The 44228-nt window shown below is 34.1% G+C and carries 32 protein-coding genes and 1 other RNA gene (1 of these 33 only partly in view); 16 read left to right on the forward strand and 17 right to left on the reverse strand.

The genetic code is table 11. The features are described from left to right. From IQ05_RS08695 to IQ05_RS08705, 3 genes are all read left to right on the forward strand, one after another. Positions 1 to 374, forward strand: the final stretch of a protein-coding gene (locus IQ05_RS08695; protein WP_144892054.1) for a restriction endonuclease subunit S. Its footprint begins 874 nt before the window's first position; 374 of the gene's 1248 nt are visible here — the last part of the coding sequence; its start codon lies off the left edge, out of view; its stop codon occupies positions 372 to 374. After that, positions 364 to 660, forward strand: coding sequence for a hypothetical protein (locus tag IQ05_RS08700; RefSeq protein WP_144892056.1), 297 nt, complete (start codon positions 364 to 366; stop codon positions 658 to 660). Before IQ05_RS08695 ends, IQ05_RS08700 begins: the two co-directional genes overlap by 11 nt. A 112-nt stretch (positions 661 to 772) precedes the next feature. Beyond that, entirely contained in the window at positions 773 to 1276 is a 504-nt protein-coding gene (locus IQ05_RS08705) for a hypothetical protein (protein ID WP_144892058.1), read from the forward strand. A 922-nt stretch (positions 1277 to 2198) separates the two neighbouring features. Here IQ05_RS08705 and IQ05_RS08715 read toward each other — a convergent pair. The 7 genes from IQ05_RS08715 to bglX form a co-directional block, all read right to left on the reverse strand. Next, positions 2199 to 3122 (reverse strand): glycoside hydrolase family 16 protein, encoded by a 924-nt coding sequence (locus tag IQ05_RS08715; RefSeq protein ID WP_144892060.1) that lies wholly within the window; start codon positions 3120 to 3122, stop codon positions 2199 to 2201. A 49-nt stretch (positions 3123 to 3171) separates the two neighbouring features. Further along, positions 3172 to 4572, reverse strand: coding sequence for an endo-1,4-beta-xylanase (locus tag IQ05_RS08720; RefSeq protein WP_144892062.1), 1401 nt, complete (start codon positions 4570 to 4572; stop codon positions 3172 to 3174). 147 nt (positions 4573 to 4719) lie between these two features. After that, entirely contained in the window at positions 4720 to 5823 is a 1104-nt protein-coding gene (locus tag IQ05_RS08725) for a hypothetical protein (protein WP_144892064.1), read from the reverse strand. A gap of 6 nt (positions 5824 to 5829) precedes the next feature. Further along, positions 5830 to 7353, reverse strand: a complete 1524-nt coding sequence (locus tag IQ05_RS08730; protein ID WP_144892066.1) for a RagB/SusD family nutrient uptake outer membrane protein — start codon at positions 7351 to 7353, stop codon at positions 5830 to 5832. Between the two features lie 61 nt (positions 7354 to 7414). Continuing rightward, positions 7415 to 10519 (reverse strand): SusC/RagA family TonB-linked outer membrane protein, encoded by a 3105-nt coding sequence (locus IQ05_RS08735; protein WP_144892068.1) that lies wholly within the window; start codon positions 10517 to 10519, stop codon positions 7415 to 7417. 421 nt (positions 10520 to 10940) lie between these two features. Then, the gene (locus IQ05_RS08740) at positions 10941 to 15095 is read right to left on the reverse strand and encodes a hybrid sensor histidine kinase/response regulator transcription factor (RefSeq protein WP_144892071.1); all 4155 of its coding nucleotides are present in this window, start codon (positions 15093 to 15095) and stop codon (positions 10941 to 10943) included. Between the two features lie 242 nt (positions 15096 to 15337). Further along, positions 15338 to 17638: a beta-glucosidase BglX gene (gene bglX / locus IQ05_RS08745; RefSeq protein ID WP_144892119.1), complete on the reverse strand. Its 2301-nt coding sequence runs from the start codon at positions 17636 to 17638 to the stop codon at positions 15338 to 15340. An 875-nt stretch (positions 17639 to 18513) separates the two neighbouring features. Between bglX and IQ05_RS15450 the strand changes: the two genes are divergently transcribed. The 3 genes from IQ05_RS15450 to IQ05_RS08755 are packed head-to-tail and all read left to right on the forward strand — an operon-like array spanning position 18514 to position 22949. Then, the gene (locus IQ05_RS15450) at positions 18514 to 18894 is read left to right on the forward strand and encodes a hypothetical protein (RefSeq protein ID WP_208653357.1); all 381 of its coding nucleotides are present in this window, start codon (positions 18514 to 18516) and stop codon (positions 18892 to 18894) included. A 41-nt stretch (positions 18895 to 18935) separates the two neighbouring features. Beyond that, a complete protein-coding gene (locus IQ05_RS08750; RefSeq protein ID WP_208653358.1) occupies positions 18936 to 21764 on the forward strand; it encodes a LodA/GoxA family CTQ-dependent oxidase in 2829 nt (942 codons plus the stop codon). Positions 21765 to 21785: 21 nt separating this feature from the next. Next, entirely contained in the window at positions 21786 to 22949 is a 1164-nt protein-coding gene (locus IQ05_RS08755; protein ID WP_144892073.1) for an FAD-dependent oxidoreductase, read from the forward strand. 93 nt (positions 22950 to 23042) lie between these two features. Here IQ05_RS08755 and IQ05_RS08760 read toward each other — a convergent pair whose 3' ends face one another. Further along, on the reverse strand, positions 23043 to 23732 hold the full coding sequence (locus IQ05_RS08760; protein WP_144892075.1) for an SIMPL domain-containing protein: 690 nt from the start codon (positions 23730 to 23732) through the stop codon (positions 23043 to 23045). Positions 23733 to 23781: 49 nt separating this feature from the next. After that, positions 23782 to 24420 (reverse strand): rhomboid family intramembrane serine protease, encoded by a 639-nt coding sequence (locus IQ05_RS08765; RefSeq protein WP_144892077.1) that lies wholly within the window; start codon positions 24418 to 24420, stop codon positions 23782 to 23784. A gap of 114 nt (positions 24421 to 24534) precedes the next feature. Here IQ05_RS08765 and IQ05_RS08770 point away from each other — a divergent pair, with 114 nt between their 5' ends. Continuing rightward, positions 24535 to 25404 carry a lysophospholipid acyltransferase family protein gene (locus tag IQ05_RS08770; protein WP_144892079.1) on the forward strand — a complete coding sequence of 290 codons (870 nt, stop codon included), beginning with the start codon at positions 24535 to 24537 and terminating at the stop codon, positions 25402 to 25404. Positions 25405 to 25490: 86 nt separating this feature from the next. On the opposite strand, the gene IQ05_RS08775 is transcribed toward IQ05_RS08770, so the two are convergent. The 3 genes from IQ05_RS08775 to glmM all read right to left on the reverse strand — a co-directional run bounded on the left by IQ05_RS08775 (position 25491) and on the right by glmM (position 29559). Further along, positions 25491 to 26975, reverse strand: a complete 1485-nt coding sequence (locus IQ05_RS08775; RefSeq protein ID WP_144892081.1) for an aminotransferase class V-fold PLP-dependent enzyme — start codon at positions 26973 to 26975, stop codon at positions 25491 to 25493. A gap of 231 nt (positions 26976 to 27206) precedes the next feature. After that, positions 27207 to 27986 (reverse strand): zinc metalloprotease, encoded by a 780-nt coding sequence (locus IQ05_RS08780; protein ID WP_144892083.1) that lies wholly within the window; start codon positions 27984 to 27986, stop codon positions 27207 to 27209. A 184-nt stretch (positions 27987 to 28170) separates the two neighbouring features. Further along, positions 28171 to 29559, reverse strand: coding sequence for a phosphoglucosamine mutase (glmM, locus tag IQ05_RS08785; RefSeq protein ID WP_144892085.1), 1389 nt, complete (start codon positions 29557 to 29559; stop codon positions 28171 to 28173). A gap of 118 nt (positions 29560 to 29677) precedes the next feature. Between glmM and IQ05_RS08790 the strand changes: the two genes are divergently transcribed. From IQ05_RS08790 to IQ05_RS08805, 4 genes are read left to right on the forward strand one after another with little or no spacing between them, the layout of a single operon-like run. Next, positions 29678 to 30262: an acyl carrier protein phosphodiesterase gene (locus IQ05_RS08790; protein ID WP_144892087.1), complete on the forward strand. Its 585-nt coding sequence runs from the start codon at positions 29678 to 29680 to the stop codon at positions 30260 to 30262. Beyond that, on the forward strand, positions 30259 to 31944 hold the full coding sequence (gene ggt, locus IQ05_RS08795; RefSeq protein ID WP_144892089.1) for a gamma-glutamyltransferase: 1686 nt from the start codon (positions 30259 to 30261) through the stop codon (positions 31942 to 31944). The genes IQ05_RS08790 and ggt overlap by 4 nt, the downstream gene beginning before the upstream one ends. Before the next feature lie 44 nt (positions 31945 to 31988). After that, positions 31989 to 32672, forward strand: a complete 684-nt coding sequence (locus tag IQ05_RS08800) for a DNA alkylation repair protein (protein ID WP_144892091.1) — start codon at positions 31989 to 31991, stop codon at positions 32670 to 32672. Positions 32673 to 32695: 23 nt separating this feature from the next. Continuing rightward, positions 32696 to 34480, forward strand: coding sequence for a chloride channel protein (locus IQ05_RS08805; protein WP_144892093.1), 1785 nt, complete (start codon positions 32696 to 32698; stop codon positions 34478 to 34480). An 11-nt stretch (positions 34481 to 34491) separates the two neighbouring features. On the opposite strand, the gene rnpB is transcribed toward IQ05_RS08805, so the two are convergent. Then, positions 34492 to 34821: RNase P RNA component class A (gene rnpB / locus IQ05_RS08810), an RNA gene on the reverse strand. 120 nt (positions 34822 to 34941) lie between these two features. Between rnpB and IQ05_RS08815 the strand changes: the two genes are divergently transcribed. From IQ05_RS08815 to dnaX, 3 genes are all read left to right on the forward strand, one after another. Then, positions 34942 to 35241, forward strand: coding sequence for a hypothetical protein (locus IQ05_RS08815; protein WP_144892095.1), 300 nt, complete (start codon positions 34942 to 34944; stop codon positions 35239 to 35241). Positions 35242 to 35528: 287 nt separating this feature from the next. Beyond that, the gene (locus IQ05_RS08820; protein ID WP_144892097.1) at positions 35529 to 36194 is read left to right on the forward strand and encodes a hypothetical protein; all 666 of its coding nucleotides are present in this window, start codon (positions 35529 to 35531) and stop codon (positions 36192 to 36194) included. 44 nt (positions 36195 to 36238) lie between these two features. After that, a complete protein-coding gene (gene dnaX / locus IQ05_RS08825) occupies positions 36239 to 37324 on the forward strand; it encodes a DNA polymerase III subunit gamma/tau (RefSeq protein ID WP_086454191.1) in 1086 nt (361 codons plus the stop codon). A gap of 28 nt (positions 37325 to 37352) precedes the next feature. On the opposite strand, the gene IQ05_RS08830 is transcribed toward dnaX, so the two are convergent. Then, positions 37353 to 37550: a hypothetical protein gene (locus IQ05_RS08830; RefSeq protein ID WP_144892099.1), complete on the reverse strand. Its 198-nt coding sequence runs from the start codon at positions 37548 to 37550 to the stop codon at positions 37353 to 37355. 49 nt (positions 37551 to 37599) lie between these two features. On the opposite strand from IQ05_RS08830, the gene IQ05_RS08835 reads away from it, so the two are divergent. Next, complete coding sequence (locus IQ05_RS08835) at positions 37600 to 37974, forward strand: DNA polymerase III (RefSeq protein ID WP_244289553.1); 375 nt, start codon at positions 37600 to 37602, stop codon at positions 37972 to 37974. Between the two features lie 16 nt (positions 37975 to 37990). Here IQ05_RS08835 and IQ05_RS08840 read toward each other — a convergent pair whose 3' ends face one another. The 3 genes from IQ05_RS08840 to IQ05_RS08850 all read right to left on the reverse strand — a co-directional run bounded on the left by IQ05_RS08840 (position 37991) and on the right by IQ05_RS08850 (position 41525). Further along, positions 37991 to 38881: a Ppx/GppA phosphatase family protein gene (locus IQ05_RS08840; RefSeq protein ID WP_144892101.1), complete on the reverse strand. Its 891-nt coding sequence runs from the start codon at positions 38879 to 38881 to the stop codon at positions 37991 to 37993. Between the two features lie 74 nt (positions 38882 to 38955). Next, positions 38956 to 41043, reverse strand: a complete 2088-nt coding sequence (gene ppk1 / locus IQ05_RS08845) for a polyphosphate kinase 1 (RefSeq protein WP_144892103.1) — start codon at positions 41041 to 41043, stop codon at positions 38956 to 38958. After that, positions 41040 to 41525, reverse strand: a complete 486-nt coding sequence (locus tag IQ05_RS08850; protein WP_144892105.1) for a SixA phosphatase family protein — start codon at positions 41523 to 41525, stop codon at positions 41040 to 41042. The genes ppk1 and IQ05_RS08850 overlap by 4 nt, the downstream gene beginning before the upstream one ends. 668 nt (positions 41526 to 42193) lie before the next feature. On the opposite strand from IQ05_RS08850, the gene IQ05_RS08855 reads away from it, so the two are divergent. Beyond that, positions 42194 to 44228, forward strand: a 2035-nt coding sequence (locus tag IQ05_RS08855) for a Calx-beta domain-containing protein (RefSeq protein WP_208653359.1), incomplete at its 3' end; no start/stop codon positions are given.

The following is a 44228-nucleotide window of genomic DNA, read 5'->3' on the forward strand; positions in this document are numbered from 1 at the left end:
ATTGTTGCATTGGTCGTGGATTAGCCTGTATGAATAGTAAGAATAATGCTATTACCTATTTGTTCGGTGTAATGGTCAATCTAAAACAAACTTTTGATAGAAGAAATGCTAGTGGAACGACTTTCGGTTCAATTACCAAAGATGATTTGTTTTCTTTACCAGTTATAATTCCAAATGAAAAAACAGTTCGAGCATTCCAAAATTTAGTATTTCCATCTTTTGAAAAACAAAACAAAATTGAATTAGAAAATATAGAACTCGCTTCGCTTCGTGATTGGTTGTTGCCAATGTTGATGAATGGTCAGGTTAGTGTGGGTAATGTTGCTGAAGAGTTGGGAATGGTTGCGGAGGAAAGTGCACGTTATGGAAAATAAAAGTACACATCCTGAGATCACACTGAAACTGCAATCAGGAGGAATGATTGAATTTGAAAAAACGGGTATTCTACCTAATTATTTGGTATTCAATTCCCGAGAACTGCTAAGAACATGGCGGTTAAAACTAAAAGAAGATACTCAAAATGGAGTTTTAAAAGTGAATGGGCAAGTTGCTTTTTATTACTTTTTTGATGGTTTGGGTTGTAAAATTCAATCTTTAAAGGATGGTACAATAACTGAAGAATGGGAGATTGAAGAAATATTGATGGAGTTGAGAGATTAATTATCGTATAGGTTTGGTAATATTAAGGTAAGTGTTGGTGAGGTTTAGAGAGAGTTGAGAATGGTTGCGGAGAGTAGAGAAAATTATAATAAATAACAAATAATAAGTAAACATGAAAAAATTAATAACAATTATGCTCATCGGTTTTAGTTTTTGTTCTTTTGGACAAGAAATTAAGGAAAAAAAACAAAACAAAACAGAAATTGAAACGCTACTAAAAAATGGTATTAAACCAGAACTAGCATTTTTTTGGGAAACAAAAGATACGCTTATCGTAGCACGCACAAATTTCAGGGAAACAATTCAGTTTGATTTAATAAATAAAAAATGTATCATTCGAAATATGTTTAGTGAACAAGAAATTCAACTTACAAAAGATTTTAAACTCAACGACAGAAATACTCTTGATTCTCAACGTGATTTTGAGTATAATTTCGATATTGTAGGGAATGTTTTTATCGTTGCAGAAATGTATCAATACAAAATTTACTTTGATAAGAATAAACAAAATATACTAAAAATTGAAAACATAAATGATAAACATGTGTTCATTCCCAAAGAATATGAATATTACATGAGCCCTGTAGCACCTATTAGCTCAGGACCAAATGATTAAGTTGGTAATTATTTAGGATTGATTGTTTTAAAATGAGTTCAATTAGGCTTAACGAACCAAGTTTTTTGAAAAATACAATGAATTAAAATAAATACTACTCCATAAAAGTATTATTAGCAAAAGCACCTAAATCGGATCTGGGTGATTGGCTTAATAGGATGGTCTTGTATTTGGGGTGACTTGCTTCGCTTGTTCGCTATAACTTGGCTGGCAAATTCGAATACAGCTTAATTAAGTTCAAAACTTAATTTAGATTCTGAATAATATGCAGTAAAAAATCAACTTAATCACCGCGTTTTGGCGGTGATTACCAAAACATCCCCACCCTACTTTCCAATAACTCCAAATACCTCTCTTTCAAATCATCTGAAAGAAAAGAAATTTCAAGTAGCTCCTTCCATTTAGGAGTTGCTTTTTTCATTTGTTCGAGAATACTTGCTATCGTTTTTTCGTTGAGCTGTAATATTTCCTTTCCATAGTAATCTATAAAATCAGTTGCTTTTAAATTACTTTTTTTCCCCTTTAAGGTCAGTGCAATTTCCTTTTCTGGCTTTTTAATCGCTATGGTAGAATTTAGAAAGTCGTAAATTGGTGCCAGTGTTGTTTTTCCATTTTTGGTAATTAGAGAGAAATCTTCTATAAGAAATATTAATTATTATAAGGGTAATAAATTAAAGTTGAAAGTCTATATATGTTAGTACACAATTATGGCAACAACTGCAACTCACAACATAAAAGCCTCTGAGATACATTCTAAAATAGGAACATAAGAAGAGATAAAACTGATATTAAAAAAGAGGTCTTCCTAAAAGGAAAAGCCTCTTTCTAAAGTTATATTTTGAAGAATTCAATTCGAACCATCACTGTTAGCTACAACATAAATAGCTGTAATATTTCGGAATCAGCTTTCTCTACTTATCAATTAGATTGGTCTTTTGTAAACCGTTACATCATCTACCCACATCATTACTGATGAAAATAAGTTGATTTTATTCGGGTTGATAAAATTAGCGTCGTTAGATCCTACATTCATATTGAAAATAATAGAATGGGTTCCAAAATTATTGAAATTTAGATTCGCCGCGCTACTGTTCGTATAAGTTGCAACAGTTGCATTGTCAACCTTTATGGTTACTGTTACCACATTGTTTTTCATTCTCCAGAAGGATTCATATAAATGCCATCCGTTGTTTCCGTTGAGATTAAAAGTACTCGGATAACTTCTTTCGGCAGCATTACCTAGTAAGTTTGTTCCAGCAGTAGTTCCGTAAAAAATATTTGAAGTATAACGGCTTGCATTAGGTGCAAAAGAGTAGCCTTCGAGAATATCAATTTCTCCTTTGGTTGGCCATCCATTTCCTTGCACGGTCCAAAAAGCTGGCCAGGCACCATAAGTATCAGAGAAAGATTTGTATGTTCCGCCATCCATCGCTACTAATTTAATATTAGCAGAGAGCATATATTCTGTATTGTTCTCTGGTTTGTATTGGTATTTAGAAGAAATGAAACCAGATTGATATTTCAAACTACTTACTTTGGTTGTTTTGATTTCTAGACATTGTTTTCCATCTCTTAATTGTGTAGTAGGTACTGAACTATTATAGTCACAATATTTGGAGTTATAATCTGTTCGTTGTTCTTTAGTCCATTGTGCCAAATTTGAACCTACATTAAATGTATCTTCAAATTGTTTTACCCAAGGGGCAGCGGCTATTTTACTTGTACTTTCAGAGGTATTAACGCTTGCCAATTTTTCTTCTTTCAATTCAGAGGGTGTATTGTCTGAGCAAGATGTAAGTACTAAAACAGATGACAATACTGCTGATAACAAATTTAATTTTTTCATAATTTTTTGTGGTTAATTAATAGTATAAAAAAGTGTTATGCTTTAAAATTTAATCTAAACCTTCTAGAAATCCGGTATGCGAACTTTTGATAGTAAAATTTGAGTCATACAATAACGGCCAGTCATTTCCTGGGTGGTTCAACTCAGTACTAAACGGAATCCAAGATTCATTATCTTTCATTCCCCAAACGGTTAAGGCATATTTATTTGCTTTAGGTAATGCATTGTATATTTTAACGATCTCTTTATATTTAGCTTTTTGAGCTAATCGTAATTCGTTTGTAAAAGTTGCGGTTAAGTTTGATTGTGCATTACCCGGGTTTACTTGCATATCCAACTCTGAAATGTGAATTTTTAAACCTTTAGTAACGGCTCTATTTATATCTGTTTCAATTTGGATTTTTGAAGGAGCGAATATTGTATTATGCATTTGAAAACCAACTCCATCAATCAATTTATCTGTAATCAGTTTATCAATAAGCGTGTAAACTGCATTTTGCTTGTTGCTGTTATCTGAAGTTGCATAATCGTTATATAATAATAATAATTGTGTATCTGCTGCGGCGTTTGCTGCTTCTCTGGCCCATTTAAAGCAATCGTTAACATAATTTGGCCCCATTCGTCTTAGGAACACTGTGTTTCTCATGGATCCATTATCTGCTATAGACTCATTAACTACGTCCCAAGATTTCACTTTCCCTTTATAATGGGTAACTACATCTGTAATGTATTTTTTTACCTCTAGACTAAATTCTGCATCAGTACCAGCATAGTTTGCTAACCAAGATGGAACAGAATTGTGCCATACAAGCGCATGCCCGTGCACATTAATATTGTTAGTGTTACCGTAGGCTACTATTTTATCTGCTACAGTCCAATTGTAAACACCGCTAGCAACAGAAATTTGATCCATTTTCATTTCATATTCTGCTGAAATACTACTGAATTCATTTTTTAAAATAACGTCATATGGGCTACCAGCATTCAACTGATTCGCTTTGACTGCCATACCTACAAAAAATGGATTTGCTACTTTATTTACTTTTACTTTTAAAAAAGTAGGATCCTCAGGAACGTTACTTGTACCCGTAGTTACAACACTTATCACATTTGAATAACCCGAAGTTTGAGACTCTGATTTAGCCCTTACTCTGTAATAATATTGCGTGCCTCCTGTTAAACCAACTACAACTTCATTTAAATCAGTGACTTCTTTTGAATTGTAATTGGGCACAAATGCTGAAAAATTCTCGGTTGTAGAAACATCTAGAAGGTAGCTTTTAGACTTGGACACATAATTCCATTTGGCTCTAAAACCATTATCATTAACATCTTTGGGTGCGTTTGCAAGTGGATTTTCTAAATTATCGATCACAGTACTGTCCTCTTTAGAACAGGCATTTAAAAAAAAGAATAGACTGCTGAGCAGCAGTAAAAATTTAATTTTCATACTATTTTTTATTATAGAATATCTTCTAGTAGGGAAAACACTCCTATTTATAATTTCTTTTATATTGTTTTTGCTTACTTAGTTCTAAAAAAAGATTGCTTTTGATAACAAACTTTTTTTAGAAGCGAAGTAGAACATAAACCTTTATTATTGGTAACGAATTTTTATATTGTCAAATTTTATTACGCTAGGATTTGGCGTATCACTCTGTACAATTCCCACTTTAATTTCGTTGACTTTAGATGCATCAATTGTACTAGCATTGTTTGCTCCGAAACCATAATTCTCTTTAAAATCAGCTAAGGAGATGGTTTTTGTTGTCCAATTTACATTGGTTACTTTAAAATTATAACCATATTCTTTCCCATCAATAGTATTTAATTGGATCGCAAATTGAGCCCCTATAACATTTGCACTTACATCAATATCAATAAAAGTTTTTGTAGCATCATTGTTAGAGCTGCTTAGAAAACTGGTTCCTCCACCAGCGCTGCTGCCATTGTATCCATTGGCAGTTGAGCCAGACCAAGTAAGTGCTGCATAATTACCTGTTGGACCGCCCGCAGTACTTGTACTAAAAGAAGCTACATCACCATAAGAGTTCCAAGATTCTCTGGAGCCACCTCCATCAAAATTAGATACAAGAACTAGTGTGGCAAAATTTATTGTTTTTTTTGCTGTACCTCCCGGAGTTGTGATGGCTATTTCTGATCCAGAAACTGCATCTGTAGGCAAACCAATAATAATTGCGGAAGAAGATTTTACGGTATAACTCAGTGCTTTTCCGCCTAAAGTGATCGAAGAAATATTAAAAAACCAAGTTCCTTCAATTTCTAATGGAAATCCCGGAGTTGCCACAGCAGGAATTGTTTTTGTAATAGTAGGAACGGGTTGTAAAATCTCAATATTTTTGGTTACAGATCCGTTTCCAGTTATAAAAGTGATTGGCTGTACCCCAAATCTGCTTCCTAGTTTTTCATCAAAGGGAATCGTAAAAATAAAAGACTTATCTGAATTGTAGTTGGGATTAAAACTGATATCAATTTTGTTGTCTAGTGTGATTTTTTTTAATCCCATTAAACCCTCACCTTCCACTCTGACTTTATTTTGTGGAAAAGCTTGATTAAGCAAATCTCCAGGTTCAGCAACCATGGCCTCTATATTTGCAGTAGGTACATCGTCATTTTGACAAGCTGTAAAAGAGGCCAATGCCAAAAGAATTATAATTCTATATTTTATTTTATTGATCATAAAAATTTAATTAAAGTTAAAAGGAACCGGAGGCTCTAATAATGATGGATTTGTATCAATAGCAGACTGAGGTAAAGGCAATTCAAAATAATTGGCTCCTGGAGTGATTTTTCGAGAAACTAAAACTGTTCTTTCATCATCAGAATAAAAACCAACTTCTTGCTGCGAGATAATTGCTGTAGCTTCTGCAAGACCACGGCGTTTTAAATCAAAGAAATATTGTCCTTCAAGTGCAAATTCAACTCTTCGTTCATTAAATAAATCGTTTCTGGTAAGTATTGTTTTTGGTGGTAATCCAGCTCTTAATCTCACTTCATTAAAAGCGTTTAAAGCAACCGTAGAACTAGTAGAACCTGCTCCAGCCAAAACCGCTTCGGCATGCATTAATAAAATATCAGAGTATCTTAGTATAATGGTGTTTTGTGAAGTTCTCATAAAAAACACATCATTTCTTTCAGCAGCAGATCCTACAATGTACTTCCTAAAATTTGCTCCTGTAGAAGAGAGTATTTTTTTATATCTGAATCCTCCTTTATCTTTTAACAGTTCTGGATAAAAGTCACCCTCGGTCATGATAGTATTTTTCTTTCTCTTATCGTTTGGTTCAAAGCCGCTTTGCAGTGAAATAGATGGCAGGTAAACTCCCCAACCGTCACCGCCACCAGTTATCCCCGTACCATTAGGAACAATGTAAGCTTGATTTGTGTTTTGCGTCCCCCATTCTGTAGCAATAGCTTTCCATTGTAGCGCAAACATACTTTCTCCACTATTGTTATTTTCAGGACTGCTAAATAAGTTGCCGTATTCCTGAATTAAAATATATTGATTTCCAATAATTTTTTGTGTTAATGCAGCGCACTCTGCGTATTCATTTAAAGTTAAATGCACTTTTGCAAGAATACCCATCGCCGCAAATTTGGTAACATATCCTTTTTTTACTGAAGTTTCAGGCAAATTTTCGATAGCATATGTTAAATCTTGTTTTATGAATTTGTAAACATCTGTAACAAGATTTCTTTTTGGCTGTGCAGCTGAACCCGCTTTACTAATAATAGGAACAGCTCCAAAAGTTCTAACGAGATAGAAGTAAGCATTTGCTCTCATAAACCTTGATATTGCGATCGCTTTTTTATAGGATGCTTCAGGCAATTCGCTTTTTCTTTCTTCAACCAGACTCATTAAATTATTGGATTGATCGATCACCGAAAATAGCGCAACGTAACCTTCTGTGAGAATTGGATTTTGAGAGGTTACTTGAGCATCTTTAAATTGAGAATAAGCACCATCAAATGTAAAAGCATTTCCAGCATACATGTCACCTACTGCAATCAGAAATTTATCATTAACCAAAAACCACGGCTTAAAGTACAAGCTCTCAGCGATTCCGTCAAAAGCAGTAACTCCTTCGGGTAAATCGCCCGGGGTTAATTGATTTTCAGATGGTGCATTCAAAAAATCATCTGAACAGGAAAATAAAGACAGTAATGGTATTAGCATTCCCGTCATAAAAAGTTTAAAAAAAATTTTCATAACTATTATTTTTATTTAATGACTGTGAATATTTAAATTAATTTGTGTTATTGCATAAATTTTAAAATTCTACATTTAAACCCATTGAGGTCGTTCTTGGCACTGGATATCTACCCAGATCAATGCCGCTTAGGGTGATGTTTTGATCTAAATTTCCTAAAGCTGGATCAAAACCGGAATATTTAGTCCACGTATATAGGTTTTGAACATTGACATACAATCTCACTTTAGATATGATAGATTTTTCGAATATTTTCTTTGGTAAATCGTAGCTCAAAGAAACATTCTGAATTCTTAAATAAGATCCGTCTTCTACAAACCTACTTGAGATTCTGCCATTCCCATTTGGATCATTTAGACTAATTCTTGGTTCATTTGTATTTTCATTTACCCCAGCTTCAAACGAATTTAAAGCTCTTGCGCTTATATTGGCGAATCGATCTCCAAATCCAGGATAAATACCGTCTGTGTAATGACGGGTAAAATTGTAGATTTCATTGCCCTGACTACCAGTTAAAACAACTGATAAGCTCATGTTTTTATATTTAAAGTTATTCGTTAAAGAATAGGTAAAATCCGGAATTGCGCTTCCTAACGCTGTTTGGTCTTTGGCATCGATTTTTCCGTCGTTATTCAAATCCTTAAAACGGATATCTCCAATGCCTGTTCCTGTTTCCTGAATTGGTCCTGCCGCTAATTCTGTAGCATTTTTAAACAAACCATCAGTAACATATCCATAGAATTGTCCAACCGGCTCGCCTTCTGTTGTTCGAGTCACGTTATATAAATCGAATTGTACTTTACCCAATAACGATTTACCCTGACCTTGAAAACTAGTTAGCTCATTATTATATTTTGAAAAAATAATAGTACTGTCCCAATTAAAATTTTCGGTTGAAATATTTCTAGTATTTAAGCTAAGATCGATTCCTTTAGTTACAATTTCACCTGTGTTCAAAAAATAATTCAGCGCGCTTTGATTTGATTCATCATTGATTTGTTTCGTCAGGAAATTATAGGAATTTTTAACGTAATAATCAAAATCTAATTTTACTCTGTTATCAAGCATTCCTAATTCAAAACCAACATCAAAAGATTTAAGTGATTCCCATTTAATATCTGGATTTCCTAAATTATCAATTGTTGGAGATACGCCACCAAATGGAGATGCTGTCAGCGAAAGAATTGTCTGGTATCTATTCGCTGGAATATTTTGATTTCCTACTGAACCGTAACCTGCTCTGAATTTTAAATAATTAACGGTAGTCGATAAAGGCTCAAAAAACTTTTCGTTACTTACTGTCCAACCTCCAGCAAATGATGGAAAATAACCCCACTTATTATTGGGTCCAAAGTTGGAAGACGCATCTGCTCTTACAGAAGCCGAGAAAGAATACTTGTCTGAAAAACTATAATTTAATCTCGAAATATAAGATGCCATAGACCATCTGCCAGAACCATTTCCGTTAATAGCAGTATCAATATCACCTATGTTTAAGTTGGTGAAATCCTTATTTAAAAATTCACCCGTTCTGTAACCACTTAAATACTCGTATTGGCTTTCTTGTGATTCCTGACCTAACAAAAAGGTAAAATTGTGTTTTTCATTAAAAGATTTATTATACGTCAAATAATTTTTTAAACTCCAATAAAAGCTTTGATCCTGCTGTTTGAATGATTTGTTTAAAAGTTCAGACACATTTCCTAAAGTATACTTTGGTACAAAAGAGCTACTTTTTGCAAAATTCAAATCATATCCCAGTTCTGATCTAAAAACCAACCCTTTTATAAGAGTGAAATCAGCAAATAAGTTACCATTGATTTTGTATCGGTCTGATCTTGCATTATTGTATTCCGCCAAAGCTATTGGGTTCGTTGCTTCAGTGGCCGAAGTTCCTAAACCAGTTGTAGGACCAGCAAAAGAACCATCAGGAGTTCTAACCGGCAGCTCTGGCGATTGTCTTAAGGTATTCATCACTAAACCGCCTCTGTCGTCGTTTCTGACAACTTGTTGAGATGACTTACTTATTGACATGTTATTACCCATTTTTAACCATGATTTTACATTTGAATCTACGTTTAATCGCAAAGACATTCTGTTGAAATCTGAATTCAAAACAATTCCTTCCTGATCAAAATAATTTAAAGACGTGTAATATCTTGTTCCTTCTTTTTCGCCTGAAAATGATATTTGATGGTTGTACATAGCAGCATTTCTAAAAAGTTCATCCTGCCAGTTTGTACCATTTCCTAATAAATCAGGTTTTTGATATTGAAATGGAATTGGCTCGCCATTTAGTTTGAAAATTTTTGCTTGATAAGCCGCATATTGTGGCAAGTTTAAAACATCAACTGAATTTGTCACTTGCTGCGTTCCTAAATAGGTTTCATATGAAAAAGTCGATTTTCCTCTCTTCCCTTTTTTGGTTGTAATCAAAACAACTCCATTTGCACCATTTGCACCATATATTGCTGTTGAGGATGCATCTTTTAAAATATCAATAGTTTCGATATCCGAAATATTCAATCCCGCCAAAGCAGAATTTTTAGTTTGTCCGCTTCCTCCTCCTAAAGCGCTAAACGAAAAGGAATCGTTATTTCTGTCCGCAAAAACAGGAGTTCCATCAATTACATACAAAGGTTCGTTACCGTTAATAGAAGTAATTCCCCTAATTTGAACAGAAATTCCACCTCCTGGCGTTCCTGAATTTTGAGTAACATTTACACCTGCAGCTTTACCTACAAGAGCCTGATCAATAGAAGTGAAGGGTTTGTCTTGAATTTCGGATGCTTTAATAGAAGTGACGGCACCATTTATATCTTTTCTTTTTGAAGTTCCATATCCTATTACAACTACTTCATTTAACTTTTCAAGTTCATTAACCATTTCGATTTTCATTACTGACTTTGTATCTGCTGGCATGGAAACATTTTTATAACCTATATAGCTAAAGATCAATGTACTTTTTGGATCTACATTATTTAAAATAAAACCTCCATCAAAATCAGTAGTTGTTGCATTTTTTGTTCCTTGTACAAGTACACCAACACCAGGTAAGCCCTGCCCTCCTGATGATACTTTTCCTTTAACAGTTTGAGCAAAGAAAAAATTCCCCCACATACACACTATCAAACACAATAGTATTTTTATTGTTCTTTTCTGCATAAAATTTGGTTTAGAGTTGAATTATTTAATTAGTTTTTTTAAGTTGATTAAAATATTTGGTGGATTGTTTTTTTTCAAGCCTAGTATTTAATTTTTGATAAAAAAACTATTTCTTAAATATTTCTTAACGAAAGTAAAATCTACAGCAGTAAAACTGTAGCACAGATGAAGCAAATCATGCATCATTTGATGCAAAACAGCATTTGAGACCATTGGTTTTAGGTAATACTAGCCAAACAACAATAAAGTATTAGCAAAAAATTATCATTTAAAATATATTTAGCAATATTTTATAAGAGTATTTTTAGTAGAATAATAATTTTAAGCAAATCCAAATAATACGTTCCGCAAAAGGTTAAAAAAAAGCCCCGATTTAAAATTGAAGCTTTCTAAACTGCAGTATTTATGGATTTTTTCCTTTCTACTCTTTTGATCCTGCTTGTTGTGTTGGCAAATGACCGTATTTAATTTTATAACATTTGGCAAAATAGGAAGGCGATGTAAATCCTACTTTATAACTAATCTCATTGATATTTACATTTTTATTGCCTTGTTCGAGCAATTGTTTTGCTTTTTCTAATCTTACATTTCTAATAAACTCATTTACTGAAACACCCGTTAGTGTTTTTATTTTTCGATACAATTGACTTCTACTCAGGAAAACTTTAGAAGAAAGCAACTCTACACTTAACTCAGATTCACTCAGATTCTCATTAATAAAATGAAGAATTTTTTGAATGAAATCATTATCTAAAGATGTTGTTTTTTCCTTCCCTTGTTTGGTGATACCGGTATAAAACTTTTTAAACATTATTTGCCTACTTGTAATAAGCTGTGCTAGGCTTGATTTTAAAATATCCAATTCAAATGGTTTGCTCAAATATATATCAGCTCCGGAATCGATACCTTCAATTCTGTCCTGTACCATTGCTTTTGCAGATAGCATTAATAACGGAATGTGACTTGTTTTCAAATCTCCTTTTATATTTTTGCACATCTGTAATCCATCCATTACAGGCATAATAACATCCGTAATTATGATATCTGGCAATTTCTGGGCGGCCATTTCGTAACCTTTTTTACCATTTTCGGCGGTAATAACTTTATATGATTTACTCAATTCCATTTTAAGATAATTCCGTAATTCAAGGTTGTCCTCAACAATCAAAACGGTGTAAGCTTTTGCTGTATCTGTAACAATTTCTTTTATTGACTCGTTAGTAACATCATCAGCCTGATATTTATTCGACTCAAACAAGAACTTATTTTTATTTTTTTCTATTTCAAAAACTTCATTCACTACTTCATTTTCCTTATAAAAAGAATTGCCTAACGGAAATGTTACTATGAATTTTGTTCCTTCTCCCAATGTGCTTTCAACATCAATATTTCCTTTGTGAAGCTCTACAAATTCTTTAACAACCTCTAAACCTATTCCGGTGCTTCCGTAGTAATCTTTATTGAGGTTATTGACCTGATAAAATCGATCAAAAATTCTTTTCAAATCTTCTTTGTGGATTCCTGAGCCAGTGTCTGAAATTGTTATTGAAAAAGATGGAACTTTATTTCCATTAATTAGTAATGAATGATCTGAATCTGATTCATCTATATAAATGGTAATAAAGCCATTATCAGGAGTAAATTTAAAAGCGTTTGAGATGATATTAAATATTATTTTTTCAAGCATTTTAGGATCTAACCAATCTTCAAGTTTTTCCAGTTCTGAATCGAAATCAATAGTTATGTTTCTCGCAGCTGCTTCCTCATCAAAATAGCCAATAATTTCTTGTACAAACGCAATTACTTCAATTTTTTTAACCTGAAGGAAAATTTTATTGAACTCTAATTTGTTAAAATCCATCAGCTCATTAATAAGTCTCGAAAGCCTATCTGAACTTTTGTGTACAATTTTTAATTTATTATGTATTTCGCGCGATAAGTTCTTACTTCTTAAAATATCTTCAAGAGGATTAATAATCAAGGTTAACGGTGTTCTGAATTCATGCGAAATATTAGTAAAAAACTGTAATTTTTTATTATTTAATTTCTCTAGCTGAATTGTTTTTTCTCTTTCTAAAATTATGGCTTGTTTGGCTTTAAAACGATTTTGATAAATTTTATTGAAATATTTAATCAAGAAAACTAATATCGCTGCATATATTAAATAAGCCCAAATGGTTTTCCACCAAGGAGGAAGGATTTTTATTTTTAGCTCTAATTGAACATTGCTCCAGGAACCATCTGCATTGGCCGATTTTACTTTAAAAACATAAGTACCAGGCTCCAGATTGGTGTATGTAGCTGTTCTGTTATTGCCTACATAATTCCAGTCTTTCTCAAAACCTTCAAGGTAATAGGCATATTGGTTTTTTTTAGAATAATTATAGTTTATCCCAACATATTCAATCGTAAAAACAGATTGTGCATGATTGAGAACAATTTCTTTTGTTTGAGAAATTACTTTGGTTAACGGAGCATTTTCTTCATTTGGTTTTACAGATTTATTAAATAATTTGAAATCACTAAAATACAGACTTGGAGCTTTTTCTGTTTTTTTAATTTCATTAGGATTAAAATAATTTACTCCTTCGTAACCACCAAAATACAGCTCGCCATTTCCATCTTTAAAAACCGCATTATTATTAAATTCGTTATCAACAAGACCATCATCTTTATTGAAATTGGTGCTTTGTTTCTTTTTAAAATCGAGTTTTGTTAAACCAGATCCACCGCTTATCCATAAAGATCCATTATTATCCGAAATGATAGCACGAACGGATTTTTCTTCAAAACCAGGAAAATCATCATAATTAGAAAATATCTTGCTTTTTTTAGTATAACTAAACAGTCCTTCTCCATCTGTGCCTATCCATATTTTTTTATCGTTTGACTCATAAATTGATAAAATGGTCTGTATACCATTATACTTCGTTTTATCGTTGAACATTTGATCCCGCATTTTTGTAACTCTAAAACTGGAATCGGCAAGCAAGTTTACCTGATAGAGTCCTAAAATCGTTCCTACCCATAAGATATTATCAGAGTCTACAAAAACTTTTCGAATAAATGCTTGGTCCAAAGCATTTTCAATAAATGGTTTCGTGTTGCAATGCACAAAAGTGTTGCTTTTATTGTCAAAATAATGAAGTCCTTTTATAAAAGTTCCTATCCAAATTCGCCCTCTTGAGTCTTCAGAAAAACTAAAAATCCTATTCGATTTCAATCCAGCTGTATTTGTCGTATTGTAGTTTATGAATCGGGTAGTTCCATTTTTCAAAAAATAGATACCACGATCCCAGCTTCCTACCCAAATATTTTGTTTACTATCTATAAAAATCGTCTGGATATCAACGGCATCCAGACCTGAAAAGTAGTTTTGATTATTTTTGTTAACATGGATATAAGTTTTAGCAGAAAGATTATAAATATCAAGTCCACCACCTTCGTTACTTAGTATCAGATTGCCCTTTTTATCTTTTACAATTGAAGTTACATAGCTAGTCTGCAAGGAATTATCATTATTAACCAGCGACTCCAATGAATTGAATTTATTATTAGGCTTATCGAATACGCCAAGCCCTTTATTGAAATAACCCAGCCAAAGTCTTTTTTCTTTGTCTTCGTATAATGACCATACTGAATTCGACTTTAAACTAAAATTATTGTATTTACTGTGAAGGTATTTTTTCAGTACTTCTCCTTTGCTATTTACAACCAATAAGCCATCATTTTCGGTACCGCAAAGTATGTAATCCTGACTGCTTTGTACAATGGATAGAATTTTATTTTTGGTAATAAAAAAATTCTCAAATTGATAATTATCTGTTTCAGGTTTAATCTTTATAAGCCCATTTTGAGTGGTTCCCAGCCATAAATATCCAAATTTGTCTATGACAAGACTTTCTATATCATCTAATAAAGGTTCTCTTTTAAACTTGTCTTTATAAACCTGCTTTACTTTTCCGTTTAGATCGATCTCTAAAACACCGTAACTGGTTCCTAAATAAATAATTCCCTGTTTGTTTCTTGCGGAACATTTAATTAACAAATTTGGTTTTCCTAGAACTTTTGAGTGAAATAAGGATGCTTTTAAGGTTTTTACATGTAGTTTAAATAATCCAAAACCATACGATCCTAGAATGATATTGCCGTTGTTATCCTCAATGATTGTTTTAATGGTAATTGGCTGTTCGTAGCCTTTTACAATTGCATCCTGAATATTGATTTTAGTAAAGTTATCCAGATCCCGATTGTATAAACACAAGCCTACATCAGTACCAATCCATAAATTATTCTTAGAATCAATAAAAGTGGCATAAATAAAATTACTGTTTACTGAACCTTGTTTTTTATCATGTTTGTATCCAAAATAATTTACCCCGTCATATCGATATAAACCTGCGCCATTTGTACCTACCCAAATAAAACCATTTTTATCCTGAACTATAGAAGAAATAGCTCTTTTTGAAGTAGTTTCCTGTATACTTCTAAATTGATAATTTTCAAATTTATCCTGAGAAAACAAACAATTTATAAGACCAAAACAGCACAGAAGAATATATTTGATATTTTTCATTTTACATTTTAATATTTATCAATTCCATTTGAAACAAACTTTACAATTGATTTATTTAACCATATCGAAAACAATATTAATAAAACTAAACAGAAAACTTAATCTTTTTTACTGATTTACCATATTGCTAAAAACCTGAATAGATTAATAACCTCATAAGGGTTAATCTACTCAGGCTATAAATTGATTAAAAACAAATTAAATCATGAAGATTATCTTTTTGTTTTTAAGTTCGTTAGTAATTATTTTAGTTCAAATTTACTCGTAAGTCCTTCATTAGAATTCCAGCCAACCATAACATTAAACAAACCCGATTCTGTCAAAAATTTACCAGTATTGTCATAAAATCCAAGTTCCTTATCTGTTAAAGTAAACTGAACGGTTTTCGTCTCTCCTTTTTTCAATGCAATAAGTTCAAAACCTTTTAATTCTTTAACAGGTCTAACTAAACTGGCGGCTACATCATTTATATACAACTGAACTACTTCCTTCCCATCAACATCTCCGGTATTCGTAACATCAACACTTAGTTCAATTTTTTCTCCTTTTTGGAAGGAAGTTTTTGCTAATTTCAGATTTTTATATTCGAAAGAAGTATAGCTTAATCCATAACCAAATGGATATAATGGTGTTTTTTCTACATCAATATAATGAGACCAAAAAACATTTTGATCTTTATTGGTTGGTCGTCCCGTATTGTACAAATTGTAATAAATTGGACATTGCCCAACGTTTCTCGGGAACGACATTGTTAGTTTACCACTTGGGTTGTAATCTCCGTACAAAACCTGAGCAATTGCATTTCCAGCTTGAGTTCCTAAATGCCACGCTTCAACAATAGCAGGAATATTTTCTTGTGCCCAAGGTAACGCCAACGGACGCCCGTTATTTAAAACTAAAATGATATTAGGATTTACTTTATAAACTTCCTCTAATAATTGCTGCTGATTTCCCGGCAGACCTAATTCAGTTCTACTGCGTCCTTCACCGCTTTGAAAACCAATTTCTCCTAAAACCATGACCACAACTTCTGCTTGTTTGGCTGCATTTTTTGCGGCTTCAAATCCAGAAAAATCAGTGGTGTTAATTTGGACTTCATCAACAAATAATTGTTTATTTAAAGCCACATCAGTTCCTTTTTCATAAACTAATGTATTGTTTTTATAGTATTGCATTCCTTCAAGAACGGATACTGCTGTATTATCATCAGCGGCAATTCTCCAACTTCCGAGTGGACTATTCTTGTCATTTGCCAAAGCACCAATTAAAGCGATTTTTACTCCTTCTTTTTTTAATGGCAACAGTTTTTCATTCTTCCCAGACGGACTTGTATTCTTCAATAAAACAATTGATTTTTTAGCCATATCCAAAACAGCATCGTTGTTGGCCTTGTTTCCAATACTTGATTTTTCTCGGGCTTCATCACAATATTTATAAGGATTATCAAACAAACCTAATTCAAATTTTACTCTAAGAATTCTACGAACAGCATCGTCGATCACACTTTCTTTCACCAATCCTTTTTTTACCAACTGAGCTAATTCAGTTACATACACATTAGATTCCATATCCATATCAGAACCGGCAATAGCAGCTTTTTGAGCGGCATCGGCTCCATCGGTTGCATAACCGTGTGTAACCATTTCGGCTATAGAAGCCCAATCAGAAACAACAAAACCATTAAATTTCCAAGCTCCTTTTAAAATGTCTCTTTGCAAAAAACTATTTCCCGTTGCTGGAATTCCGTTTAAGGTGTTGAATGAATTCATGAAAGTACGAATTCCTGCATCGACTGTCGCTTTAAAAGGTGGCAATACACTATTGTACAACTTAGAATTACTCATATCAACACCATTATATTCTCTTCCTGCTTCTACAAAACCATAGCCTGCAAAATGTTTGGCGCAAGCAATAATAGCCGTAGTAGCGCTTAAGCTCTCTCCCTGAAATCCTTTAACTCTGGCGGTCGCAATTTTGCTGCCCAGATAAGGATCTTCTCCTGCACCTTCCATCACTCGTCCCCATCTTGCATCATTGGAAATGTCTACATTAGGTGCAAAAGTCCAGTTTAATCCTGAAGCAGAAGCTTCGACAGCAGCAATATGTGCCGACTTTTTAATGGCTTCTAAATCCCAACTTGCAGCTTCTGCTAATGGAATAGGACTTATCGTTTTATAACCATGTATCACATCAAAACCAAAAAGCAATGGAATCCCAAGACGGGTTTCTTCAACTGCCATTTTTTGCACGGCTCTTACTTCTTTAACGCCTCTAATGCTTAGCATAGAACCTACCAAACCTTTTTTTATATTATTATATTTTTCTTCGTTAGAACCTGATTCCGGTTTTGGACCTGTAACATCCCATGATCCATTGTATTGATTCATTTGACCTATTTTTTCTTCTAACGTCATTTCTTTCATCAAGAGTGAAATCCGATCTTCAATTGGTTTATTGGCATCCAAGTGTTTTTTTGATTGGGCATATCCATTTCCTAAAACGATTAGCATTAGAAATGCATAATTCTTAAATTTTCTTTTCATCATTTTTTTAGTTTTTTGTAGCGTTGTTAAAAACACCTAGTAAAGTGTAGATTGTAATTTTTTACTATTATGTATTTTGAATAAAATAATTTTACAATCTTATTTGTACGAAATCAGTAAATTCTTAGATTGTAAATGTAGATTTCAGGGAATAGATAGCATATAACATTTGAAGCATTCTATACTACAAATGGTGTATTTACATAAATCTAAACATCATAGTGATTCCTTTTACTGGCATCAATGAACACTATTTGAGATTCGCTGTATTTTTTTAGTAGTGCTATAAATGTGAAAAAAAGTTAGTTTTAAAATTTTGAAAAAACTGTAATTGCAAGATCCATAAAGACAAGTATAAAAGAACAATTGGTTATTTAGTTTTAAAAGATACAAGTGTTTTGAATGAAATAATGAGACCTAAAGGCTATGCAAATCCACGTTTATTTAATGTTTTCGGCTGTCAAATCTTCAAAAAACATTAACAATTTAAAGTATTGCATGCGAAATAATTTGTAACAACACTTTATACCATTAACTCTGGCTGCCTATTCCTGCTATACACTACAAGTCCGCGGGAATCGCCCTAAAAACATAAACCCAAAACGAGCTTCCGTTGGTCGCTGTTTTGGGTTTTGTTTTTGTAAGGCTCCTACCCTTGCGGGCTTTTCGTTGCTATCAGGGGCAGAGTGACGAAATAGTGTAGAAAACTATCTGATATTCGTTTCTTATCTCATTTTTAAACTACAAATCAGTGCTGCTTTATTTTCTTAGAATTAAAAATTTATTCTGTTTTCTAAAAATCAAGTATTTATACGCAAGGATAAGCTAGTTAAAAATGCTTTCTTTGGTTTGCAAAAAAACTAATCAAACAATTTATGGCTAAAAAAGCAAACAAACCAGAAAAACCAAGCACTATAAGTACAGCTGAAAATAAATCAGCTTTATTAAAAACAAAACCTACAGCTAATAATGTTGCCTGTTGGGATAGTGATGGCAACCTAAAAATAGTAACGCAACGACTCGAGGAAATGTTTGTCGAACTAGGACAAAAAACCCGTATCGAAAGCGGACAGCAACCAGCTGAACGTCCCGTTTTTCGCAAACAACACGGCATTGGTTACGGAACATTTACAATAAATAAAAATATTGATCCAAAATATAAAATCGGCATTTTTGCAGGTAGCTCTATTATGAATGTGCTGTTCGTTTCTCAAGCGATACCAGCCCTTCTTCACCAGACTTACACTCCACTTTAGGTATTGGCTTAAAGCTATTTGGCGTCGATGGTCCTAAACTTTTGGGAACAGGAACTAACGCTGATTTCATTTTCCAAAACATAGATCGTTTTTTTGCTCGTGATGCACAACAAATGTGCAGTTTTACTACCGCTGGAGTTATCGACAAAGATTACGATTCGTACATCAATAAACATCCTAAACTGGCGTCTATTCTAAACGCCATGAACAAAGAAGAAGCCAGCTGTTTGAGTGCTACATATTGGGCAATTCTTCCTTTTAAGTTAGGAGAACAACAAATTGTAAAATACCGGCTAGTTCCCGAAGATACTTACCAGGGAGCACCTTTTGACGATAATAATTATTTAGCACTCGACTTACAGCAACGCCTCCGAACTAAATCAGCAAAATTTCGTTTTGAAATTCAGTTACGCACAAATGACAAAACAATGCCTCTAGACGATGCGCAAGCCGTTTGGAGCACAGAAGAAAGTCCGTATATAGCTATTGCAGAATTGTATTTCCCTGAACAAGACATTTGTGCTATTGGTCAAGCTGAATTTGGCACAAATCTTTCGTTTAATATTTTCCGCACACTAAAAGAGCACGAACCACTGGGTTCTATTGCAGCGGTTCGAAAAGTAGTTTATGCCGCTAGTTCAGAAGTTCGACATCAAGCAAACGGACAATCGACTCAAGAACCAGAGAAAGTTAACCGCCCTTTCAAAGGCAATGTGGACGAAAATAGTGATTGTATTGTCAAAGCTGGAATTTATCCTCCCATAGGTGTTACGCGTGTAGGAAATAGTGAAAACGAGTACTTTATTGGTCCATTGGTTTCAGAGCCTGTACCAATGTCTAGCGATAATGCGTACCGCGATGCTACTGGCGCCCTAAAACGACAAGCCGCACAATTTAGAATATACGGTTTCAATGCAGCAGGAAAAGCCATCAAAGAGTTAACCGCTGAGAATTCTAAAATTGTTTGGCATTCCCATTTAGCCAATCAAAAGGCCTCTTGGTACCAATTCCAAATTGCGTTGGACATTCCAGATGCTGCTGATGCGCCACCTTCATTACTTCGAAATATTGATGTAAAAGATAGAAACTCACTCATTATTGATGGTGGTTTACAAACAATAAACAAACCAAATGTAACCTCAGGACATCCATTTGTAGGTAAATTTCAAGAAAAACCAGTATATCTAGGCGAAATGCGCACTGATGAAAAAGGACGTTTACTTATGCTAGGTGGCTACGGAGTTTCTGAAAATTTAAAAGGAGATATTGCTATAACTTTTGCCAATAACGAAGGTTGGTATGATGATATTTCAGACGGACCTGTTACTGCCGAAGTAGAATATAATGGTGTGGCACTTAAAGTAGATCCAGCTTGGGTTGTTTGTGCGCCGCCTGATTATGCTCCTATGCAAAAATCAGTAAGAACCATGTGGGATTTAATGCGCGATGTAGCGGTAAGTTCAGGGATGATGCCACGCCCTGTACGACCTTCATTTACTAAGGATATCTTGCCCATTTTTGAACGAATGACCAACTTACAATGGGTCAACGCAGCCTTTGCAGCAGCTTTTGGTTGGGGCGGACAATTTGACTACACCACCTCTAAATGGAAAGTACGATTGAACGATCCTTCTTCTGCCAATATCGAAATGCGACGCACGATTTCAAATAGTTTTAGAAGATACGGCACCTCAGGAGCAGAAGCACCTCAATTATGGCCTTGGCTTTATGGCGATGCTATTAGTATTCCATCAGTAGGTTCTATGAGACAAAACTCTGTTTTATCAGATTTACAATTGTCTTTTATAGACCAATGGGTTAAAGGAGATTTTGATGCTGATTACATAGACATGACGGGTTGCCCGCATGTACCTGAACCTATAACTTTAGATAAATTACCCGTTGCCGAACAGCCAGATATGATGACTAAAGCCGCTATGGAATTTTGTTTGGCAGATGCTTTTCATCCAGGATGCGAAATGACATGGCCTATGCGAACTGCTGGCATGTACTCTGCACCGTTTAGATTACTTCATGCTCCAAAAACACCTCTAGTTGACAGCAGTTATTATGGCCCTATGATGAATAGCGATGTGTTTACTTTAGCCAAAGGACCTTTATTAGGCGGGCAAGTTGCAGGTGGAATTAGTCGCTGGATGGCTATCCCTTGGCAAACAGATACTGCTAGTTGTAGAGATGGATACACCTCATCGTACGACCCTTATGTTCCTACGTTTTGGCCGGCTCGTGTACCCAATAATATTTTAGACGAAGAACGTTACAAGGAAGTTATAAATGACAACAATGCCGAAGAAACACGCAAGCAAGCCTTTGCTTTCCGTAAAATGTGGTTAGACGATTTACCACTTGACGGCCAAGATCCAACCTACACGAATCAAATTAATAGTATGGTAAAATACTTTGACAAACTGGCGGTTGTACAACCTAGAAAAGGAGTCCCAAATAATGAGAATTTCCCTCCTGAAATGCAAGTAGGAATTACACCATCTCCAGCACAAGAAGCCACTTTACTTAAAGAAGCCCTCAAGGATTTAGAAAATATCTTAAAAAGTAGAAAATCACTTAGTAAAGGTGTTCAAGATACACTTAAGGCCGCAGCAACAGAATTATCACATAAAGAATTGTTTACAGAACAAGACGTATTATCTAAGGCAAAAGATCAATTGACTGCTTTAGTTGAAAACGAGTTGTCTGATGATTTTGCCGCTACGCCAAGTGTACAAAAATTGCTAAATTTACTGAATTCAAAAGCTTCTGCATTAACTAAAGCCAAGCATCCTGGCAGCAATAAAATAAGCTTAGCAGGCACAGACAAAGGAAACCGTTTCAGACGTTATTCACCTAAATAATTGTACAAAAGCATTTTACCAATGAATAAGAAATTGGCTACAAAAGTAGATATTGCTATTATAGGCGGTGGCATTGCAGGTTGTACTGCAGCCATCGCTTTATCTAAAAAGTATACAGTTGCTTTAATTGACAAAGCAGCACAACCTGTTGATCGTATTGGCGAATGTTTGCCACCTGCTGCACGACGCATTTTAAAACAGCTAGATCTATTAAAAGGTTTAGAAAACAAAGCTTATCCTGCTAACCAGCAAATACAACAACAAAACACAGGAACACAATCCTACTGGGGTAGTGATACTAGCACTATTGTAGATCATTTGCGCAATCCAGATGGTTTTGGCTGGCAATTGAACCGAAAGGAATTTGAAGTCTATCTACGATCCAATGCTGAACAACGTGGTGTGAAGTGTCTTTTTGGATATAAACTTCAAACTGCTGCTTATGATAATAATCTGTGGACTATTGACATCAAAACCTCCGAAACGACACCAGAACCAATTGAATCATGCATAACTGCAAAATTTGTTATTGATGCTAGTGGTAGACAATCTCATTTTGCTCGAACGTTAGATATCAAACGCGACATCATTGACAAACTTGTAGCTACTTGGGCCACAGTAGATAATCATGAAACGATTTCAATGAGCACTATCTCGTCATGCGAGGAAGGCTGGTGGTACAGTGCACCCTTGCCCAATAATAAAAGGGTTATTGCATTTCAAACTGATGCTGATTTAATAGAACGATCTCAAATAAAAAGCGCCGATTCCTTTTTACAATTAGCAAAAGGCAATAAACAGATGGCGAGTATTCTTTCGAAAAATAAGCAACCCATACAATTTCATGGTACGGTGGCTGCAAATTCTAGTAAGCTTCATGAAGTAGCAGGAAAGCAATGGGCAGCACTTGGCGATGCTGCGGTAAGTTTTGATCCACTTTCTTCCCAAGGCATGTTTAATGCGATGGCGAGTGCACTACAGCTTACAGATCTCCTACAAAAATATCAAATAATAGAACAGACAAACAAGGCGCAAGAGGAAGTATTTCAAGAGATTTATACGCAACAAATGAATCAAATTTGGGATTATTACCTCAAACATAAGTCTTATTTTTATAGCCAAGATCAACGCTGGCCTCAGTCTGAATTCTGGAAGAGAAGACAATTAGCACCATCAAATATTTAAAACCTTTGAATGAAAGTGAATCGTTAAATCTATTCACAAAAAAAATCGGAACTAAAATAGTTCCGATTTTTTTTTTAAAAAGTACATGATTTTTTATTCCAATATAAAATTCACAGAAACATTAGCTGTAATATTTATTTCTCCTACTGCTAGGGTTTCTCTAGGTTCACTAGCATCCATGCGTTCTACGCTTTTCATAGCAGCATACATAGGCTGTGGATAATAAGTTTGAGAATTATCAGAAATTACAAGTGCCTTCCCTACTTTTTGTCCTAAAACCGATACATAATCTTCTGCTTTTAATTTGGCGTCTTTCATAGCAAGCTTTCTTGCTTCTGATTGATATTGCGCTAACTTCGAGGATTGAAATACTACGGTATCTATTCTATTAATTCCTTGTTCTACTAAACCTTCCATCAATTCATCATACTTTGATAAATCTCTTATAACAATTTCAATGGTTTGAACTGCATTGTAGCTGTGTTTCTTTTTTTCATAATCATACTGCGGATTCAAAGCTACGCGTTGCGTTTTAAAATCCCCTGCCGGTATGTTCATTTTTTTTATAAACTTGATTACAGCATCAATTTTTTCATCATTTCCTTTTTTCACGTCCTTAGCTACATTCCCTTTGGTTTCAACCGAAACATTAATAGTAGCTTGGTCTGGGATAACTTTTACTTTTCCTTCTCCATTTACATTTATTTGGGGCGTAGGTTTTACTTCTTGACCATAAGACATAGAGATAAAAAATAGGCTGAATGCTACAATTGCTTTTTTCATTTTTACAAAATTTAAGGTTATCGTATTTTACTTACCAAAAGTTATGCCACTATAACTTACCTAGCTTTACCATTATAAAAAGAATTACAATAGGAATAGCTAAAATAATGACCATCATCGTATTATCTACAAACATAGTAGGTTGTTTTATTAAAGTAATTAGATAACCGCCTACAGCTCCACCAAAATGTGCCGTATGGCCAATGTTGTCATTCTTAGCGCGCATACCATAAATTGAGTACAATAAATACAAGATCCCAAAAATATAGGCAGGCATTGGAATTATAAAAAATATTCCTAACATCATATCGGGTTGCAATAATATAGCTGAATACAATACTCCTGTAACAGCTCCAGAAGCGCCTACAGCTCTATACCCATAATCATTGTTATGAAAAACCATAGTAAGTAAACTGCCAAATATTAAACTGCCGAAATAAATTAATAAAAATGAAAAGTTACCCAGCTGCCCTAATACTACTGGAGCAAACATCCACAGGGTAAACATATTAAAAAATAAATGCATCATATCTGCATGTAAAAAACCAGAGGTAATCATTCGGATTTGTTCTCCAGCTTTAATGCTTCCTACATGAAATTCGTATTTTCTAAAAAAAGACAAGTCGTTAAATCCTTTGTAACTAAACAATACATTAACAATTATTAATGCTAATAAAACAGTATTCATATTCCGTATTTTTTGTTATGTGTAAAGATAGTAATTCCCAAATACTCATTCACGAGCAAGGGAAATTATATCTAGAATCAAAATTAAGTTATATTTGTCAAAAAAAAAATCTGCATGCAGTTACTTGTTTTCATATTAGCCTACCCTTTTCTTTGGTTCATCTCTATTTTACCATTTCCTATGTTGTATGGCATCTCAAATGGAGTTTATTTCTTGATGTATTATGTCATTGGTTATCGTAAAAAAGTGGTTCGTGCTAATATTGCATTGGCTTTGCCGCATCTTAGCCAACAAGAACGTTTGCTTATTGAAAAAAATTCGTACCATCATTTATGTGATATGTTTCTTGAAATGACCAAAACACTTACAATTTCTTCTGAAGAAATGAACAGAAGATTTGTAATTACAAACGTAGAGCTCATTCAAGAATATGAAAAAAAAGGCAAAAGTATTATGCTTATAGCCTCTCATTATGCAAGTTGGGAATGGTTAATCACGCTTAATCAAAAAATAAGTATTCAAGGAGTTGGTGTATATAAAAAACTAGGAAATATTTATTTTGACAAATTGGTTCGAGATATTCGATCTAAGTACAATACACAATTAGTACAAACAAATAAAACCATCCCAATGATTGCTGAAAATTATAAAAACAACATTCAGTGTGTCTATGGATTAGCCAGCGATCAATCTCCTAAAATGGATAGAATATTTCATTGGGAATCCTTTATGGGGATTGAAGTTCCAGTACATACAGGACCCGAAATGCTTTCTAAAAAGTACGACATGACAGTCGTATTTGCAAAAGTGAAAAAAGTAAAACGTGGTTTTTATGAAGCTACAATAATACCAATTGCAGAGGATGCAAAATCGCTACCTGATTTTGAAATCACACACCGTTACATCAAAGAAGTTGAAAAACAAATAATTGAAGCACCTGAATATTATTTCTGGACTCATAAACGATGGAAACATAGAAGATAAGTCTAACGGTCTCCGTTTTCAGTCTTCAGTATTGAGTCTTATTTTTGTTTTAACCTTTTTTTTACAAATAGCAATTTTGTAATTTATTAAGAGAACCAACTTGTCACAAGATTATCCTCTAGTGGCTGAGCTTCTTTATGAACAAACTCATTGCTAATTGGGTTGTAATCATAATCTAATGCCCATATTTTATGATTTTCGGCTAACGCTTTGATTCCGTTACACACATATTCAATTTCAGCTGTTGTGGTAGTGGGATGAATTGACATTCTAATCCAACCTGGCTTTCGAATTAAATCACCAAGAGAAATTTCATTGACTAATTTATTAGAGGTTTCTTGGTCAACATGCAGTAAAAAATGCCCGTATGTGCCCGCACAACTGCACCCTCCACGCGTTTGTATCCCAAATTTATCGTTCAATAATTTTACACCCAAATTAAAATGCAGCTCTTCTATAAAAAAAGAAATAACACCCAGTCTATCTTGATGTTGTGGGGCTAAAATTTTAATATTGGAAATCAATCCTAATGAAGAAAAAATATAATCTACAATTTCGTGCTCCCTTTTCAAAATTTGATCTACGCCCATTTTTTCTTTGAGTTGAATGGCCAGTGCACTTTTTATAACCTGAAGAAAACCGGGAGTTCCACCATCTTCTCTATCCTCAATATTATCTATGTATTTGTGTTCCCCCCAAGGATTTGTCCAACTTACGGTTCCACCTCCTGGATTATCTGGCACTACATTTTGATATAATTTTTTATTAAAAACAAGGATACCACAAGTTCCTGGACCTCCTAAAAACTTATGTGGAGAAAAGAAAATAGCATCTAAATAAGACTCTCGATCTTCGGGATGCATGTCTATTTTTACGTATGGGCCTGAACAAGCAAAATCAACAAAACATAATCCGTTGTTTTGATGCATCATTTTGGCTACCGCATGATAAGGCGTTTTGATACCCGTAACATTAGAGCATGATGTTATGGATGCAATTTTAAAAGGTCTTTCTTTATATTTATCTAATAATTTTTCTAGATTTTCTAAACTAAAAAGTCCATCCTCAGTAGCTGGAATTACCTCAACATCAGCAATTGTTTCTAGCCAAGACGTTTGGTTTGAATGATGTTCCATGTGCGAAATAAAAACAATCGGCTTTTTTTCGGCAGGAATCGTGATAAAACTCTTTAGATTTTCAGGAACTTTTAAGCCCAATATTCTTTGAAACTTGTTTACCACACCTGTCATTCCGGTTCCATCTGTTATGAGAATATCATCAGCACTAGCATTCACATGATGTTTGATGATGTGACGTGCTTTGTGATAAGCCTTTGTCATGGCAGTCCCAGAAATGGTGGTCTCAGTATGTGTATTGGCTACAAAAGGGCCAAATTCATTCATTAATTTTTCTTCAATTGGTCGGTATAACCTTCCGCTTGCGGTCCAATCAGTGTAGACAATTTTTTGTTTCCCGTAAGGTGATTCAAATTCTTGGTTTAAACCAATAATATGATTTCTAAATTGATCAAAATAAAGTTCTAACTCCGTTTTAGTTGCTACTACATTCATGGCACTCTTAATTTACATCAAAGATAAAGGTTTTATTGTAATTTCTCCAAATTGAAATCCCTAACAGCTTTGATTTATTTAAATTGAGTCATTTTCACTTCATATTAATTCAATTGAAAGTAACATTTTAATGATTTTAATGTTGCCAACAAAAATCCAGAAAAAGTGTACTTATGAATCATAATTATTTTTCGAATTCCTGAAAATTTAAGAAAATAAATTATTTGCCTACTATCTTCCTCCATTGGCACGAAGGTCCGCAATACATTGGGAGTCAAGTTGCGGTATAGTACTTGAAGAACCCATACTGCCTATACCTGCACTCAATTCAAATGACCAATACATCAGACATGATTTATTGTTACAATGTTTTGGATGTTCTGCATCTTCATGATTGCTTTGCATTGCAGTTCCAAAATTTGTCAAACTTAAAATATGTCCAAACTCATGAGTGATTACTGTGGATTCCAGCGCGCTTCTGTTGGGTTCAAAAGCACTGTCACTCAATCCATGAACAGTTTGTTCATAAATCACTACAGAAGTATTGCGATAAGCAGTTCCTAAAACAAATGAATTTCCAACATCCTTATCTGATTTTCCATCAGCAAAAAAAGCCCACACCGCAATTTGGTCAGCTGAATTGTATTTAGTTCTATTAGCATCCTCAATACTAACTATTTCTTCGTTTGAATATGGTGCCGTTCCTGGTGAAGGAATTCCACGTTTTACAACAGTAATACCAGCAGGCTTAAACGTTCTTGCGCTTAAAAAATTGACAAAATTAGTAATAGCAGCGGCACTAGGCTCAAAACCATTTACATAAACCACTTCAATTACCAAACTTTTAAATTTCCTATCAGATAATAAATCATTTGCAGAGCTACCGGTTTGCTGTTTGTTCAAATTTTTATCAACTGTAATTGGATCTGGATCTAAACTATTCTCATCTTTTGAACAAGAAGCAACAAATAGAACTAGGCAAAATGCAAAAAGTGCAGAAATTTTTTTCATAAATATAAATTTTAAATCTTTTTTTATTTCGTTTTACAATTCGTCTTTATTATACAACAGAAAAATCGAAAACCCTTTTCAAACTAAGTATCATCTACGAAAAAAACACATCTTTAGACTTACAATTGTATTATTTTTAAAAAAACCTTTTGAAAAATACAAAAGGGTTTAAAAATTCTATTCATTAAATACCAGCAACTGCTTTAATTTCATCAATAATTCTAAGTGCTAATTGATCTGCTAGCTCTTGAGAGGCTGCTTCGGTATAAATACGAATAATAGGCTCTGTATTTGATTTTCTTAGGTGAACCCAATTTTCGGCAAAATCAATTTTTACACCGTCAATAGTAGTGATATCTTCGTTCTTGTACTTTTCGGTCATGGCAACAAGGATAGCATCTACATCAATTTGAGGTGTCAATTCAATTTTATTTTTACTCATGTAATATTCCGGATACGAAGCACGCAATGCCGAAACCGTCATTTTTTTGTTTGCCAAATGCGTCAAAAACAAAGCTACTCCTACCAAACTATCACGTCCGTAATGAAGCTCTGGGTAGATAATTCCACCGTTTCCTTCACCACCAATAACTGCATTATTTTTTTTCATCAATTCAACCACATTCACCTCACCTACGGCACTGGCTTCGTAGTTTCCGTTATGTGCGTTTGTAACATCGCGTAAAGCACGAGAAGATGACATATTAGAAACCGTATTTCCTGGAGTTTTACTCAAAACATAATCGGCACAAGCCACTAAAGTGTATTCTTCGCCAAACATTTCGCCATCTTCACAAATGAATGCCAAACGATCCACATCTGGATCCACAACGATTCCTAAATGTGCTTTTTCTTTGACCACTAATTCCGAAATATCGGTTAAATGTTCTTTCAAAGGCTCTGGATTATGAGGAAAATGACCGTTTGGTTCGCAGTAAAGTTCTACCACTTCAACGCCCATTAATTCTAATAATCTAGGAATAATAATTCCACCTGATGAGTTTACTCCATCAACAACAACCTTAAACTTTGCTGCTTTTACAGCTTCAATATCTACTAATGGTAAGTTTAAAACCTCGTCAATGTGAATATCCATGTAGGCATCATTAATTGTGATAGTTCCTAAATCATCCACATCCGAAAAATTAAAACCTTCGCTTTCCGCAATTTCAAGAATTTTAAGTCCCTCTTCACCATTTAAAAACTCCCCTTTTTCGTTCAATAATTTCAAAGCATTCCACTGTTTTGGATTATGCGATGCCGTTAATATTATTCCGCCCTCAGCTTTTTCAAGTGGTACAGCAACTTCAACTGTTGGAGTAGTTGAAAGTCCTAAATCAATCACATCAATACCCAAACCAATCAAGGTGTTTACTACCAAATTATGAATCATTGGTCCAGATATACGAGCATCACGTCCTACAACTACCGTGATTTTATCTTTCTTACTGTAGCTTTTTAACCAAGTTCCATAAGCCGATGCAAATTTCACAGCATCAACAGGAGTAAGGTTATCCCCTACGTTTCCGCCTATTGTACCTCGAATTCCTGATATTGATTTTATTAAAGTCATTGATATATATTTTATAAATTGAATTTTAAATTTTAAATTGCTGACAAATATAAGAATTGAAGCCTACAAAATAGAAATGAACGTAAAATTTCATGCTATAAATCTTTAAAGCAATCTCATGAATTTCCTAGCACACATTTACCTTTCTGGCGAAAATGATCTACTAAAAATTGGTAATTTCATGGCTGATGGAATTAGGGGTAGTCAATATGAAAGCTACCCGTTAGAAATTCAAAAAGGTATTGTTTTACATCGAGCCATTGATACTTTTACTGATGCGCATCCTATCTTTAGACAAAGTACAAAAAAACTTCATGAAAAATACCATCATTACGCTGGAGTGATTGTGGATGTTTTTTACGATCACTTTTTAGCCAAAAACTGGACGCATTATTCTACTGAAAAGCTAGAAGACTTTGTTGCCCGTTTTTATGATTCTTTACAAAACAATTACAGCGTACTCTCAGAGAAAACAAAAGGTATGTTGCCTTACATGATAGATCAAAATTGGCTTGTAAGTTACCAAACAGTTGAAGGCATACATGGAATTTTAACCCAAATGGACAAACGCACTAAAAACCAATCCCAAATGAGGTTTGCAAGCAATGAATTAAACGAATTCTACAGTGAATTTGAGAATGACTTTACTCTTTTTTTTGCTGAATTAATCTCATTTGTAAACCACAAAAAATCAACATTATGAAAAAATTATTACCGTTACTTTTCTTAATTGCTATTGGATGTAAATCCCAAGAAAAAGCAGTAAATCCCACCGGACTTGTGACTTCCAAAGCAATGGTAGTTTCTGCGCGTGAAGAAGCATCTCAAATAGGAGTCGACATAATGAAAAAAGGAGGTAACGCATTTGACGCTATGGTAGCTACCGAATTAGCATTGGCTGTAGCCCATCCGCAAGCGGGAAATATAGGCGGCGGAGGTTTTATGGTTTACAGGAAAGCTAACGGAGAAACTGGCTCTATTGATTATAGAGAAAAAGCACCTTTGTCAGCCAAAAACGATATGTTCTTAGACCAAAATGGAAATGTTATAAAAGGTAAAAGTACTGCAACAGCACATGCATCAGGTGTACCTGGAACCATTGCAGGTGTTTTTGAAGTACACAAAAAATACGGTTCACTTCCCATTAGTGAAATATTAAAACCTGTAATTGCTCTCGCAGAAAGAGGCGTAGTTGTAACACCCAATCAAGCCAAAAGTCTAGCAGCTTTTAGAGCGGTTTTTATTAAAGAAAACGGACCAAACAGCTTATTCTCTCAAGTTTATAAAGCAAACGATACCATCAAATACAAAGCGTTAGCAAATACGCTTAAAAGAATTTCACAATATGGAAAAGAGGAATTTTACACTGGAGAAACCGCAGAGAAACTGATTGCTTTTCTCACTCAAAAGAACGGTGCTATAACTCTTGAAGATTTAAAGAAGTACGAAGCAAAATGGAGAAAACCAATTACATTTGATTATAAAGATTTAAAAATAACTTCTATGGCACCACCCAGTAGTGGTGGAATCTGTTTGAACCAAATCATGACTATGATTGAGCCTTATCCGCTTGCGCAAATGGGACACAACAGTCAAAAAGCCATTCAATTGATTACCGAAGCCGAACGAAGAGCGTATGCTGATCGTAACTTTTTTCTTGGAGATCCTGATTTTGTAAAAATTCCAACTTCTCAATTACTTGATGCTACGTACTTAAAAAACAGAATGAATACTTTCAGCTTTGACAAAGCCACCAAATCTACAGATGTTGCACACGGTGAAATAACAGGATATGAAAGTGATCAAACCACACACTACTCTATTGTAGATCCTTTTGGGAATGCGATAGCCGCAACAACAACCTTAAATGATAATTATGGTTCCAAAATATACTGTGATGAACTGGGTTTTTTCTTGAACAATCAAATGGATGATTTTAGCGCAAAACCAGGTGTCCCAAATCTCTACGGTCTTACCGGAAGTAAAGCCAACAGTATTGCCCCTGAAAAAAGAATGCTAAGTTCTATGACTCCCACCATCATCGAAAAAGATAAAAAACTTTACATGGTAGTAGGAACTCCCGGAGGATCAACTATTATCACATCGGTTTTACAAACTATTTTAAACGTATATGAATTTAATTTAAGTATGCAAGAGGCAGTAGATACACCTCGATTTCACCACCAATGGTTGCCTGATGAAATTATTTTCGAACCTAATTCTTTCAACAAAGATTTGCTATTGCAACTCAAACAAAAAGGCTACACTATCAATGAAAGAGACAAAGAAATTATAGGTGCTGTAGATGCCATTTTAGTTTTACCCAATGGCAAACTTGAAGGCGGAGCTGATAAAAGAGGCGATAACAAAGCAGTTGGGTTTTAAGTTGTAACTAAAAAACCGAAACAATTTTTTTAAATTCTGTCTCCATGAACTTTATTCCAGCACTCGAAAAGGCGTTTGAACAAAATAGAAATACAGAAAAAGCGTTTGCAATGTCGCAATACATGCGCAATAAGTTTTCCTTTTTTGGTATTCGCACCACCGAAAGAAGAAAACTATTTAAAGAAATTTGGAAACAAAATCAACAAGAAGTACACCATCATTCTATACAAATTGCTCAAACTCTTTTTGACAAACCAGAACGTGAATTCCATTATTGCGCCATTGAAATTCTAATAAAAGAAAAGAAAAAGACCTACAGTATTACGGATATAGATTGGATTGAAAAACTAATATTGCAGCAATCTTGGTGGGATAGCGTTGATACCATCACTAAATATATTTTGGGAGCTTATTTACTGCAATTCCCCACAGAAAACGAGAACGTTATCACAAGATTTTCAAGTCAAGAGAGTATATGGTTGCATCGTAGTTTGATCCTTTTTCAATTGGGATATAAACAAGAAACGAATGCAGATGTCCTTTTTAGGCTCTGTTTAAAATACGCATATTCTTCTGAATTTTTCATTCAAAAAGCCATCGGTTGGGCGCTTCGTGAATATGCTAAAACAAATCCTGAAGCAGTCCTTATCTTTGTAAATTCGAATAAATTAAAACCTTTAAGCACAAAAGAAGCCCTTAAAAATAGTGGTTCGCTTAAAATAATGTAGCTTTGTGAATCATTTAAAAAATCATGTTCAAAAAATATATTTCAAGGTTAGAAACCGTTATTTCAGTAGCGCAATCTATATTGACTCCCAAACAATTTATCTTTTTATCAGCAGTATTAGTGGGTATTTCAGCCGCTTTTGCAGTAATTGTATTGAAAACTTTTGCACACTGGGTGTTTATTTTTGCAACGTACGTAAGTGGCATTTTAAAACTTGGTTTTCTGACTAGTATATTACCCATCATTGGAATTTTACTTACTATTCTGGTGGTTAAAAAAGTATTGGGCGGAAGCATTCAAAAAGGGACTTCTCAAATACTATATGCTGTTGCAAAAAAAGCAAGTATAATTCCTAGAAAACAAATGTATGCCCAAATTGTAACGAGCTCACTCACTGTTGGACTAGGCGGATCAGCAGGTTTAGAGAGTCCTATTGTAATTACCGGTGCTGCTTTTGGATCAAATTATGCTCAAAACTATAAATTAAGCTATAAAGACAGAACTCTTTTGATAGGCTGTGGTGTAGCTGCAGGAATTGCAGCGGCGTTCAACGCACCCATTGCTGGAGTTCTATTTGCCATTGAAGTTTTATTAGTTGATGTTAGTATAGCTGCCTTTACCCCCATAATGATTGCCGCTGCAACGGGAGCATTAGTTTCTGTAATTGTACTAGACGAAGAAATTCTTTTGTCGTTCAAACAACAACAAAGTTTTGATTACCACAACATTTTATACTATGTACTTCTTGGTATTTTCACTGGATTAATAGCCGTGTACTACTCTAGAAATTTTCAAAGAGTAGAACATTTTTTTGGACGCTTAAAATTTTCTCCCTTCAAGAAAGGGCTCTTTGGCGCAAGTATTTTAGCATTATTAATTGTTGTTTTCCCAACACTTTTTGGTGAAGGATATGAAAGCATCAAAACCCTTTCAGAGAGTGATCCTGGTAAATTACTAGAACACACACTTTTTAGTGGCTTTAGAAACAATAGCTGGGTGCTTTTACTCTTTGTGGGTGCCACTATGATGCTCAAAGTTTTTGCAACCAGCATTACAATTAATAGTGGTGGTAACGGAGGTAATTTTGCTCCTTCTTTATTTTTAGGTTCTTATGTAGGATTCTTTTTTTCTAAATTTCTAAACCTCACAGGACTTACAAAATTACCCGTTAGCAATTTCACACTAGTAGGAATGGCAGGAATATTAAGCGGATTATTTCATGCGCCACTAACCGCTATATTCTTGATTGCCGAAATAACCGGAGGTTACAATTTAATGATTCCGCTTATGATTGTGGCTTCTATCAGTTTTGCCATTTCTAAACGTTTTGAAAAACACTCCATGGATGTCAAAAACTTGGTCGAAAAAGGACATGCCTTTACCAGTAATAAAGACACTAATATCCTTTCAACACTTGAGACTAACACTATTATTCAAACTGATTTTTTAACGGTAACTCCTGATGAAAACTTAGAACTCTTAGTAGATCTTATTTCTCATTCGAATCAAGTTATTTTTGGTGTCATTGATGCCCAACAAAACTTAATTGGAATTGTCCATTTTAATGATATTCGCGAAATCATTTTTAACACTTATCGTGTCAAATATACTTTGGTGAAAGAAATCATGATGGCACCTGTAGAAACTATTGCACCCTTTGACAGTATGGAACAAGTCATGAATAAATTCGAAAAGTCGAAAAAAGCATTCTTACCTGTACTTAAAGAGGGTAAATATCATGGTTTTATATCAAAGTCGGTGGCTCTTGAAGCCTATAGAACAAAACTAAAATCCATGACAATAGAGTAACAATTTAGAAGAAAAAAAGCAGACCTATAAGCCGGATTCTGTATTTCGATTACTCAAAACCCTTATCATTTATCTAGATCCAAAATTACTCTTGGACTCAAGCTATCTACCCTTCAGCAACGGACGAGAAACCCTTAAATGCTGATATACTTGATATTTCACCGCATAGAGTTTACCTGGTTTCACTACAGCATTACCTGTACATACTTTCTGTTGCACTTGTCCTAATCTCGTCCGTGAAGACGAGACCGACGGGTGTTACCCGCTATGCTTCTCTGTGGTGTCCGGACTTTCCTCCCTCTCGCCCATAAAGACAAGACGACGATAAGGCGGTCTGCGGCGGCAAATTTAGCATTATTAAATCTTTTTATCTCATTTTCTACCACATACTTTAACAAGACCTTCACAACCAATTCATAATAAAACAGTTACCTTACCATTTTATCCATAAAAACAATACTATGTCAAAAATGTATCATTACGCCAGCGTTTCAAAAGCCTTAGACGAATTAAAAGAAAAAGGATTTACTGTTGATTTTAACATTAACGACCAAGACATTATACAAAACCCAAGTCATTACGAAATCCAACATATTTATAGATATGAAGGGGAATCAAATCCAGATGACGAAGCCACAGTTTACGGTATACTATCAACTACTGGACAAAAAGGGGTTTTTGTAGCAGGTTATGCAGCAAATTCAGATAATGATGCTGCCAAAGTTTTACTAGATCTCACCATTAAAGATAGAAATTCTTAGTTTTTTTTTATCTGTTTAAAAATTTGAAAATCAAATCCTAAACATCGTTTTTTATCAGGAGCTTTATCCAGCTATTCGTTACAATCTTATCCGCCATCCCGAGGTTTCGGGACTGGCGCATAAGGATTTTCACTGCTATCTGGGCTAGGAAATCTCGTCAAAAAGAAGTATTATTTAAAATATAAAATCTTATATAAATTTTGAAAAATAATAAGCTTTAAAAAATTGGTTAAAAAACTATATTTTTGTAAAAAAAAAGCATGTAATCACACTTTAATTGTTTGTAAATGAAACTGCGTAATCTATTCCTGATCATTATCTTCTTATTCAATATTAACAATTCATTTGCCTGTAAATGTATTGAAGTTGGTAAAGAAAATATAGTTGAATATGGGTTGAATACATATGATATTGTATTTTATGGTGAACTAATAAAACGGGATACTATTAATCAAACTTATAGTTTTAAAATCATAGAACTTTTCAAAGGAATTTATATATCAAAGACTATTGATGGTGTTTCTGAAGGAAGTGATTGTGGATTATTCCCAGATAAAAATGGATTATGGATCATCTACGGCAACTTCAATAAAGATTATAAATTATCTTTAAGTATGTGCTCACCCTCACAATCACAAGATTTTGGTCCAGGTTGGCCTCCACCTCCAGAATTTAAGCGTGATAAATTTGGTAAAATCATCGAGCCTACTGAAACTGATTATAAGATCAACTACTTGGAATTCAAAATAGAATCATTAAGAAGTTTTATTTATCAGTTAGAAGAATTAAGAGCCTATAAATTATCCCAAAATAAAATTTCTGAAAATGAAAAAAATACAATGTACAACAAAGGAATAATCATTTCTTTGATTATCAATATGCTATTATTTTCAATTCTAATTTACATTTTTGCAAGGAAAAGATTTTCTTCAAATAAACAAATTAGTAAATAAACAAATCAACAAAAAACCTATATTTGCTATCCAATAAAAATGCTATGGAACAATTTGTTGTATCGGCCCGTAAATACCGTCCACAAACTTTTAAAGATGTTGTAGGACAAAAAGCCATTACCAGCACTTTGCTCAATGCTATAGAAAGCAACCATTTAGCATCGGCTTTGTTGTTTACAGGACCTCGTGGTGTGGGTAAAACCACCTGCGCTCGTATTCTAGCTCGCAAAATCAATCAGCCTGGATATGATGATCCTACTGAAGATTTTGCTTTCAATGTATTTGAACTAGATGCAGCTTCAAACAACTCTGTAGATGATATCCGAAATTTAATTGACCAAGTTAGAATCCCACCCCAAACTGGGCAATATAAAGTATACATTATTGATGAGGTGCACATGTTGTCCTCGGCTGCTTTTAACGCCTTCTTAAAAACTTTAGAAGAACCACCTAAGCACGCCATTTTTATTTTGGCTACAACCGAAAAACATAAAATCATCCCTACAATACTTTCTCGTTGTCAGATATTTGATTTCAAAAGAATAACCGTAAAAGATGCCAAAGAACATCTTGCCGAAGTGGCTACCAGTCAAGGCGTAGTTTTTGAAGACGATGCTTTACACATCATAGCTCAAAAAGCGGATGGTGCCATGCGTGATGCCCTTTCTATTTTTGATAGAGTCGTTTCTTTTTGCGGGAAAAACTTAACCCGTCAAGCCGTTACGGAGAACTTGAATGTGCTTGATTACGAAACGTACATCAACATGACCAACTTAATTTTGGAAAACAAAATTCCAGAATTATTAATGGCTTTTAACGAAATCCTTGCCAAGGGTTTTGACGCACATCATTTTGTATCAGGACTAGCATCTCATTTTAGAGATTTGCTAGTATCTAAAACTCCAGCTACTTTAACTTTGTTAGAAGTAGGAGAACAAGCCCAGCAAATGTATGGTGCACAGGCTCAAAAATGCAGTCAAGATTTTTTATTAAAAGGAATTGACATTGCAAACGATTGTGATTTAAAATACAAATTGAGTCAAAACCAGCGACTGCTTGTAGAACTTTGTTTGATGCAACTTGCCTCTATCACTATTGATGGAGAAAAAAAAAAGTTGAGCAATATATAATTCCACCCACGTATTTTAGAAAAAACGACTACTCCATTAGTGTCGCAAAAAAAATAGAAACGGCGGTAACCTCTACATCTGCTCCTGAAAGTAAACCAGAAATTCCAGCTGAGGTATTAGTACAAAAACCTGCCACAACAATTCCTGCTCCTATTGCGGCTACTCCCGTTTCAACCACCGGAGAACCAAAAGTCTCAGCGTTTTCACTCGCTAGTATCCGAGCCAAAAAAGCATTAGAGGAGAGCAGTAAAGGAATCGTAAAAGAAACTGTTCACTTGCCAACCGAATCTTTTACAGAGACTGAAATGTTAGTGTATTGGAACAAATATGCACAACGGTTAGGTGACAAGGGATTTAAAATAATGGAATCCTTACTTCTCATAAACGATCCAAAACTCGACGGAACAACCATAACAATTGAGTTGCCAAACGAAGGATCTAAGCTAGATTTTGAAAAAGAATTACACGGATTGTTAGGCTATTTAAAAGGCCATTTACACAATCATGACATTACTATCAATGTAGTTGTCAACGAAACTATAGAAACAAAAAGAAGTTTTAACGACCAAGACCGCTACAACAGGTTGCTACAAATAAATCCAAATATAGAGCTTTTACGCACCACATTTGGATTGGATTTAGACGCTTAATTATAAGAAAAAAACGTTATATTTTTCCGTAATACATGGCTTTTACAATTCCATCAGAAAGACCTATTTTGGGTACATAAATATTTCGGGCACCACTCCATTTCATAGCATTCATATAGATGCGCGTTGCAGGAATAATTACGTCAGCTCGATCTGGATTCAAGCCAAGTTCTGATATTCTTTGTTCATAAGATAATGAATTCAAAAAAGAATATTGTGAATTCATGTAGATGTACGACAATGGTTTTTCCTGAATTTTACCCGATAATTTAAATAATTTATTAATGTTTCCACCAGATCCTATAAGTGTAACCTCGTCATATTCTTGAGTGTTGGTTTTAATCCATTTTTCAATTTCCTCCCACACTACATCACAAACCATGTTATTGAGTAAGCGCACTGTTCCTGCTTTGAAAGACCTAGAAGTTATCATTTTACCATTAGAAAATAGTGTAAATTCCGTACTCCCACCACCCACATCTACAAAAAGATAGGTTTGATCTGATTTTAATAAATGGTGTAAATCAGTTGAAGCAATAATGGCAGCTTCTTTTTTGCCATCAATAATTTCGATTTTTATATCAGCTTTTTTCTTAATGATAGCAACAACCTCTTTGCCATTATACGCTTCGCGCATAGCCGATGTTGCAAATGCCATATAACGCTCTACTTTGTGCACCTTCATGAGTAAATTAAATGCTTTCATCGCATCGCACATTCTATCGATATTCTCTGCAGAAATTTCACCCACTGTAAAAGCATCTTGCCCTAAACGGATAGGTACCCTAACAAGGGAACTTTTATTAAATTGCGGTTCTTTGCCGTCTTGTTCCACAATATTGACAATTAACAATCGCATAGCATTTGAGCCAATATCAATTGCAGCGTATTTTTTTATTTGAATCATATTTCTTGAGTTTGAAACTCCTGATCAAGGTGACGGATCTTATTCAGGTTAAATTGTAATTGGTAAAACAAAAACTATGCTATTTTTTCTTTCTTAGTGATATCTTCCAGTTTTTTTTCATAATAACGATACGTTTCTAGCTGCGCTCTAAAGATAGGATTATGGTTTCTAGGACGATATTTGTTATCAAATTTATGAGAATGAAACCTTGCTTTTACGTTCCCTTTCCAGCCAATGTCAAAATTGTCAATCAGTTCTTTTTTAATATCTTGATCATAAATAGGACAGGTAACCTCTACTCTACCGTCTAGATTTCTAGACATAAAATCAGCCGATGAAATATAGACTTCTGTTTGTCCTGCATTTCCAAAAATATACACTCTTGAATGTTCTAAATAATTATCAACTATACTAATTGCCTCTATGTTATCACTCATACCAGGAATTCCAGGAATTAAGGAACATATTCCTCGTACTTCAAGCTGAATTTTAACCCCTGCTCGACTGGCTTCATAAAGTTTATCAATCATGGCAAAGTCAGACAAACTATTCATTTTTAGCTTAATATGCGTTTTTCTTCCTGCAAGTGCGTGTATGATTTCCCTGTCAATTAATTTCACAAACTTAGTTCTTGTGTAATGAGGGGAAACAATTAAATGTTTATAACGATGTACTCTATAATTAATATCAAAAAACTCAAAAATTCTCATGATGTCTTTCAAGATCTGCTGGTGGCTTGTAAACAAAGTCACATCTGTATAGACTTTTGCTGTTGACTCGTTAAAATTCCCCGTTGAGATAAACCCATAACGCTTAATTTTATAATTTTCGACTCTTTCGATAACACATATTTTACTGTGTACCTTTAATCCTTTAATACCAAAAATAAGTTCAATACCTTCAAGCTGCATTTGTTCTGCATAAGAGATGTTTGAAGCTTCATCAAAGCGGGCTTGTAATTCTATTTGAACCGTTACTTTTTTTCCGTTTTTGGCAGCATTAATTAAGGAACTAATGATTTGCGAATTTTTGGCCAAACGGTACAACGTAATTTTTATTGAAACCACTTTTGGGTCCAACGCAGCTTCTCTCAAAAATTTGGTTAAGTATGAAAAAGACTGGTATGGAGCATTCAGCAAATAATCTTTTTCGCTTATTTTTTCTAACATACTTCCCTCTAAACTTAATCCAGGAATAGGCAACGGCGGTTTCGATTCATACAATAAATCAAATCTCCCTAAATTAGGAAAATCCATATAATCCCTTCTGTTATGATATCGACCACCAGGAATAATACTATCGGTAGATACAATTTTCATTTTATCCAAGAAAAAATTCAATGTATCCTCTTCAATCAATTGATCGTAAATAAATCGTACTGGTTCTCCTATTCTCCTGTCTTTTACGCTCAAGGAAATTTTCTCAATCATGCTTTTACTCAAATCACTATCAATGTCAAGTTGCGCATCTCTAGTGATTTTTATCATGTGTGCCGAAACACTTTCATAATCAAAAATGTTGAAAATATTATTTAAATTGTGTCGGATCACATCATCCAAAAGGATGATATATTGCTTTTCATCGTGAGATGGCAAGACCACAAAGCGATTGATGGTTTTTGGAATTTCAATTACTGCATAACGTACTTCATCGTCCTTTTTCATAACCAATTTTATGGCTAAATAACCAGAGGTATCCTTGAGGACAGGAAATTCAGCCAAATCATTCAAAATGATAGTCACCAACTCAGGGCTCACTTTTTGAATGAAAAAATCTTTTAAGAAAATTTCTTGCTCAATAGAGATATCTGCTTCGGTGATGATGAAAATATTTTTTGTTTCTAGTTCACTTTCTATAATATTTAGAATTCGTAAACTTTCAGATTGTTGTTCAATTACAATTTCGGTAATATCTTTTACCAGTTGTTGTGCCGAAATTCCTCCTAGGTATTTTTCACCAGTGATTCCGGTTAAACTTAAACGTCTTATAGCTGCAAAACGAACTCTAAAAAACTCATCTAAATTATTCGAAAATATGCCTAAAAATCGCAAACGATCCAATAATGGAACCGAAGTGTCACCCGCCTCTTGCAAAACTCTTGCATTAAAAGCCAACCAGCTTTTTTCTCTATCAATATATTTGTATGCTAACGTTTTATTCATTTTAAATCTTTCGGAAATAGTATATGTTCTGTTTTAGCTTTTTTAATGGTTTTCCAATGTGGCGAATCAAACTTTAAAAAAACTAAGCCTGATGTAGGAACGTTATCTATGGACACATCCCCGTAACGATTGACAAAATCAGTGATAGCTTCGTTGTGACCAAAAATCATCAAACTCTCTATGTCATCTGGACAAGATTCAACCACTTTTTGGAGCTGTTTTCTATCAAAGGTATAAAGGTCGTCTTTGTAAATGATACTGTCAAGCGGAAACAAAAAATTTTGTGCAAAAATTAACGCCGTATTTGTAGTTCTTTTGGCAATACTGCACCATATAGTAAATGTTTTTGGCAACAAAGATTTCACATGACCTGCTACAAGATGAGCATCTTTCATACCATTACATGTTAAAACTCGATCTTTATCCTGAACGGGAACCTCCCAACTCGATTTTGCATGCCTAACCAAAATTAAATTTTTCATACTTTACATTATTTGGCATTTATTAACCGATTCAACATGAATTAAAAGTAAAACCAAAGTACAAAAAAAAACGTAATTATTTGCAGGGCAAATTAGGTGTTTTAATAATTTGATTCACAATTATTTTATTTTTGATAAATTATAGAGAACTGTATAATAAATTAGTAACTTGTAAATAAGAAAATAAGTTATCATATCCATTCTTAAAAAATTAAGAGTGATTAAGTCAAAATTAGCAATAAAATAACTCGATCATAGTCTATTTTTAGTCATTTATCGGCTATTTAGGTCATTAAAAGAGTAAAATTTGAATTAAATAAATAATAATTACCTTTGTTTTCAAAAATTTTAAAAAATCAACATTAAAATTTTAAGTTATACTTAAAGATTGTTTTACAAAAAGCTAAACAAAAAATATTGGTATAAAATTTTACATTAATAAAAAACGGAATTATTAGTTAAATTCTAATAAATACAATGTATTTCCTTTAGAATTTAATTTATAAAAAAAACAATTAAAGAGCGAAAAGTAAATATTTCATGCAAGATTCAGCAAAAAAAATTTACTCATAACATAGTTTTAACAACATAAGTATTAGCAAAAACAAAAGATTATCATTTTATCTATATTGAAGATAATTTTGTGTTTCTATTATTCCAAATTTAATATGAAGAACTTTACTCTAGTAAAAAATATTTTTTTAACTCTATTTTTCATCTTAGCGTTCCATAACAAAGGTTTTAGCCAACCTTGCACCACAGGTCAGGTGCAAGTAGGAGCAATTACTAACAATTATGCTGCTACTGTTCCTTTTTCCAATAGTGTAGGTAATCCGAATAATGCTCTAGGAGGCCCTAATAACACTGTCGCTGTTCTTAATAATACGAATGATGCTCTTGTGCTTGATATGACAAATGTTGTAAGAAAAGGAACATCTGTAACTGTTAATGGAAATAATGGAAATAGAGTAAATGTATTTGTTTTTAATACTAGCATTAATAATTACCAATTAGTAGGTGCAAATGTCGCTTTAGATTTTACCTTTTTTACAACTTTTGATTGGCAACGCATTTATATACAGGTATCAACAAACAATTCAACCGCAGCGATAGATTACATTGATGCAACAACCTCTACTGTAAGATGTTTACCTGATACCGACAAAGATGGTGTAGCAGATAGTACTGATTTAGATGATGACAATGATGGTGTAGCAGACACTGTAGAGAATGTTTGCGCCTCTTCAACTTTAATATGGGCAAATCATTATGCAGAAGGAACAACCTTTGCAACAGGAGATAGACCATCAGTAGATGCTGCTAATCCAGCTTTATCATTTAATGGAGTTACCCTAGCTATAGCTGCAACAACAAATACAACTGGAAATTATCGTGTTAATAATTATGTTACTAATCCTAGCTACGGTTATACTCTACATCAGTCATCTGTTAATGGAGGCGAGTCTATCCATACATTTACTTTTTCAAGGGCAGTAAACAACCTGTCTTTTACCTTATTTGATATTGATTCGGGACCAAATTTTATAGATGAAGCTCAATTTACAATTACAACTACTGGTGGAGCTACATATACCATGTCGGCAGCTGATTATACCCTTGGAGCAAACACAACATACTTAGGAAATAATACATTTTTAGGTGGAGGTTTAGATGAAGATATGATCTTTAATTTCACTGTTCCTGTAAAGTCCATCGTGCTATCATACAGACAAAAAGGAACTACACCTGAAGTAAATCAATGGATGGCATTAGGTGATCTAAGATTTTGTGTTGCTCCTGATACAGACAACGATGGTATTGCTGATTATTTAGACTTAGATTCAGACAATGACAGCTGTTCGGATGCTAATGAGTATTATAACAATACTACTAGTGCAGCTTCGGGACAGCAATTTGGACAAACAGGAGGAGCAGTAGCGCCAGTAAATGCTAATGGTACAGTTAATTTACCTGCAGCTACGTATACAGGCTCTTATGCTAATGCGACATCCGTGGGAACATCAAGTTCTATTACATCTCAACCTGTTAATAGACTAATCAATGCTGGTACAAATACCACTTTTGCTGTAACAGCAACTGGTGGATCTGGCGTAACACAATACCAGTGGCAAGTTAATTCAGGCTCTGGTTTTACTAATATATCTAATGGTGGGGTTTATAGTAATGCTACGACAAATACCTTGACACTAACAGCTGTTCCATCAACATTTAATGGATACAGATATAGAGTAATCATTAGAGAATCTAATTTTGTATGTTCATCTGTAATTTCGTCTGAAGGAACACTAACTGTATTACCTGCGCCAGTGGTAACTATAGCAGATGCTAGTATAACTGAGGGTGGAAACTTGAGTTTCCCTGTTACTTTGAGTAACCCATCCGCTACAGATATCACCCTTGTTTTAGGATTTACCAATATATCGACTACTAACGGAGATTATACCACTACACCAGTAACGGTAACTTTCCCTGCAGGTTCTACTACAGCAACTGCAACAGTACAAACTACGGCAGATACTATTGATGAAATTGATGAAACCTTAAGGGTAGCGATTACCAGTTCTACAGGAACTGTGGGATCTACAACTGATACTGCTACAGGTACTATTTTAGATGATGACAATGCACCAGTGGTAACTATCGCAGATGCTTCTATCTCTGAAGGTGGCATCTTGAGTTTCC

Origin of the sequence: Flavobacterium tiangeerense (genome assembly GCF_007830355.1) — a bacterium.
In the GTDB taxonomy this organism is placed as follows: Bacteria; Bacteroidota; Bacteroidia; order Flavobacteriales; family Flavobacteriaceae; genus Flavobacterium; species Flavobacterium tiangeerense.

Coding starts and splice junctions, on each gene's coding strand:
- IQ05_RS08760 (WP_144892075.1), bottom strand. CDS start 23,732: ATGAAAAAAGCAATTGTAGCATTCAGCCTATTTTTTATCTCTATGTCT.
- IQ05_RS08840 (WP_144892101.1), bottom strand. CDS start 38,881: ATGATTCAAATAAAAAAATACGCTGCAATTGATATTGGCTCAAATGCT.
- IQ05_RS08815 (WP_144892095.1), top strand. CDS start 34,942: ATGTCAAAAATGTATCATTACGCCAGCGTTTCAAAAGCCTTAGACGAA.
- IQ05_RS08730 (WP_144892066.1), bottom strand. CDS start 7,353: ATGAAAATTTTTTTTAAACTTTTTATGACGGGAATGCTAATACCATTA.
- IQ05_RS08780 (WP_144892083.1), bottom strand. CDS start 27,986: ATGAAAAAAATTTCTGCACTTTTTGCATTTTGCCTAGTTCTATTTGTT.
- IQ05_RS08790 (WP_144892087.1), top strand. CDS start 29,678: ATGAATTTCCTAGCACACATTTACCTTTCTGGCGAAAATGATCTACTA.
- IQ05_RS08735 (WP_144892068.1), bottom strand. CDS start 10,519: ATGCAGAAAAGAACAATAAAAATACTATTGTGTTTGATAGTGTGTATG.
- IQ05_RS08820 (WP_144892097.1), top strand. CDS start 35,529: ATGAAACTGCGTAATCTATTCCTGATCATTATCTTCTTATTCAATATT.
- dnaX (WP_086454191.1), top strand. CDS start 36,239: ATGGAACAATTTGTTGTATCGGCCCGTAAATACCGTCCACAAACTTTT.
- IQ05_RS08800 (WP_144892091.1), top strand. CDS start 31,989: ATGAACTTTATTCCAGCACTCGAAAAGGCGTTTGAACAAAATAGAAAT.
- IQ05_RS08740 (WP_144892071.1), bottom strand. CDS start 15,095: ATGAAAAATATCAAATATATTCTTCTGTGCTGTTTTGGTCTTATAAAT.
- IQ05_RS08725 (WP_144892064.1), bottom strand. CDS start 5,823: ATGATCAATAAAATAAAATATAGAATTATAATTCTTTTGGCATTGGCC.
- IQ05_RS08850 (WP_144892105.1), bottom strand. CDS start 41,525: ATGAAAAATTTAATTTTGGTTAGGCATGCAAAATCGAGTTGGGAGGTT.
- IQ05_RS08755 (WP_144892073.1), top strand. CDS start 21,786: ATGAATAAGAAATTGGCTACAAAAGTAGATATTGCTATTATAGGCGGT.
- IQ05_RS08715 (WP_144892060.1), bottom strand. CDS start 3,122: ATGAAAAAATTAAATTTGTTATCAGCAGTATTGTCATCTGTTTTAGTA.
- glmM (WP_144892085.1), bottom strand. CDS start 29,559: ATGACTTTAATAAAATCAATATCAGGAATTCGAGGTACAATAGGCGGA.
- IQ05_RS08700 (WP_144892056.1), top strand. CDS start 364: ATGGAAAATAAAAGTACACATCCTGAGATCACACTGAAACTGCAATCA.
- IQ05_RS15450 (WP_208653357.1), top strand. CDS start 18,514: ATGGCTAAAAAAGCAAACAAACCAGAAAAACCAAGCACTATAAGTACA.
- IQ05_RS08805 (WP_144892093.1), top strand. CDS start 32,696: ATGTTCAAAAAATATATTTCAAGGTTAGAAACCGTTATTTCAGTAGCG.
- IQ05_RS08705 (WP_144892058.1), top strand. CDS start 773: ATGAAAAAATTAATAACAATTATGCTCATCGGTTTTAGTTTTTGTTCT.
- IQ05_RS08765 (WP_144892077.1), bottom strand. CDS start 24,420: ATGAATACTGTTTTATTAGCATTAATAATTGTTAATGTATTGTTTAGT.
- IQ05_RS08720 (WP_144892062.1), bottom strand. CDS start 4,572: ATGAAAATTAAATTTTTACTGCTGCTCAGCAGTCTATTCTTTTTTTTA.
- bglX (WP_144892119.1), bottom strand. CDS start 17,638: ATGAAAAGAAAATTTAAGAATTATGCATTTCTAATGCTAATCGTTTTA.
- IQ05_RS08775 (WP_144892081.1), bottom strand. CDS start 26,975: ATGAATGTAGTAGCAACTAAAACGGAGTTAGAACTTTATTTTGATCAA.
- IQ05_RS08770 (WP_144892079.1), top strand. CDS start 24,535: ATGCAGTTACTTGTTTTCATATTAGCCTACCCTTTTCTTTGGTTCATC.
- ppk1 (WP_144892103.1), bottom strand. CDS start 41,043: ATGAATAAAACGTTAGCATACAAATATATTGATAGAGAAAAAAGCTGG.
- ggt (WP_144892089.1), top strand. CDS start 30,259: ATGAAAAAATTATTACCGTTACTTTTCTTAATTGCTATTGGATGTAAA.